Origin of the sequence: Paraburkholderia atlantica, assembly GCF_009362785.1 — a bacterium.
In the GTDB taxonomy this organism is placed as follows: domain Bacteria; phylum Pseudomonadota; class Gammaproteobacteria; order Burkholderiales; family Burkholderiaceae; genus Paraburkholderia; species Paraburkholderia atlantica.
The window spans coordinates 56828-114498 of record NZ_WHNQ01000001.1; the positions used below are offsets into that span (position 1 = coordinate 56828).

Sequence of the window (57671 nt, forward strand, 5' to 3'; positions counted from 1 at the left end):
TTGAGGGATAATAGAGGTTTCGCCTGTTTCGGCCTGGCCATTTAACTGGCAGATGCGCGGCAAACGCGCGCAAAACCGCGCGCAAAACCCCGGGTCTTGTACGGGGCGCGCAGCGGCGGCACGACCCGCCGCCCCTCGCCACGCCGGCCATCTTTACCGCAGAACACACATGAGTATCGTCAATCTCGCCGCGTATCAATTCGCGACCATCGAAGACACCGCCGCCTGGCGCCCGTTCGTCACCGAACGCTGCAATGCGCTCGGCCTGCGCGGCACCATCCTGCTCGCGCCGGAAGGCATCAACCTGTTCATCGCCGGCACCCGCGAGAACACCGACGCTTTCATCGACTACATCCGCCACGACGCGCTGTTCGAAGGCAAGTTCGCGAATCTGCAGTTCAAGGAAAGCCTGTCGGACAAGCAGCCGTTCACGCGCATGCTGGTCAAGCTCAAGCGCGAAATCATCACGATGAAAAAGCCGGCGATCCGCCCCGAGCTGGGCCGCGCACCGTTCGTCGACGCGCCCACGCTGAAGACCTGGCTCGACCGCGGTCACGATGACGAAGGCCGTCCGGTCGTGATGCTCGACACGCGCAACGCGTTCGAAGTCGACGTCGGCACGTTCGACAACGCGCTCGACTATCGGATCACGAAGTTCAGCGAATTTCCCGAGGTGATCGAGAACAACCGCGCCGACCTCGAAGGCAAGACGGTCGTGTCGTTCTGCACGGGCGGCATCCGCTGCGAGAAGGCCGCGATCCATATGAAGGACGTCGGCATCGAGAACGTGTACCAGCTAGAAGGCGGCATCCTCAAATACTTCGAGGAAGTGGGCGGCGCGCACTATCACGGCGACTGCTTCGTGTTCGACTATCGCACCGCGCTGAATCCGCAACTCGAACCGACCGCGACCGCGCAATGCTTCGGCTGCCGCGCGGTGGTCACCCCCGAGCAACAGCAATCGCCGATGTACGTCGCGGGCAAGACCTGCCCGGCGTGCCATCCGGACAGCAAGGCCGCGTGCGCCGCGTAACGACAGCCGGGGTGCCCCGCGCCGCGGGCGCCTCACCTGTCGTGCCCACACAATGACCTATCGCGGACGCTTCGCACCCTCGCCAACCGGCCCGCTGCATTTCGGCTCGCTGGTCAGCGCGCTCGCGAGTTGGCTCGACGCGCGCGCGCAGCGCGGCGCGTGGCTCGTGCGCGTCGAAGATATCGACGGACCGCGCACGGTGCCCGGTGCCGCCGAGGACATCCTCGCGACTCTCGAACGCTTCGGCATGCGTGCTGACGAAACGCCAGTCTGGCAAAGTCAGCGCATGGCGCGCTATCAGCAGGCGTTGGAGCAGTTGAAATCGACCGGTGTCGTCTATCCGTGCGGCTGCACGCGCAAGGAAATCGCCGATTCGCTATTGCACGCGCACGCGCGCAACACGACGCTCGCCTACCCCGGCACCTGCCGCACGGGTCTGCATGGCAAGACGGCGCGCGCGTGGCGCCTGCGCGTGCCCGACGGCGAGCCCGCCGTGATCACGTTCAACGACCGCTGGCAGGGTCCGCAGACGCAAAACCTCGCGACCGAGGTCGGCGATTTCGTGCTGCGCCGGGCGGACGATCAATGGGCGTATCAGTTGGCGGTCGTGGTGGACGATGCGGACGCGGGCATCACGCACATCGTGCGCGGCGCGGATCTGATGGATTCGACGGCGCGGCAGATTTATCTGCAGCGTTGCCTGGGTGTGGCGACGCCCGAATATCTGCATGTGCCGGTCGTCACCAACGAGCACGGCGAGAAGCTGAGCAAACAGACCGGCGCGACCGCGCTCGATAGCGACAAGCCGCTCGAAGCGTTAGTCGCGGCGGCACGGCATCTGGGACTGGAACTGGGAAGCGGGGTGCCTGCAACGCTGGAGCAGTTCTATAGCGCCGCAACTGCGGCCTGGGCAAAACGGATGAACATTCGCGTATCGAGATGATGCGCATGCGCGGAGCCTGCTGCGCTTTCCGAGACATCGAACCGCACGGCCCCACCGCTTTTCAGCTCGAGGCGTTGCACCCCGAGCTCCGAACCCAACAGCCCGCCTTACGAAGACGAAGGCGTCTTCCTCGGCATGCCGAAGCCACCGAGCAACGCAGCCAGTTGCCGCTTCGGCGCCGTCTTTTGCGGCGCAGCCGTCTCCTCGACCTTGCGCACCGATGCCGGCGACGGCTCGTACGGCTTCAGGAAGAAATCGTCGATCGGCTGCGCGCGATGATGATGCGGACGGTCATACGAACCCGACGCCCCGCCGCTGCGACGGCGACTGCGCTCGTCGCGCGATTCGCTGCGCTCGCGGCGCAGCGAACGATCATCGTGATGATGGCGCACCGGCGCCTCGACGGTCAGGCGCTGCAAGTCGAGCGGACGCTTGATCAGCTTCTCGATGTCGGCCAGTTGCTTGCGCTCGTTCGGGCTGCACAGCGACAGCGCGTCGCCCGATGCGCCCGCGCGGCCCGTACGGCCGATCCGGTGCACGTAGTCTTCGGCGTTGAACGGCAGGTCGAAGTTGATCACCGCCGGCAGTTCGGCAATATCGAGACCGCGCGCGGCGACATCGGTCGCGACCAGCGCCTCGACTTCGCCGCGCTTGAACGCGTCGAGCGCCTGCATGCGCTCGCTTTGCGAGCGGTCGCCGTGAATCGCGGTCGCGACCACGCCGTCGCGTTCGAGGCTGCGCGCGAGCCGGCTCGCGCCGATCTTGCTGTTGCAGAACACGATCACCTGCTTCAGGCCGCGCTCGCGGATCAGTTGCACGACCGCGCCGGTCTTGTCGCCCTCGGCGACTTCGTAGACGACCTGCGTGACATTGGTCGCGGTCGAGTTGCTGCGCGCGACTTCGATGGTCTGCGGGTTGCGCAGGTAGGTCGCGGCGAGCTTCTTGATTTCGCCCGAGAACGTCGCGGAGAACAGCAGCGTTTGGCGCTCTTTCGGCAGCAGATTCAGGATGCGCTGCAGGTCGGGCAGGAAGCCCATGTCGAGCATGCGGTCGGCTTCGTCGAGCACGAGCATCTGCACCTGACCCAGGTTCGCGGTTTTCTGCTGCACGTGATCGAGCAGACGGCCCGGCGTCGCGATCAGGATTTCGACGCCGCGGCGCAGTTGGTCGGACTGCGGATTCATATCGACGCCGCCGAATACGACCGCGCTGCGCAGCGCCGTGTGCTTCGCGTAGGCCTGCACGTTCGCGGCGACCTGGTCGGCGAGCTCGCGGGTCGGCGTGAGGATCAGCGCACGCACCGGATGGCGTGCCGGCGATGCGCTCGTATTGGCTTGCGGCAGCAGACGCTGGATGATCGGCAGCGAGAAGCTCGCGGTCTTGCCGGTACCGGTCTGCGCGGCGCCCATCACGTCACGGCCCGCCAGCACGACCGGGATCGCCTTCGCCTGGATCGGCGTGGGCGATGTGTAGCCCGATTCCTTGATGGCCTTCAGGATGTCGGGCGCGAGGCCGAATTGATCAAAAGTCTCGGTGCTGGGCGTGACGGCTGTGTCGGACATGGTGGCTTTCGCTAAAAAGGCGCGTGGCGCGGATGCGCGCGGCAGCGGTCGGGGCCGCGGAGGGCATCAGGATGAAGGCGGAGCCACGTCGTTCCGCGCGAGACCCGTGTGAGTTCGGTTAATGCGGCCGGCTCCGGTTGGCGGAAACACCCGCCGAAAGCCCAGTATTGTAGCACTTCAGCAAAAACGCTCACGACGGCCGGCTGGCCGGCCGCTCGCGGCCGTTGCTTCGGTCGCAGCGTAGTGCGCACAGACGACAGTGGCATGACAGCCGGGCGCCTGGGCGGGCGGCGCGCGGCGTTCGTCAGTTCGTCAGCCGTCCCGCGCGCGCCCTGCCCGCGTCAGAGCGCCCACTCACCACGTCTCGCGCATCACCATCAGCCGCAGCTCGGTCATATCCTCGATCGCGTAGCGCACGCCCTCGCGCCCCAGCCCCGAATCCTTGACGCCGCCATACGGCATGTTGTCGACGCGAAACGACGGCACGTCGTTGATCACGACGCCGCCCACTTCGAGCGCATCCCACGCGCGATGCGCATGCGCGAGCGAATCGGTGAACACGCCGGCCTGCAGGCCGAAGTCGCTGTCGTTGACCTGGGCGAGCGCCGCTTCGAAATCGTTGAAGCGCTCGAGGATCGCAACCGGCCCGAACGCCTCCTTGCGATAGAGATCGGTGTCGCGCTTCACGCCTTCGAGCAGCGTCGCCTCGAACATCGCGCCGTCGACCTTGCCGCCCGCGACGATTTGCGCGCCCGCCTGCACGGCCCCCTCCATCCAGCCGGCGAGCCGCTTCGCCTCCGATTCCGAGATCATCGGCCCGACGAAGGTCTTCTCGTGCTTCGGATCGCCCATCACCAGCGACTTCGTCTTCGCGATCAGCTTCTCGCGCAGCGCGTCGTAGACGCTCGCATGCGCGAGAATCCGCTGCACGCCGATGCAGCTCTGCCCCGACTGATAGAACGCGCCGAACGCGAGCCGCTCGACCACGTAGTCGAGCTTGCCGCCCTGATCGCCGTCGACGATCGCCGCGGCGTTGCCGCCCAGCTCGAGAATCACCTTCTTCTTGCCGGCTTTGCGCTTCAGCTCCCAGCCGACCGCCGGCGACCCGGTGAACGACAGCAACTTGAAGCGCTCGTCGGTCGTGAACAGGTCGGCGCCGTCGCGGTGCGCGGGCAAAATCGAGAACGCGCCCTTCGGCAGATCGGTTTCAGCGAGAATTTCGCCCATGATCAGCGCACCGACCGGCGTGCGGCTCGCCGGCTTCAGCACGAACGGCACGCCCGCCGCGATCGCCGGCGCGACCTTGTGCGCGGTCAGGTTCAACGGAAAATTGAACGGCGAGATGAACGAGCACGGCCCGATCGGCACGCGCTTCACGTAGGCGTGGTAACCGTTCGCGCGCGGCGAAATCTGCAGGTTGATGATCTCGCCGTCGATCCGCACGCTCTCTTCCGCAGCGACCTTGAACGTGTCGATCAGGCGCGTGACTTCGCCCTTCGAATCGTTGATCGGCTTGCCCGCCTCGATGCACAGCGCGAGCGCCAGTTCGTCGTAGCGCTCGCGAAAGCGCTTCACGCAGTGTTCGAGCACCGCCTGGCGCTTGAACGGTGGATAGGCGCGCATCGCGGGCATCGCATCGACCGCAAGGCCGATCGCCTTGTCGATCGCGGCCGCGTCGGCCATCGCGACGCGGGTGGCGACTTCGCCGCTGAATTTGTCGGTGACTTCGAGATCGGTGTTGGCGGCGACCGGCTCGTTCGCGAGGTAGTAAGGATAGGTTTTCTGCAACATGTCGCGCTCTCCTTGAAGCGATTCACAGCGTCGATGCACAGAGACTCAAAGCCGCGCGGACAACCGCTTGATCTCGCGGTTGAGGACGCGCTCGTTGTCCGAATAGTCGATCGGCACGTCGATCACGTGCACGCCGGGCGTCACGAAGCACTCGCGCAACAGCGGCGCGAACTGTTCGGCGGCCTCGACCCGATGCCCCTGCGCGCCATAGCTCTGCGCATAGGCGACGAAATCCGGGTTCGCAAGCGTCATGCCGTAGTCCGGGAAGTTCATGTTTTCCTGCTTCCAGCGGATCATGCCGAACGCGTCGTCGCGCAGGATCAGGATCACCAGATCGAGCTTCATGCGCACCGCCGTTTCGAGCTCCTGCGAGTTCATCATGAAGCCGCCGTCGCCGCACACGGCGATCACCTTGCGCTCCGGATGCACGATCTTGCTCGCGATCGCCGACGGCAGCCCCGCACCCATCGACGCCAATGCGTTGTCGAGCAGCAGCGAATTCGGTTCGTGCGCGCGGTAGTAGCGCGCGAACCAGATCTTGTACATGCCGTTGTCCAGACACACGATGCCGTCGACCGGCGTGGCCTCGTAGACGTCGTTGACGATCCGCACCGGGTACATCGGAAAGCGGTCGTCGTGCTGCCCCTTGACCAGATGCGCCTCGAAGTGCTCCTTGATCTCCTTGAAGCGCGTGAAGTCCCAATGCTCCTGACGCGTCTTCAGGCTCTCCTTCAGCTGCCACACCGCATTCGCGATATCGCCGACCACTTCGATCTGCGGGAAGTACACCGGATCGACTTCGGCGCCGAGGAAGTTCACGTGGATCACCGTCTTTTCGCCCGCCTCGCCGCTGCGCATGAAAAACGGCGGCTTTTCGATCACGTCGTGACCGACGTTGATGATGCAGTCCGCGTGCTCGATCGCGCGATGCACGAAGTCGCCGTCCGAGAGCGTCGCGTTGCCGAGCCACATCGGATGCGATTCGTCGATCACACCCTTGCCCATCTGCGTCGTGAAAAACGGAATGCCGATCTGGTCGACGAATTCGCGCAGCATCTTCGTCGTGGTCTTGCGGTTGCCGCCCGCGCCGATCATCAAGAGCGGATGCTTCGCGGCGGTGATCGCCTCGACCGCGCGCGCGACCCCTTTCTCTTCGGCGACCGGACGGCGGCTGTAGCTCTTCGGAATCGGCTTGCCGTCGCCCTCTTCGTGCGCAACGTCCTCGGGCAATTCGAGGTGCGTGGCGCCCGGGCGCTCCTCCTCGGCGCGGCGCACGGCCTCGCGCACCGCCGCCGGAATATTGCCGATCGACACGATCTGCCGCGTGTACTTGGTGAGCGGCTCCATCATCCGCACCACGTCGACGATCTGGAAGTGCCCCTGCTTGCTCGACTTGATCGGCTTCTGGCCCGTGACCATCAGCATCGGCATGCCGCCCAACTGCGCGTAGGCGGCCGCGGTCACGAAGTTGGTCGCGCCGGGGCCGAGCGTCGCCAGACATACTCCCGTGCGGCCGGTGAGCCGGCCGTAGGTGGCGGCCATGAAGCCGGCCGCCTGCTCGTGGCGCGTGAGGATCAGACGGATTTTCGAGCGGCGCAGCGACTCGAGCAGATCGAGATTTTCTTCACCGGGGATGCCGAACACATACTCGACACCTTCGGCTTCCAGCGATTTGACGAACAGGTCCGATGCTTTCATTGAGGGTCTCGCTTGATGACTCGGGGGACGGACAATCGAAGACGACAACGACGGCTGCGCGCGAAACACCGTATCGCGCGCGCGGCATGGCAAACGGCATGGCGAACGCCATGCTGGACAGCTTACTACTCGAATGGAAACGATGTGCGCGAGGGGCAGCAAGCCGGGCGCAAGAAGAAGCAGGCGGCGGCAGATGATGAAGCCGCCGCATGAGGCGCATGTGTGCGCCGTTCAATGAATCAGCGAATCACCGTTACGCAGTCGGAGAGAACCGGCGGCGCGTTCTCGCCGCTCGTCAGGTCATATAGATTGGCGCGCGGACCCTTGGTCCACCACGTATAGCTGCCGGCCTGGTACTTCACGCCGGACGCCGAGACAGTGTTGACGAACAGCATCGACGTGCCTTTCACCGGCAGCACGGCGAAGCTCTGGCCGTTCTGCGCGTTCCAGTAAGTGACCTGCAGGATCTTGCCGGTCGCGCACGTGTATTTGCGCGTCTGGTGGTTTTTGCCTTCGATGTTCTTGAACTGCAACGGCGCGGCCGATGCGCCGCCGGAAGATGCCGCCAGCCAGGCCACCATCGATGCTGCCACCGTGAGAAATGCAACACGCCATGTCTTCATCGAACACCTCGATTGTTGCGGGGGTCAGGCAGGGAAGGCATACCGGCCGCCGCCGCGCGGGTCACAGACGGATTACGGGCAGCTCATGGGCAATTCACGGACAGCTAACGACGTTTCAAGGATCGATCACGTCGGCGCACGCATCGGTCGGCGCGGCGGCGACGTGCCCGACCACCGGCACGATCTTCAGTCCCGCCGAAGCGACCCGGCAAGGCGCCGCGGCGAGCCCGCAGCCGCTGATACCGGCACACAGCGCGAACCCCACGCCGAGTGCGCCGACCCGTCGAAGCGCGCCGCGCCAAGGATTGCTACGCGATTCAAGCGCCATACGATCCTCTACTCCGATCTCTTTGCTGCGATAAGTCAGCAACGAATCCGGCGTACGCCGCGCGTCGCCGTCTGCCCGTTACTTCGCCGATACCGGCCGGACCGCCGCCGCGGCCTGCTTCGCACGCGAGCGCGCTTCGTCGATATTCTCGCCGGTCGCGAGCGCGACGCCCATGCGGCGTTTGACGAAGCTCTCCGGCTTGCCGAACAGGCGCAGGTCCGAGTTGGGCACCGCGAGTGCCGCCGCGACGCCTTCGAACGCGATGCCGGTCTCGTCGCGGCCACCGTAGATCACCGCCGACGCACCCGGCGCACGCAGCGACGTGTCGACCGGCAGGCCGAGGATCGCGCGCGCATGCAGTTCGAACTCCGAGAAGCGCTGCGAGCACAGCGTGACGAGCCCCGTGTCGTGCGGACGCGGGCTGACTTCCGAAAACCATACGTCGTCGCCGCGCACGAAAAGTTCCACGCCGAAGAGGCCGCGGCCGCCGAGCGCCGCCGTCACCTTGTGCGCGATCTCGCGCGAACGCTCGAGTGCGAGCGGGCTCATCGGCTGTGGCTGCCACGATTCGACATAGTCGCCCGCGACCTGCACGTGGCCGATCGGGTCGCAGAAATACGTGCTGACCGCGCCGCTCGCCGGGTCGATCGCGCGCACGGTGAGCTGCGTGATTTCATATTCGAAGTCGATGAAACCCTCGACGATCACGCGCCCGAAATTCACGCGGCCGCCCGCCATCGCGTACTGCCAGGCAGGTTCGACGTCGGCTTCGCTGCGCAGCACCGACTGCCCCTTGCCCGAGGACGACATCACCGGCTTCACGACGCACGGATAGCCGACCTTCGCGATGCCCGCGCGCAGCTCGTCGAGCGAATCGGCGAACGCGTACGGCGAGGTCGCGAGGCGGAGCTCTTCCGCAGCGAGGCGGCGGATGCCTTCGCGGTTCATCGTCAGCTGGGTGGCGCGCGCGGTCGGAATCACTTCGGCGAGCGCCTCGGTTTCGATCGCGGCGAGTTCGTCGGTGGCAATCGCCTCGATTTCGGGGACGATCAGATGCGGGCGCTCCTGCTCGACCAGCGCGCGCAGCGCGGCGCGGTCGGTCATGTCGATCACGTGCGCGCGATGCGCGACCTGATGGCCCGGCGCGTTCGGGTAACGGTCGACGGCGATCACTTCGACGCCCAGCCGTTGCAGCGCGATGATCACTTCCTTGCCGAGCTCGCCGGCGCCGAGCAGCATCACGCGCGTCGCGGATTCAGAAAGGGGGGTGCCGATCCGTTGGCCGATCTGCATGGGAACTCCAGATAAAAGTCGGGATGAGGGTGGGATTGGATAGACCGCGATGTTAACATGCGGACCCCTTGCCGCGCGGCGCTCAGGGTGCTCTCAGGATGCGCTTATGAGGCCGTCGCGGTCGGGCGCAAGCGTATCGCCGCGTCGACGTTCGCAGCCGCGAGCGCGTCACCGCTAGCATCGCTCGCGCACGACAAGCTTAGTACGTTACCCTTACGCCTTCGCCAGTTTGAACAGGAACGACGCCATGCTCATCCGCTCCCGCCCGCGACGTCTTGCGCGCATCACTCCGTGCCTGCGCACGGCCGTCGCCGCGTTGAGCATCGCCGCGCTGCTCGGTGCCTGCGCGATCCCGAAGCATCCGGATGCGTCGGCGCCGCCGCCCGATCCGTTCAATCCCGCCGCCGTGCAACTGCTCGACGACACCAGCTGGGTGCTGAGCTCGTGGAAGAACGCCGACGGCACGGCGCGCGCGGTGCCGTCGAACGATCAGGGCCCGCTCACGCTCACGTTGTCGACCGAAGGCGGCCGACGCCATGCGAGCGGCTTTTCGGGCTGCAACCGCTTCATGGGTTCGTACATGCTGAAGGACGGCAAGCTGAGCTTCGGCACCCTCGCCGGCACGCGCAAGGCGTGCGTGTCGCCGGGCGGTGACATCGAAAAGCCGTTCCTCGAAGCGCTCGAGCGCATCGCTCGCACCGGCGTGCAGATGCGAGCGCCGCAGCAGATGCAGCTGATCCTCGAGAACGGCGACACGCTGATGTTCGATCGCAGCGACAAGTGATGCGAGTTTGCGCCGCGTTCGGGACTCGCGCCGGCCTTCGAAGCCGCGCGCTGCGCCGTTTAAACTCGACGGATCGCGCTTCTCGCGCGCTCCGTCATTCGTAGATGTCTGGTATGCACACGGTAGTTTTCGGCTGGTTCGGCGGGTCGGCCGTCTGGTTCATTCCTCTTTTGTGGCGCCTCGTGAAGTCGGTGCTGCCGGGCGGCGCGGGTCTGCGCGGCCCCGGCACGATCCGGCTGTGGCTCGGCTTCGTCTGCGTGCTGATCGCGAGCTGCACGCTCGAGGGCTCGCTGATCGGCCTCGCCGGCGTCAATGGGTTCGGTCATGCGCTCGCCGCGGGGCTTGGGCATTTACTCGGCCATATCGGCACGCCGCTCGCGGCGCTCGCGCTGCTGTTGATCAGCCTGCCGTGGCTGATCGACTTCCGCTGGAGCGAGGTCGCCGCGTGGGCCGACGGCGCGTTCGGCCTCGGGCTGTCGCGCGGACTCGCGAAGCGCGACGAAGATGCGCGCCGCCACCGCTCCGTCGACGACGGCGCGCCGTCGCATGTTTCGCCCGCAACCAACACGATGGCGCCGCGCAACAGCAGGGGTCGCTACGCGCGGCCGACGGTGTGGCGTCCGCCCGCGAGCGGGCGCGGCGCGGGCGCCGCCGCTGCGGCTGGCATCGCGGGTAGCAAGGAGGCTGCCGCCCGTGGCGCCGGCGCAAGCTGGCGCGCCGATGCGGCCGCTAGCGCGGCGCGTGGGCCGCTCAAGCAGGTCGAGCCGGTGTTGCGTACAGGGTCGAGCGCGTCGCCGCGTCCGGCAGCGTCGATCGCAACCCAGGCGCCGCAGGTAGACAAAGGCGCGGACAGGTCCGCCGCACCCTTCGTGCCGACCGAGCCGATCGCGCCGGCCGGCTGGCTACGCACGACGGAGCCGCGTGCGGCAACGGCGGCGGCGGGATCGCCAGGTGCGTCGGCCGCAGCGGGCATGCCGGTGCGTGATGGCGCTGCGCAGGCCGGCCGGCGCTCGGTTGGCGAACAGCGCGTGGCCGCGCCGTTCGGCTCCAGCGCCGCATTGGCCGCGACGGCCGCCAATGCGTCCGGCGTGTCGGCGCGAGCGGCACAGGCAATGGCGGGCCGGTCCGCCGCGTCGGGTGCTGGGGTCGGCATGACGGCGGGATCGATCAATGCCGCGGGCCGCGGCGGCCGTGCGTCGTCGCTGCCGCGTCCGACCGATGGCAGCGCGCAGCTCAATCGCGGCGCGACCGCGCGTCAACCGTTCCCGGCCGCTCAGCGCGCCAACGGCGTCACATTGCCGTCAACAGCGCGCCGGGCTACACCAGACTTCACGCGGACGATGGCGAACGCGTCGACGGTCGAGCCGCCGGCGAGCGTCGAGGAAACGCTGCGCAGCATCGCGGAAAACGCCGCGCGCTGGACCGACATGGCCGGCGTAAGCCTCGCGCGCAGCCGTGGCGCCGATAGCGCGAAGATTGGCGATGTGGAACGTACGTCGACAACGTTCGATATGCCGCCGGCGCAGCGGGACGTGCTGCCTGTCGAAAACGGCGAGACGGTGTCGCCAACGCAGTCGCAGCAAGAAGCCGCACCGGTCGAGTTGCCGGCTGAGCATGCTGTTACCGAGTCCGACACGTCAGTCGAGGGCGGCGACGAAGCGGTTGCACAATGGCCGACCGAACCGCCGGTCATTCATCCGCCGCTCACGGCTGCGCCACAGACGACGACCGCGATCGAGCCGGTGGCCGACGTGGCGGCTGCGGTTGTCGAAGCCGCGATTGTGGAGCCACTCTCTGTCGCAGAGACGCCGCATGATCCCGTGTCTACGGAACCTGTCACCGGCCCCCCCGCGGCTGTCGAGCCGTCGGCATCCACTGCGGCTGAGCCGGCCGTCGCGGAACCTGCTGCAAGCGCGCCGCAACACGAGCCTGCGATGGCGACGCCGTTCCAGCGCTTTGCAGCCAGCTTGCAGGACGACGCCAAGCACGAGGACGACCCGGCGATCGAAGACGATTCGTCGCACACGGGGACAAGCACTAGCGTCCTGGCATCGGAATGGGAAGAATCCGCGCGAACCGTCGAACCTGCTTCCGCCGCCTCCTCCACGCCGCTGCCAGCGCCGGCGCCTGTCGCCGAAATCGTCATCGACGAAACGCTCGTGCCTTGGGAGAGCAAGCTCGGCCCGGCCGCGGCTCAACGCGCGGTTGCGCCGGCGGACCCGTCGCAAACGGAGGCAGCACCATCGAGCGCAAGCGTGCCGCCGTGGTCCGGCGCGCCCGTATCAGAGTTCGCGAGCGAAAGCGCGCAGCCAGGTGAGCCCGCAACGCCGCCAACGCACCCGACGTCGCACGCCCGTGCCCTGCCGGCTGCGACTGAGCCCGCCAACGAGCCGACGAACGACTCGCCGTCGTCGACCTCGACGAGTGCGCCGAACCCCGCTACGCCGGCGACCGCACCAGCCGTCGTCTCGAACGTGGTCCGTTTCCCGGGCCTCGCCGCGCCGGCGACCAGCCTCGAGCCTTCGATCGGCGCAACCGCGACGCCTGCCACGAACACACCGGCAGCCGAACCGTCACCCACTCTGTCGCCTGCTCCCGCGCCCACACCGCAACCGCAGGCCCAACCCGCCAGCGAGCCCGCCGCCCGCGCGCCGCTGCGCGGCCACGCGCCGGTCAACGGCTTCGAGTTCCACGCGCCGGCCGCATCGATGGTCGAACTGCCGACGCTCGATCTGCTCGCCCCCGCCGACGCCGACATCGAACCGATCCCGGACGAAAAGCTCCGCGAAACCGGCCAGTTGATCGAGCAGCGCCTGCAGGAATTCAAGGTGCCGGTGACGGTGGTGGGCGCATCGGCGGGTCCGGTCATCACGCGCTTCGAAGTCGAACCGGCGCTCGGTGTGCGCGGCAGCCAGATCGTCGGTCTGATGAAGGACCTGTCGCGCGGTCTCGGTCTCACGTCGATCCGCGTGGTCGAGACGATTCCGGGCAAGACCTGCATGGGCCTCGAACTGCCGAACGCGAAGCGTCAAACGATCCGCCTGTCGGAAATTCTCGAAGCCAGCGTCTACCAGAATTCGCACTCGCAACTGACGCTCGCAATGGGCAAGGACATCACCGGCCATCCGGTCGTCGCCGATCTGGCGAAGGCGCCGCACATGCTGGTGGCCGGCACGACCGGTTCGGGCAAGTCCGTCGCTATCAACGCGATGATCTGCTCGCTGCTGTTCAAAGCGACGCCCGAGGAAGTGCGCCTGATCATGATCGACCCGAAGATGCTCGAGCTTTCGGTCTACGAAGGCATTCCGCATCTGCTCGCGCCGGTCGTCACCGACATGAAGCTCGCGGCCAACGCGCTGAACTGGTGCGTCGGCGAAATGGAGAAACGCTACCGGCTGATGTCGGCGGTCGGCGTGCGCAATCTCGCCGGCTTCAACCAGAAGATCCGCGACACCGAGGCGAAGGGCAAGAAGCTCGGCAACCCGTTCTCGCTGACGCCCGATGCGCCCGAGCCGCTCGCGCCGCTGCCGCTGATCGTCGTCGTCATCGACGAGCTCGCCGACCTGATGATGGTCGCCGGCAAGAAGATCGAGGAACTGATCGCGCGGCTCGCGCAGAAGGCGCGCGCGGCCGGCATCCACCTGATCCTCGCGACGCAGCGGCCGTCCGTCGACGTGATCACCGGCCTCATCAAGGCGAACATTCCGACGCGCGTCGCGTTCCAGGTGTCGTCGAAAATCGACTCGCGCACGATTCTCGACCAGATGGGCGCCGAATCGCTGCTCGGCCAGGGCGACATGCTGTTCCTGCCACCGGGCACGGGCTACCCGCAGCGCGTGCACGGTGCGTTCGTCGCCGACGAGGAAGTGCATGCGATCGTCGAGTATCTGAAGCAGTTCGGCGAGCCGCAATACGAGGAAGGCATTCTCGACGGCCCGGCCACCGATGGCGGCGCGGCCCAGGACCTGTTCGGCGAAGCGCCGGATGCGGAAGCCGATCCGCTGTACGACGAAGCGGTGGCGTTCGTCGTGCGCACGCGGCGTGCGTCGATCTCGTCGGTGCAGCGGCAATTGCGCATCGGCTATAACCGTGCGGCGCGGCTCGTCGAGCAGATGGAGACGGCCGGGCTCGTGTCGGCGATGAGCATCAACGGCAGCCGCGAAGTGCTGGCGCCGGGACCGGCGGAATGAGCGGCCGGTGAATCGCCAGGCCGGGTCGGCAATGACACGGTGAAAAAACGGACAGCCTCACGATGTGAGCTGTCCGTTTTTATTTATCCGCGCGCACCGTGCATCATGACGGCGACACCAGCTTGAAATCGACCGGCGAACCGAGCTCGAAATGCTGCTTCGGATTCGGCTCGAGCAGCCCCGTCTGCTGATCGCGCTTGAACACGTAGACGGTGTCGCTCAACTGATTGCCGACGATCAGCCAGTTGCCGGTCGGATCGATGGTGAACTCACGCGGCGATTTGCCGAGGCTCGACTGCCGGCCGATCTGCTTCAGATGCCCATTGGCGGGATCGACCGAGAAGATCACGATCTCGTTCGCGTCGCCTCGATTGGACGCATACACGAAGCGTCCGTCCGGCGACAGATGGATCGCCGCCGCGGCCACCTGCCCCTTGAAGCCGGGCTCGCTCAATGGCAACGTCTGCACGAGCTTAAGTCTGCCGTCGTGGTAGTCGAACGTGCTGACGGTCGCCGCGAGTTCGCTCGTCAGATACGCGTGCCTGCCGTCGGCGCTGAAAATCAGGTGGCGTGGACCCGTGCCGGCCTTCTGCTGCGCGTAGCCCCAGTCCGTCACGACGAATGGGCCCGCGCCGGCGCTGCTCTGCGGCGCGTAACGGTATGAGTACAGCTTGTCGGCGCCGAGATCCTGCGCGAACAGATAGTGGCCGTCAGGCGAGAACACGGTCGAATGCACGTGCGAGTTGTCCTGCCGCCCTTTCACCGGGCCGCCGCCCTCGTGATGCACGGTCTGCACCGAGGCGCCCACCTGGCCGTTCGCCTGCAGCGGAAACACCGCGAAGCTGCCGCCCGGGTCGGGCGCGACCGAATAGTTCGCGGTCAGCAGATACTTGCCGTCCGGTGAGATGCTCAGATAACACGGATCATTGCCTTCGGACGATACCTTGTTCAGAAACGTCAGCTGGCCGCGCGCGGCATCGAAGCCGAACGCGCTGATGTTGCCGCGCTGCGTGGCCGGGCCGTTGTCGCCTGGCAGTTCGTTGACCGAGTAGACGAAGCGGCGGTCGCGGCTCACGACCAGAAACGACGGATTGACCGTCTGCGCGACCGACACCTGGGTCGCTGCGCCGGTCTTCGTATCGAAGCGAAACACGTAGATGCCCTCGCTCTTGCCGCTGGTGTAAGTGCCGACCAGCATCGTATAGACGCCGTCCGGGGGAACCGGGCCAGAATCTTGCGCATACGCGTGCGAAGCAAGCATCGAAACCATCAGCACGAAACCTTTTATTATCGAACCGGCGACGCGGTCCGCGCCCCGCGGACCGGAACCCTGGACGGCAACACTGGCAAGAGCAGAAGTAAAAGCGGAAGTCGGAACTGGGCGCGCGGCAACCCGCCCGGCGGCACGGCGACGGTGAAGCATGAGACCTCCTCGACATCGATTGTCTGTACGGGCTCGCGAACGAGCCTGGGTACGAGCGGTTGTAACGGTGTCTGGTCTGCCGCGCCGCGAAGCGAGCGTCGTTCCGCGTTGTTGTTGTCGAAGTGAGTATAAGAGCGTTAGGTCGGATCATGCAGTGAATCCACCGCTGGGCTGCGCCAGCGGTTTTGGTCCCGCGCGCCGGGGCGTTTTTTCGAGCGTTTTCTCAATCGCGCATCACGCGTGTCAACCACGGAGTCTCCATGAACGTCACTCTCAGCCTGGGCCCGCTCGTTTCGCTGATCGCCGGCATCCTGATCCTGATCATGCCGCGCCTGTTGAACTACATCGTCGCGCTTTACCTGATCATCATCGGCATCATCGGGATCTTCGGCGTGGGCTCGTCGCATCTGTGAGCGACAGGCGACGTCATACCGGGCGCGAGTTTGCGCCCGGTATCGAGATGGATTTGCGCGAAGGGAAGGTTCGCGCGGTGCCAGCGGCACTCGCCGCGCCACGCGAACAATCGACGTGACGTGGCGCGACGCAGCACGAAGATGCGGATACGGAATGCGAGGAGACGCAAGCGCCCCGTGCTACGAAAGCTCCTCGCGACCGCTCACCCGTTCGCCAGCTGTTCCAGCCGCAGGCGCCCCTGCAACGACAGCGCGCCGACCGCATAATGATCGGCATTCTGCTGATAGCGCCGGAAGCAGGCCCGCTCGACCAGGAAGGACGCTGCAGCCAACATGCCATTGCGGCTCAGGCCGAGCCGGCCGTGATCGAGTGGCAGCATGGAGTCGCCGGCAAGCTGGCTGGCGGCCGAGAGAATCGTGATGCAATCGGATTTCGAAGGGTTCAGCATGGCTTTCGTCCTCGGAAACGGCGTCTGCATGCGCCATGAGCAAGGCCGATTCGCAGTCCGGCAGGTCACCGGACATCGGCATGAACTTTGATTTTATGCATGGATTTGACAATTTTCCAACCCGCGTTTTGCCGCACTATGCGGTGAACCAAACACTGCCGATCGTGGTCCGGTAATTAACACCCACTCGAAGCGCGGCTGCTGTCGCCGTCCGTAATAACGACTCGTTTTTCGACACGCTTTCCATGCCTTCACACCTCGAAGACTACGCACTCATCGGCGACGGCCATACCGCTGCACTCATCTCCCGCGAGGGTTCCGTCGACTGGCTCTGCTGGCCGCGCTTCGACTCGGGCGCCTGCTTCGCCGCGCTGCTCGGTACGCCCGACAACGGCCGCTGGCAGATCGCCCCCGCCACCCAGGGCGAACACGGCGCACCGACCATCACGCGGCGCTATCGGGGCGAAACGCTGATCCTCGAAACCGACTTCGAAACACCCGACGGCGCCGTCACGCTGATCGATTTCATGCCGCCCGGCAACGGCTGGTCGGAACTGATCCGCATCGTCGTCGGCAAGCGCGGCACCGTGCGCATGAAGATGGAACTCGTGCTGCGCTTCGACTACGGCTTCTCGATCCCATGGGTCGACAAGCTCAAGCATGACAGCGGCATCAAGGCGATCGTCGGCCCCGACAACGCAGTGCTGCGCACGCCGGTCGAACTGCACGGAGAAGATATGAAGACCGTCGCGGAATTCACGGTGACCGAGGGCGAGCGGGTGCCGTTCTCGCTCGCCTACGCGGCGTCGCATCTGCGCATTCCGCCCGCGCGCGACCCGCACACGTCGCTCGCGCGCACCGAGAACCACTGGCTCGAATGGGCGGCGCGCGGCACCGTCGAAGGACGCTGGGCCGAGCCGATCCGCCGTTCGCTGATCACGCTGCGCGCGCTCGCCTACGAGCCGACCGGCGGCATCGTCGCGGCGCCGACCACGTCGCTGCCGGAGAAGCTCGGCGGCACGCGCAACTGGGACTATCGCTACTGCTGGCTGCGCGACGCGACCATCACGCTGCTCGCGATGATGCGCGGCGGCTACTACGACGAAGCGCGCGCCTGGCGCAGCTGGCTCGGCCGCGTGATGGCGGGTGCGCCGGACCAGTTGCAGATCATGTACGGCATCGGCGGCGAGCGACGCCTGCCCGAATCCGAAATCGACTGGCTGCCCGGCTATGAGGGCGCGAAACCGGTACGCATCGGCAACAACGCGGTCGGGCAGCTTCAGCTCGACGTCTACGGCGAAGTGATGAACGCGCTGCATCTCGCCCGCGTGGGCGGCCTGCAGGCGGACGTCACCGCGTGGAGCGTGCAGCGCGCGATGCTCGAGCATCTGACCAAGATCTGGCGCGAACCCGACGAAGGCATCTGGGAGACCCGCGGTGGCCGCGAGCATTTCACGTTTTCGAAGGTGATGGCGTGGGTCGCGTTCGACCGCGCGATCCGCTCGGCGGAAATGTTCAAGCTCGACGGCCCGCTCGACCAATGGCGCGCGACGCGCGACACGATCCACGCCGAGGTCTGCGAGAAGGCGTGGAATCCGAAGCTGAACGCGTTCTCCCAGTACTACGGCAGCGACCAGCTCGACGCGAGCGTGCTGCTGATGCCGCTGGTCGCCTTCCTGCCGCCGCAGGACCCACGCATCAAGGGTACCGTCGAGGCAATCGAGCGGGATCTGATGCACGGCGGCTTCGTGCTGCGCTACCGCACCAACGAATACGATGATGGCTTGCCGCCCGGAGAGGGCACCTTTCTTGCGTGTTCGTTCTGGATGGTGGATAACCTCGCGCTGCAGGGGCGCGTGCCGGAAGCGATCGAAATGTACGAGCGGCTGCTCGCGCTGTGCAACGACGTCGGCCTGCTGTCCGAGGAGTACGATCCAGCCGAAAAACGTCTGGTCGGCAATTTTCCGCAGGCGTTCTCGCACGTGGCGCTCGTGCACACCGGCCTGAACCTGATGAAGCACGAGCAGGAGATGGCGCAGGCGACCGGCCATCCGGCGCATAACGGCATGCGCTCGATGGAGCTTGAGGGTCAGGCAAGCCCTGATAGCGGCGGAGCAGCATCGCCACTAGCATGACGCCGTGACAGTTTGCGTACACTGAATGCGAAAATTGTTGCATTGCACAAGATTGCTTTGTTCGATATTATCGATCCGACTGTCGGCCGACAACAATGTGCCCACAACCACAATGGCCCGCCGCAACGCTTCACGCGTGTTTGCGAAGCCCAATGCGAACCGCTTAAAACGGAGCAAACATGCTCTATCAACTGCACGAATTCAGCCGGGCGATGTTGAGCCCCCTTACCGCCTGGGCCCAGGCCGCATCGAAATCATTTGCGAATCCGGCCAGTCCGTTAGCCTATGTGCCGGGCGCCACGCGCCTGTCCGCCGGCTACGAACTGCTTTACCGGCTCGGCAAGGATTACGAAAAACCCGAGTTCAACATTCATCAGATTGTTAAGGACGGACATAACATTCCGATCGTCGAGCAGACGATCATCGAGAAGCCATTCTGCCGTCTGATGCGCTTCAAGCGTTTCGCGGACGACAGCGAAGCTGTCAGCCAACTGAAAGACGAGCCGGTCGTGCTGGTTTGCGCACCGTTGTCAGGACACCACGCCACGCTGCTGCGCGACACCGTGCGCACGTTGCTGCAAGACCACAAGGTCTACATCACCGACTGGATCGACGCGCGCATGGTGCCGCTCGAGGCCGGCTGGTTTGGTCTGAACGATTACATCGCGTATATCCAGGAATTCATTCGCCATATCGGGGCGAAGAATCTGCACGTGATTTCGGTGTGCCAGCCGACCGTGCCGGTGCTCGCCGCCATTTCGCTGATGGCGAGCCGCGGCGAGGACACGCCGCGCACAATGACGATGATGGGCGGCCCGATCGACGCTCGAAAGAGCCCGACCGCAGTCAATTCGCTTGCCACGCAGCACTCGTACGAGTGGTTCGAGAACAACGTGATCTTCACCGTGCCGCCGAACTATCCGGGCACGGGCCGCAAGGTCTATCCCGGCTTCCTGCAGCACACTGGCTTCGTCGCGATGAATCCGGAGCGTCATGCGGCATCGCACTGGGATTTCTACCAGAGCCTGCTGCGCGGCGACGAAGACGACGCCGAAGCGCACCGCCGCTTCTACGACGAGTACAACGCGGTGCTCGACATGGATGCCGACTATTACCTCGACACGATCCGCGTCGTGTTCCAGGAATTCCGTCTCGCCGAGGGCACGTGGGTAGTCAACGGCGAGCGGGTGCGGCCGCAGGACATCACGACGACCGCGCTGTTTACGATTGAAGGCGAACTCGACGACATTTCAGGCGACGGCCAGACCTACGCGGCGCACGACCTGTGCAGCGGCATCGCGGAGAAGAACAAGCGCCACTTCACTGCGGAAAAATGCGGCCACTACGGCATTTTCTCGGGCCGCCGCTGGCGCACGATCATTTATCCGCAATTGCGCGACTTCATCCTCGAGCACAACAAGACAGCAAAACCGGCGAAAGAAAAAGTCGAAGCCTGAGCATTAAACTTGCGACTGGATATAAAAAGCCAACGGCCTCCTTCGAGGCCGTTGGCTTTTTTATCGCGCTTCATTCGTGATACTGATGTTTGGCCGCGGCAATCATCACCGCGGCACTCCCCGTTACTTTCTCAACAGATACGCGAGCAGCAGTTCGGTATTCATCTGAATCACCTCGCTGCGTTCGGCGGCGCTGCTGAAATCGCGGCCGAGCGTCGCTTCGAGCGTGAAGCGGTTCGAGACGATGTAGTAGCCCATGCCCGAAAGCGTCACGTAAAAACGCAGTGGGTCGATGTTGGTGCGAAACAGTCCCGCGCGTTGCCCGCGTTCGAGGATGCCGCCAAGCGTGGCGACGATCGGCGAGATCATTTCGCGTATGCGCGTCGATTTCTGCATATAGCGTGCTTCATGCAGATTCTCGTTGTTGATGAGTCTCAATAACTCAGGATGATCGCGGTAGTAGTCCCACACGAAATGTGCGAGACGCGTAACCGCCTCGACGGGCGCGATTCCGTTGAGTTCGAGCGTGCGTTCCGCTTCATTGAGTGCGCTGAACGCGTGCTCGAGTACCGCGGTGAATAGCTGCTCCTTGCTACCGAAGTAGTAATAGAGCATTCGTTCATTGGTTTCGGCGCGGCGAGCGATCTGATCGACTCGTGCGCCGAACAGTCCTCCATTTGCAAACTCTTCCGCCGCCGCAAGCAAAATGCGGCGCCTCGTGCCTTCAGGATCTCTTTTGATTTTCGGCTGATTCATGGTGGCATCGTCTTCGTGAGCCGCGTTATCCGGATCGCGCCGCCGGCCTCTCCTCGAGCCTTTTTGTTGGCGGCGTTTAGCGGGCGCGTCGTGGTTGGGAAACACACCCTTTTCTGCGGTCTTTCGAATGAAGCGCTTCGATTATGGCACATGGATTGCGAATGGCAATCCGGGAAATCGGCGATAATGTGCTATTTAGTTCAGGTCGTGCGATCGCACGGCAAACCCCCGCGCCGTAACCGTGACAGACGTCAAAACACTCGCGGATCGCATCGAAGATCTGCTGCCCCAAACGCAATGCACGAAGTGCGGTTATCCCGCATGCCGTCCGTATGCCGAAGCCGTCGCCAGTGGCGAGGCGAACTATAACCAGTGCCCGCCCGGCGGTGCCGAGGGCATCGCGCGCCTCGCCGCGCTACTCGGCAAACCGGTGATTCCGCTCAATTCCGCCAATGGCGTCGAACGTCCGCGCCCCTTGGCGGTTATCGACGAACAGGTGTGCATCGGCTGCACGCTGTGCATGCAGGCGTGTCCGGTCGACGCGATAGTTGGCGCACCGAAACAGATGCACACCGTGATCGCCGAACTCTGTACCGGCTGCGACCTGTGCGTGCCGCCCTGCCCGGTCGACTGCATCGCGATGCTGCCCGTGACCGGCGAGGCCACCGGCTGGGATGCATGGAGCCAGAGCGAGGCAGACGCGGCGCGAGCGCGTCACAACCGCCACGACAGCCGTCTCGCGCGCGAGCGCGACGCCGCCGAAGCGCGTGCTGCGGCGCGGCGAGCCGCGAGTACGAGCGGGCCGGTGGCGGCTGCGTCCGGCACGGTTGGCGCAAGCGGCGCGACAGCGCCGTCCGAGGCCCCCGCCGCCGCGATCGCGGACGACGCCGAAGCAAAGAAACGCGCGATCATCCAGGCCGCGCTCGAACGCGCGCGCAAGAAGAAGGAAGAACTGGCCGCGAAAGGCCAGGGACCGCTGAACACCGAGAACGTCAGCGCCGACGTGCAGGCGCAGATCGACGCCGCCGAAGCGCGCCGCCGCCGTCTTGGTCTTGCCAGCGGCGAAGACTCACGCGGCTCGCAGCCGTCGTCCAACGAGTCCGGCGAGTCGGAGCCGCCGTCGAACTTGCCGCCGACCGCGCGTTGACCACCCTCGCGCACCCTTCCCCACCCACACGGACCCGCTCCGCATGAACGCGAACAAACGCCGCGCGATCTACGAAACGCTCCAGAGCCTGAATCCGCATCCCACCACCGAGCTCGAGTACACGACGCCGTTCGAACTGCTGATCGCGGTGCTGCTGTCGGCGCAAGCGACCGACGTGTCGGTCAACAAGGCGATGCGCCGGATGTTCCCGGTCGCGAACACACCGCAAAAGGTGTTCGATCTGGGCGAGGAAGGTGTCGCGAGCTATATCAAGACGATCGGCCTGTATCGCACGAAGGCGAAGAACGTGATCGCGACCTGTCGCATTCTGCTCGACCGGTACGGCGGCGAAGTGCCCGAGGATCGCGAGGCGCTCGAAGGGCTGCCGGGTGTCGGCCGCAAAACGGCCAACGTGATCCTGAACACCGCGTTCGGCCATTCGACCATCGCGGTCGACACGCACATCTTCCGCGTCGCCAACCGCACCGGCCTCGCGCCCGGCAAGGACGTGCGCGCGGTCGAAGCAGCGCTCGAAAAATTCACGCCCGCCGAATTCAAGAAGGACGCGCACCACTGGCTGATCCTGCATGGACGCTACGTGTGCAAGGCGCGCCGCCCGGAATGTTGGCATTGCGTGATCGAGCCGCTGTGCGAGTTCCGGCCGAAGACCCCGCCGCCCGATCTGTAAGGGCGGCCCAGCCCGAAACTCCGGACCGCGCAGCGCGCCTGCAGCCCGAACGGCCGCCGCGTAAAATGATGCTTTACACGCAGTGCGTACACACGCTGTCGCGCGCCGCGCACGCCCCACTCCCACGCACCCACCGGTTCCACGATGTTCAATCCCAGCCGCGACGAAGTTCGCCTCTTTTTCACCGACACCTGGCGCAAACAGCGCCAAGGCGAGATTCTGACGCCGCTCGAGGCGATCGCCGCCGACTGGATCGTCGAGCATCCGGAATATCACGCCGACCTCGCCGACGCCCCCGCCGCCCAGGCGCAGGACTATTCGCCGGAGCGCGGCCAGACCAATCCGTTCCTGCACCTGTCGATGCATCTGGCGATCTCCGAACAGCTGTCGATCGATCAGCCGCCGGGTATTCGCGCCGCGCACGAACGGCTCGCCGCGCGCCTCGGCTCGACGCACGAGGCGCAGCACGCGATCATGGACTGCCTCGGCGAAACCATCTGGGAAGCGCAGCGCACCGGCACGCCGCCGGACACGGACGCATATCTGCAGCGTATCGAACGGCGCGCGACGCGCGACTGAAGCGACTGGAAAACCCGGCGCGACGCCCCGAAAGCAAAACACCCCGCCGAGGCGGGGTGTTTTGCTTTTGAAGCCGCGGCGCGAAACCCGCGCCCTACGCTTACTTCTTCTGCACGAGGTCGCCTTCCAGCGATTCGACGTAAGCAGCGATGTCCTTCATGTCGCCTAGCGACAGGCTCTGCACCTGTGCCTGCATGATCGCGTTGTTGCGGCCGAGGTGCGGATTGCCGGTGCCCATCTGGTACTGACGCAGCGCCCAGAACACGTAGTCGGAGTGCTGACCGGCCAGCTTCGGATACTCCGGGCTCACCGGCTTGTTCAGGCCGGGACCGTGGCAGGCCGCGCAGTTATGACTGTCGGCGAGCACCTTGCCGTTGCCCGCGTCAGCCGCGTGAGCGACGTTCGCCACGGCCAGACCGATTACCGCCGCCGCGCCGACCGTCTTGAATACCGTGTGGAGTGCCTGTTGGGGCTTGATCATGAAATCTCCTATCCCGCGAATTGGATGTACTGGTGACCGACGCCGATCACTTGTCGGGATTGTTTTTCGAAGCGGCAGTTTGCGCTGCGTAGTAGGCGGCGATGTCGGCAATGTCCTGATCCGACAGCGACGTCGCGATCGCGTGCATCGTGTCGAAATGGCGGTCGCCCTTCTTGTAGGCGCGCAGCGCGATCTCGAGGTAGGCCTGATTTTGCCCGCCGAGCTTCGGCACGCGGAAAACCTCTGGATAAGCCGTGCGGTATTCGGGGATGCCATGGCAGCCGATACACATCGCGACCTTGTCCTGGCCCGCCTTGGCGTTGCCTACGACATCCGCTGCCTGCGCACTGACCGCGTACCCCGCGAGCACCGACAGCGCTGCGATCACGACGTGTTTGCCGACGAATTTATTCATAGATGTAACCTGGCTTGAGGGGAAACGGGTGCCCACAAAGGCAGCGGTCCGGCCGTTCTTCTTATAAGGTGGCCACGCAGGCCAAAAAAATCGGGCCCATTGTACCGCGACGCCGCGCCGAACGTCCACAACACGCGGGAGCCGCGCAACGCCCGCCTGGACGGGCCGCGCGCCGTGCTCGCAGCGGCTTCGCGATGACGCCACGGCGGGCACCGCAGCGACTTCGTCGCGGTCATCCCGGCGCGGCTGACACCATACGTGAGCCGGTTTCAGGCCAACAGGCCTTCTGACTTATACTGGGTTTTTTCCCGAACCAGAGCATCTCGCCATGCGTTTCGAAGGCTCATCGCAGTACGTCGCCACCGACGACCTCAAGCTCGCGGTCAATGCCGCGATGACGCTCAAGCGTCCGCTCCTGATCAAGGGCGAACCCGGCACCGGCAAGACCATGCTCGCCGAGGAAGTCGCCGCCGCGCTCGGCATGCCGCTGTTGCAATGGCACATCAAGTCGACCACCAAGGCCCAGCAGGGCTTGTACGAATACGACGCGGTGTCGCGTCTGCGCGATTCGCAGCTCGGCGACGAGCGCGTGAAGGACATCCGCAACTACATCGTCAAGGGCGTGCTGTGGCAGGCGTTCGAATCGGACGAGCAGAGCGTGCTGCTGATCGACGAGATCGACAAGGCCGACATCGAATTCCCGAACGACCTGCTGCGCGAACTCGACCGGATGGAGTTCTACGTGTACGAGACGCGCGAACTGGTGCGCGCGAAGCATCGCCCGCTCGTGATCATCACGTCGAACAACGAGAAGGAATTGCCCGACGCGTTCCTGCGCCGCTGCTTCTTCCACTACATCAAGTTTCCCGATGCGACGACGATGCAGCAGATCGTCGACGTGCACTACCCCGGCATCAAGAAGGACCTGCTCGCCGCCGCGCTGCAGAGCTTCTTCGAGCTGCGCAATGTCGCGGGGCTGAAGAAGAAGCCGTCCACGTCGGAACTGCTCGACTGGCTCAAGCTGCTGCTCGCCGAAGACATTCCGCCCGAGGCGCTGCGCTCGGCCGACCACAAGCAGATCGTGCCGCCGCTGCACGGCGCGCTGCTGAAGAACGAGCAGGACGTGAGCCTGTTCGAGCGGCTGCTGTTCATGAACCGCAATAACCGTTGAGCGGGCACCGCGCCGCAGGACATCCAGCATGCTGATCGACTTTTTCTACTCGCTGCGCGCCGCCAAACTGCCGGTCTCGGTGAAGGAATACCTGACGCTGCTCGAAGCGCTGAAGGCCAACGTGATCGCGCCGTCGCTCGACGAGTTCTACTACCTGTCGCGCATCACGCTCGTGAAAGACGAGCAGTACTTCGACAAGTTCGACCAGGCGTTCGGCGCTTTTTTCAACGGTGTCGCGGCGAGTTCGGAGCTCGCGTTCGACATTCCGCTCGACTGGCTGAAGAAGAAGCTGCAACGCGACCTGTCGCCCGAGGAAAAGGCGCAGATCGAGGCGATGGGCGGCATCGACAAGCTGATGGAGCGCCTGAAGGAACTGTTCGACGAGCAGAAGGAGCGCCACGAGGGCGGCAACAAATGGATCGGCACAGGCGGCACGTCGCCGTTCGGCAACGGCGGCTATAACCCCGAGGGCGTGCGCATCGGCGGCGACGCGGCCGGCAATCGCACGGCCGTCAAGGTCTGGGAGGCGCGCGCGTACCGCGACTACGACGACCAGGTCGAGATCGGCACGCGCAACATCAAGGTCGCGCTGCGGCGCTTGCGCCGCTTCGCCCGCGAGGGCGCCGCGGAAGAGCTCGACCTGCCCGACACGATCCGCAGCACCGCCGCGAACGCCGGCTGGCTCGATCTGAAGATGGTGCCCGAGCGGCACAACAACGTGAAGGTGCTGATGCTGCTCGACGTCGGCGGCTCGATGGACGATCACGTGAAGCGCACCGAGGAGCTGTTCTCCGCCGCGAAGGCCGAGTTCAAGCACCTCGAGTTCTACTACTTCCACAACTGCGTGTACGACTTCCTGTGGAAGAACAACCGCCGCCGCCACGCCGAGCGCACGCCGACGTGGGACGTACTGCACAAGTTCACGCCCGACTACAAGCTGATCTTCGTCGGCGACGCGACGATGAGCCCGTACGAAGTGTTGCAGCCGGGCGGCTCGGTCGAGTACAACAACGCCGAGGCCGGCGCGGTATGGTTGCGCCGGCTCGCCGATCACTTCCCGCACTTCGCGTGGCTGAACCCCGAACCGGAAGCGCTGTGGCCGTACCGGCAGTCGGTCAGCGCGATCCGCGAAGTGCTGGGCCACCGCATGTATCCGCTGACGCTCGCGGGCCTGGAGACGGCCATGCGGGTGCTGAGCAAGTAACGCCCGTCGTTTCAGAACCCACGTCCCGACGCTTCAACTTCCACAACAACAAAGCCTTCGCATGAGTTCGTCCCCGTCGCCCCAGCTGTCTCCCGCCGCCGCGTCGCAGAGGCGCTTCAATCCGCTCGCCGATACGTCGCTGTCGACGATCGTCGCGGGCTTCGTCGCGGCGATGACCGGCTACACGAGCTCGCTCGTGCTGATGTTCCAGGCAGGCCAGGCGGCGCATCTGAGCGACGCGCAGATTTCGTCGTGGATCTGGGCGCTGTCGATCGGCATGGGCCTGTGCACGATCGGCCTGTCGCTGCGCTATCGCGCGCCGATCGTGATCGCGTGGTCGACGCCGGGTGCGGCGCTGCTGGTGTCGTCGCTGCCGCATGTCGAGTATGCGCAGGCGATCGGCGCGTTCATCTTCTGCGCTGCGCTGCTGACGCTGGTCGGCGTCACCGGCTGGTTCGACGCGCTGATGAAGCGGATTCCGTCCGGCCTCGCGGCGGCGCTGCTCGCGGGCATCCTGTTCGAGATCGGCATCGAAATTTTTCGTGCCGCGCAATACCAGACCGCGCTCGTGCTGACGATGTTCTTCACCTACCTGATCGTCAAACGGTTCGTGCCGCGTTACGCGATTCCGACCACGCTGGTGGCGGGCACCGCCGCGGCCGGCGGCCTCGGGCTGCTCGACTTCAGCCACTTTCACGTCGCGCTCGCGCATCCGGCGCTGACGATGCCGTCGTTTTCGGTGGCGGCGTGCGTGAGCATCGGCATTCCGCTGTTCGTGGTCGCGATGGCCTCGCAGAACGTGCCGGGCATCGCGGTGCTGCGCGCCGACGGCTATACGACCCCGTCCGCGCCGCTGATCGCGACGACCGGCGTCGCGTCGCTGCTGCTCGCGCCGTTCGGCTCGCACGGCATCAATCTTGCGGCGATCACCGCGGCGATCTGCACCGGCCCGGAAGCGCACGAAAACCCCGCGAGGCGCTACACGGCCGCGGTATGGGGCGGCATTTTCTATCTGCTCGCGGGGGTGTTCGGCGCGACGATCGCCGCGCTGTTCGCGGCGTTTCCGAAGGAGCTGGTCGTCTCCGTCGCGGCGCTCGCGCTGTTCGGCTCGATCATGAGCGGGCTCGCCAATGCGATGCAGGATACGCGGCAGCGCGAGGCGGCGCTCGTCACGTTCATGGTGACCGCCTCGGGGCTCACGCTGCGGTCGATCGGCTCGGCGTTCTGGGGGCTCGTCGCCGGTGTGATCACGCAAGTCGTGCTGAACGCGCGCCGCGTGTGAACGGATCGCCACGCCCGGCTGTCGCTACCGGTGATCATGCCGTCCTCGGCGATCCGCCATAGAATAGATGTATCCGGCAGCGTTTCCCGGCGCCATCGCGGGACGCGCTGCGGCTTGACCCGCGGCCACCGGCACCGGCTGATCGCTCTGTTTTATCCAGCCGGCGCGGCGGCGTCCTCACTTCTCCTGAACCACGGCGCACACGCGCCCTGAAGGCCCGAACATGACAACCGCACTCGACCAACTCAAGCAATACACCACCGTGGTGGCCGACACTGGCGACTTCCAGCAGCTCGCGCAGTACAAGCCGCGCGACGCGACCACCAATCCGTCGCTGATTCTGAAGGCCGTGCAGAAAGACGACTACCGGCCGCTGCTCGAAAAGACCGTGAAGGCGCATGCGTCGAAGCCGGTCGGTGCGATCATCGACCAGTTGCTGATCGCGTTCGGCACCGAAATCCTGAAGATCATCCCCGGGCGGGTGTCGACCGAAGTCGACGCGCGCCTGTCGTTCGACGTCGAAGGCTCGATCAAGAAAGCCCACGAGCTGATCGCGCTGTACAAGGAGCACGGCGTCGAACGCGACCGCGTGCTGATCAAGCTTGCGTCGACGTGGGAAGGCGTGCGCGCGGCCGAGGTGCTGCAGAAGGAAGGCATCAGCTGCAACATGACGCTGCTGTTCTCGCTCGCGCAGGCGGCGGCTTGCGCGGAAGCCGGCGCGCAGCTGATCTCGCCGTTCGTCGGCCGCATCTACGACTGGTACAAGAAGAGCGCCGGCAGCGCGTGGGACGAAGCGAAAGACGGCGGCGCCAACGATCCTGGCGTCAAATCGGTGCGCCGCATCTACGCGTACTACAAAAAGTTCGGCTACAAGACCGAGGTGATGGGCGCGAGCTTCCGCACGACCTCGCAGATTCTGGAACTGGCCGGCTGCGATCTGCTGACGATCAGCCCCGACCTGCTGCAGAAGCTGCACGACAGCACCGACAAGATCGAGCGCAAGCTGTCGCCGGAGGCATCGCACGAGGCGGACATCGAGCGCGTGCCGGTCGACGAAAAGTCGTTCCGCTTCCTCGTCAACGACGACGCAATGGCGACCGAGAAGCTCGCCGAAGGCATCCGCACGTTCGCGGCGGACGCAATCAAGCTGGAAAAGCTGATCGAAACGCTGCGCTGAGGTGCCGGAGGCGGCGGACGTGGCTGGCTGATTGAAGCTTCCGATCGCCGCGCCGCGCCGCGCGAAGGCCATCCATGACAAGCGGCGCTGAACCTCGCGGTTCAGCGCCGCTCCCCGTTAACGCTGCGACTACAATCGACTGCACGCCCCTCCCCGCCTGTACTGGCGAGGAACGACGGCGCCCGCCCAACGCCTGACCAAGGAGACGATCATGTACGTTCAGCCCTACGTGTTCTTCAACGGCCGTTGCCAGGAAGCGCTCGACTACTACACCGACAAACTCGGCGCCCAGGTGACCTTCAAGATGCTGTTCAAGGACGCGCCACCCGACGCGCAAAATCCGCCGCGCCCCGAACTCGCCGACAAGATCATGCACGCGAACGTGCAGCTGGGCTCGAGCACGTGGATGGCTTCCGACGGCAACTGCGATCCGGCGGCCGGCCCGTTCAATGGCTTCAGTCTGTCGCTGACCGCCGAAGACGGCGCGTCGGCGGAAAAATGCTTCAACGCGCTCGCCGATGGCGGCCAGGTCGTGATGCCGTTCCAGCAAACGTTCTGGAGCAAGGGCTTCGGAATGGTGGTGGACCGCTTCGGCCTGATGTGGATGGTCACGCTGCCGCCGCAGGTTTGAGGCTCAGGGGCCGGCGCCTTTGGGTTCGACCGCTCGCCCCCTACCCGCCACGCGTCGCCCGCTCGTGCCGCTCGATCTTCCAGTTCGGTTCGGTCTCTAGCAGCAGCGCGCGCAGCCGGTCCACCTGCTCCGCGAGCCGCTGACCGAGCCAGTACGGCCCTTGCCAGTCGGGCGGCAACGCGGTGGCTATGTCGCCCCGCCCCTTCGCGAGCGGCGCCGCCGCCGGAATGCCCAAGCGCGACGGACGGCCAAACCGCAGTCCGCGCGCGGTGGACAACAGGATCGTGCGCACGGCGCGCACCTCGGCGCCGCAATACGCTGCATAGGCGCTGCGCGCGGCGGCGGCGGCGTTCATCAGCGGCCCTGTGGCCAGCAGTTCGAGCGAACTGAGCAGCGAGCGATGCAGCCTCTGGATCTCCTCGAGCCGCGACTGCGGCACGTCGATTTCCTTCGCGACCGACGGCATCAGCGAACGCAATTGCACGAGCCGCTTGTTGATCTGCAGGAAGCGCTTGACCTGCTCCTCCTCGGTGATCGTCTCGCCATCGAGCAGCCGCGCGTAGATGCCCGCGCATTCGCGCAGATTGGCGGCGAGCCCGTAGCGCCATGAATACGTCGCGTGCAGCGGAAACGCGAACGAAAACGCCAGCGCGATCACGATGCCGATCAGCACGTTCAGCGTGCGCCACAGGCCGACGTCGATCAGGTTGTCGCCGTGGCCCGCGACGATGCACATCGTGATCGCGGTCAGGAGCCCGATATAGCCGGACGAGCCGATCGCGAACCACGCGCAGATCGACGCGATGATCGCCTCCAGCACATAGGTGAGCGGCAGCGAGCCGATGATGTTCTGCTGCACGATCAGCAACAGGCCGATCGACGCGCCCAGCAGCGTGCCGGCCGCGCGCTCGGCCGCTTTCTTGCGGATATTGCCGTGATGCTGCAAGCCACCGATCACGACCAGCAGCGTCACCGACGACCAGATGCCGTGCGGAACATCGATGCCGGTCGTCGCCAGAATCGACACCAGCATCGCGAGGCCCACGCGCAGACTATGCAGCACTTTCGCGTGGCGGTAGCGGTAATACGGCGACGTGACCGCGCGCACCATCCGGCTCAGCGCCGCGCGGCGGGGGATCACGGGGGGAGTATCGGCAGCAGCCATGGCGGCGCGCGGCGAACGCGTGAAAGGACGGTTCCGCTATCCTGCCCTGGAGTGCCCCGCAAACACAAACGCCCGCCAACTTGCGTCGGCGGGCGTTGCGTGTGTCAAAACCTGAAGTTGTAGCCGGAATCAGCCTTCGACGATGTCCAGGTAGTCTTCCGGACGGGTGCGGTCCTCGGCGCGCTGCATGCCCACCGCCCGCACGATCAGACTCACGACGACCGACACCACGAGGTTCACGATCAGCGACCACACCGCCGCATAGCCCGGAATCGCCATGCCGAACAGATGGATCGTGAAGATCGAGCTCGCGAGGTTCAACGAAATGGCCATCCACGTGCCGGTCGCGATACCTGCCGCCCAGCCGAGCAGCAGACCCCGATAGTCGAGCACACGCGTGTAGAGACCGAGCACGATGGCCGGCAGCGTCTGGATGATCCAGATCCCGCCGAGCAGCTGCAGCTGGATCGCGTAGGTCAGCGGCAGACCGAGAATGAAAGCGACCGCGCCGACCTTGACGATCAGCGACACCAGCTTCGCGACGTTGGTCTCCTGGTCATGCGTCATGTTGCGGTTGATGAACTCCTTGTGCACGTTGCGCGTGTACAGGTTCGCCGCCGCGATCGACATGATTGCCGCCGGCACCAGCGCGCCGATACCGATCGCCGCGAACGCGACGCCGACGAACCACGACGGGAAGAAGTGCAGGAACAGCGCCGGCACCGCGAAGTTCGGGCCGAAGGCCTTGAAGTACGGCGCGAACTCGGGCATGTCCTTCACGCCGGCCGCGAGCGCCATGAAGCCGAGCAGCGCGAGCAGGCCGAGCACCAGCGAATACGCCGGCAGCAACGCCATGTTGCGGCGGATCGTGTTGCCCGACTTCGACGACAGCACCGCGGTGATCGAGTGCGGATACAGGAACAGCGCGAGCGCCGAACCCACCGCGAGCGTCGCGTACGCGCTATAGCCGTTCAGGCTCGACACGTCCGGCGACTTCAGCAGCAGCTTGGCCGGTGGCACCGCGCCGAAGATATGGCCGAAGCCGCCCAGCTGCGGCGGGATCACGATGATCGCGGCGAAGATCGTCACGTAGATCAGGATGTCCTTGACGACCGCGATCATCGCCGGCGCACGCAGGCCCGACGTGTACGTGTAGGCCGCGAGGATCGCGAACGCGATGATCAGCGGCAGATCGCCGACGAAGCCGGTGGTGTCGAAACCGAGCGCGCCGATCACCACTTCGATACCGACCAGTTGCAATGCGATGTACGGCATCGTCGCGACGATGCCGGTCACGGCGACCGCGAGCGCCAGCATGCGGCTACCGTAGCGCGCCGACACGAAGTCCGCCGACGTCACGTAGCCGTGGCGCTTGGCGATGCTCCACAGCTTCGGGAACACGACGAACGCGAACGGATAGATCAGGATCGTGTACGGCAGCGCGAAGAAGCCGGTCGCGCCCGCGCCGAACACGAGGGCTGGCACCGCGATGAAGGTGTAAGCGGTGTACAGGTCGCCGCCGAGCAGGAACCACGTGACGATCGTGCCGAAGCGCCGGCCGCCGAGCCCCCACTCTTCGAGATGCGCGAGATCGCCGCGCCGCCAGTGGGCCGCGACGAAACCGAGAATCGTGACACCGATGAAAAACAGAACGAAGACGAAAGTTGCAATGGGATTCATCGTTGTGCGCCCCCGTTCGGGCGACCCGTATAGCGGGACTTGGTCTTCAAATAGACGAACGCGGTAATGACCGCGCTGATCAGCACCCACAGCAGCTGATACCAGTAGAAGAACGGGAAATCGAATAGCTGCGGCTCGATCCGGTTGTAGGACGGCACCCAGATCATCGCGATCCACGGTAGCAGCAATAGCCAGAGCCAATGCTTGCTGGCTTTCTTCGCGTCGGCGTCGTGAGCCATGACGTCTCCTGTTTTTTCCTATTTTGAATTTATCTGCCCGTGGTCGACGGGAGGAGGAACTCAGCGGGTGGTCGTCCCGCGGTCCGCCACGGGCTCCCCGAAAGCCTCGAAAGAGTATAGGAGTGGCGAACGCCCGGTCAAGCCGGGGCGACCCCGAGGCACATCGGCGTCCAACGATGCAGACTGGATGACGCTGCAGCATCGACGTGAAAAAAATACCGGAAGCAAAACGGCCGTGCCGACTGGTACGCCGGCACGGCCGCCTGGTTCTCCGCTCACTGACCGGAATTCAGCGCTCAGATCGCAAACGATTCGCCCGTCTGTCCCGTCGATTCGCGCAGGCCCTTGATCCACTTGCGCGCCGGTAAGCCGAGCTCGGCTTCGATCAGCTTCGCGCGCGCGTCGAGCGCGGTGAACGGCACGTCCAGCGCGGGGCCCGAGAACGCGATCGCGATGCGGTTGCCGTCGTGCACCTCGGGCAGCGCGACGACGCGGCCGTCGAAGGCTTCGTTCAGACGCTTCATGTTGCGCACGAAGCTCGGATGATCGCCGAACAGATTCACCGTGACGATGCCCGCGTCCGTCAGACATGCGCGCGCCGCGCGGTAAAAACCGACGCTGTCGAGCACCGGGCCGCGCGCGGTCGCGTCGTAGACGTCGATCTGCAGCGCGCCGATGGTGCCGTGGTTCGCGCTGTCGTTGACGAAGTCCCACGCGTCGGTTTCGTGCACGGTCAGGCGCGCATCGTCGGGCGGCAGATCGAACATCGTGCGCGCGGCCACGACGACCGCCGGATTCAGCTCGACGGCCTCGACCTGCGCGCTCTTCAGGAAGCGGTGCGCGAACTTGGTCAGCGCCGCCGCGCCGAGGCCGAGCTGCACGATGCGCTTCGGCGTTTCGAGAAACAGCAGCCAGGCCATCATCTGCTGCGCGTATTCGAGTTCGATGTGATCGGGCTTGCGCAGGCGCATCGCGCCTTGCACCCATTCCGTGCCGAAATGCAGGTAGCGCACGCCGCCCTCTTCGGAGAACGTCACCGGTGCGAAGCGCGGCTTGCGCGGCGCTTCGATTTGCGGCGCGTCGTGAAGCTCGTGGTCGACGGCGCGGTTCGCGTTGCGCGCGGTTTTTGGCGCCTGTCTGGGCGCGATTTTCTGCTTACCGCCGATGGCTTCGGCGTCCCGGTTACGGAAAGCGCGCGCCTCTGCCGAAGCGCGCTTGATCAGTTTCGTCATGTGTGGATGTCGCGCCGCGGGCGCATGATTTTTGGTCGACCGAGAGCATAGCATTCGCGGCGCGCACGATTGCGCCGAGCCGCCCGCCGGCGGCCCGTGTTCGCATCACCTCACTTCACACGCATCAGGTCACTCGACGCGCACCGCCTTGAGCGCCTCGTTCAGCGTGCGGCTCGGCCGCATCACCTCTTCGAGCTTGTTGAAGTCCGGCTTGTAATAGCCGCCGATGTCCGCCGGCGCGCCCTGCACCGACGCGAGTTCCGCCACGATCACCTGCTCGTTGGCGGTCAGCTGCGTCGCGAGCGGCGCGAACTGCGCGGCGAGCGCGGCATCGTCCGTTTGCGCGGCCAGCTCCTGCGCCCAGTACATCGCCAGATAGAACTGGCTGCCGCGATTGTCGAGCTCGCCTGTCTTCGGGCTCGGGCTGCGGTTATTGTCGAGCAGCTTGCCGGTTGCGGTGTCGAGCGTCTTCGCGAGGATCTTCGCCCGGTTGTTGCCGGTCTTGATGCCCAGTTCCTCGAGCGACACCGCGAGCGCGAGGAATTCGCCGAGCGAGTCCCAGCGCAGATGGTTTTCTTCGACGAGCTGCTTCACGTGCTTCGGCGCCGAACCGCCCGCGCCGGTCTCGTACATGCCGCCGCCCGCCATCAACGGCACGATCGACAGCATCTTCGCGCTCGTGCCCAGCTCCATGATCGGAAACAGGTCGGTCAGATAATCGCGCAGGATGTTGCCGGTGACCGAGATCGTATCGAGGCCGCGCACGACCCGCTCGAGCGTGTAACGCATCGCGCGCACCTGCGACATGATCTGAATGTCGAGGCCGGTGGTGTCGTAGTCCTTCAGGTAGGCCTCGACCTTTTTGATCAGCTCCGCTTCGTGCGGACGATACGGGTCGAGCCAGAACACCGCGGGCGTGCGCGAATTGCGCACGCGTGTGACCGCGAGCTTGACCCAGTCGCGAATCGCCGCGTCTTTCACTTCGCACATGCGCCAGATGTCGCCCTGCTCGACGTTCTGCGTGAGCAGCACCTCGCCGCTCGCGAGATCGACGATGCGCGCCTCGCCGTCTTCCGGCACCTCGAAGGTCTTGTCGTGCGAGCCGTATTCTTCCGCCTTCTGCGCCATCAGGCCGACGTTCGGCACGGTGCCCATCGTGACCGGATCGAACGCGCCGTTGGTCTTGCAGAAGTTGATGATCTCCTGGTAGATGCGCGCGAACGTGCTCTCCGGAATCACCGCCTTGGTGTCTTTCGGACGACCGTCGGCGCCCCACATCTTGCCGCCGGCGCGAATCATCGCCGGCATCGACGCATCGACGATCACGTCGTTCGGCGCGTGCAGGTTCGAGATGCCCTTCGCCGAATCGACCATCGCCAGTTCCGGACGATGCTCGTGGCACGCGTGCAGGTCGCGGATCACTTCCTCGCGCTGCGATTCCGGCAACGCCTCGATCTTCTCGTACAGATTGACGAGGCCGTTGTTGACGTTCACGCCGAGTTCTTCGAACAGCTTGCCGTGCTTCGCGAACGCGTCCTTGTAGAACACCTTCACCGCGTGGCCGAAGACGATCGGGTGCGAGATCTTCATCATCGTCGCCTTCACGTGCAGCGACAGCATCATGCCGGTCTTGCGCGCGTCTTCCATCTGGTCTTCGTAGAACGCGAGCAGCGCCTTTTTGCTCATGAACATGCTGTCGATGATCTCGCCGTCCTCTAGCGCGACCTTCGGCTTCAGCACGATCGTCTTGCCGTTCTTCGTGACGAGTTCCATCTTCACGTCGCGCGCGCGATCGAGCGTCATCGACTTTTCGCCGTGATAGAAGTCGCCATGTCGCATGGTGGCGACGTGCGTGCGCGACGCCATGCTCCATTCGGTCATGCTGTGCGGATGCTTGCGCGCGTAGTTCTTCACCGCGGCCGGCGCACGGCGGTCCGAGTTGCCTTCGCGCAGCACCGGGTTCACCGCGCTGCCGAGACACTTCGAGTAGCGCTGGCGGATCGCCTTCTCTGCGTCGGTCTTCGGATCTTCCGGATAGTCGGGCACCTTGTAGCCCTTCGCCTGCAGCTCCTTGATCGCGCTCGTCAGTTGCGGCACCGATGCGCTGATGTTGGGCAGCTTGATGATGTTGGTGTCGGGCAACGAGGTCAGGCGACCGAGTTCCGCGAGGTTGTCGGGCACCCGCTGCGCTTCGGTCAGAAACTCGGGGAACTCACCGAGGATGCGGCCCGCGACCGAGATGTCGCTGGTCTCGACCTCGATGCCGGCCGGCCTCGTGAAGGTCCGGATGATCGGCAGGAACGCGGCGGTCGCGAGCAGCGGGGCCTCGTCGGTGAGGGTGTAGATGATGGTCGGTTGCTGGGTCGTCATTGCTAGGCTCTGGGCGGGCGGTTGAGAGGCATCTCGCGCGTGATACCAGCAGGATGCGCAAACGTCGATCAGGAAAACGACAACACGAGGACACAAACGCTGTGCGCGGCGGACGGCGACGCGGTACCCCGGAACGCCAAAGCGGAATGATTAAGCGAACACGGCGGACTGCGTCGCGCAGCGGGTCGCACCTTTGGATTCTGCCTCATTTTTGGGCTGGCGGAAAAGCGGCCGAACCGGCGCGCACGAACGTGCGATTTGTCAACCAGACTGTCACCCCGTGCGTCGCACCTCCACATCGATACAATGAGCTGATACGGGGAATCCCGCAGATCTGCCAAGCGAAGCCGGAGAGCGTCATGGACGGCAATACCAGCAAAGCCCAATCCGACTGGATTTTCCGTTCGGAATCCAGCGGCGGAGTCGAACGCATCGAAGCCTTTTTCCACGGCAACGCGTACTCCTTGCATCGACACGACACCTACGCGATCGGCGTGACGCTGGCCGGCGTTCAGTGCTTTCACTACCGGCGCGGCTTGCGCACCAGCCTGCCCGGACAGACGATGGTCCTGCATCCCGACGAAGCGCACGACGGTCAGGCCGGCACCCAGGAGGGATTCCGTTATCAGATGATTTACGTGCACCCGGCCGCCATCCAGGAGGTCCTCGGCGGCCGGCCGCTGCCATTCGTCGAAGGCGGGGTCACGAACGATCCGCGGCTGTTCGAAGCGACGAAGACAGCGCTGCGCCAGATGCGCGGCGACGCGGAGCCGCTCGAGCGCGACGACGCGCTCGCCGGCCTCGCGCTCGCGCTGGATAGCGTGTCGGGCGCCAGAGCGGCGCGCAGGTCCGCGGATTTCGCGGCAGCGCAGCGCGCGCGGGAATATCTGCACGCATCGAGCACCCGCGTCGTCACGCTGGATGAACTTGCCGCCGCCAGTGGACAGGACCGCTGGAGCCTGTCGCGCGATTTCCGAACCTTTTACGGCACCAGCCCCTATCACTACCTGGTCATGCGCCGGCTCGAAGCGGCGCGCGCGATGATGCTGCGCGGCGTGTCCTTGGTGGACACGGCGGCGGCCGCCGGCTTCGCCGACCAGAGCCACATGACCCGACATTTTCGACACGCATACGGGATCCCGCCCGCACGTTGGCTCGCGATGACGCGCGATCGGCGCGTCGGCTAGCGCAAGCTTGCACAATCGTTCAAGACACCCGCCGGCGGCGGCCCTAAGCTCTGTTCCAGATATCACCCGAATGGAGCCACCATGCACAGCGATTCCCAGCCGATACCGGAGCAGCGCGGCCAATACAAGACGATCAATCTGCTCGACAAGATCCGTCAGATCGCCGACCACTGGCAGCCGCGCGTCGTTGCCGAAATGAACGACTATCAGTTCAAGGTCGTGAAGATAGAGGGCGATTTCGTCTGGCACCGGCATGCCGACACCGACGAGACCTTCATCGTCCTCGAAGGCCGCTTGCGCATCGATTTCCGCGACCGCTCGATCGAACTGCTGGCCGGAGAAATGGCGGTGGTTCCGAAGGGAGTCGAGCACAAGCCGTATGCCGGCTCCGAAGTGAAGCTGCTGCTGATCGAACCGCGCGGCGTCGTCAATACCGGCGATACGACCAACGAAAGAACGGCCGAAAACGACGTATGGATTTGAGAAGCGCCATGCAAACTCCGCTGCCGATCGTTCGCGAAGCCGTTTTCCCCGCCGATACGCGCAAGCTCGTCGCCATGATCCGCGAGTATGTCCAGTGGCTGGATCTGGATCTGTCGTATCGTGGATTCGATGCCGAAATGGACGCGTTCGAAGCGGTCTACACGTTGCCATCCGGTATGTTCTTCGTCGCCGAAGCGGGCGGCGAACTCGCCGGTTGCGCGGGGCTGCTGCGCCATAGTGACAGGACCGCCGAAATCAAGCGGCTCTTCGTTCGCGACGCATTCAGAGGGATGCGTCTGGGCGAAACGCTGGTGACGTCGGTGGTCGGAAAAGCCAAATCGTTGGGCTTCTCGAAACTGGTCCTCGACTCGGTGCCGAAAACCGCCTTCGCACAGCGCATCTACGAGCGATTGGGGTTCGTCGAAATCGCGCCCTACTACGCAAACCCGGTCGAGGGCACGCGGTTTCTGGCGCTCGAGCTTTGATGGCGAATGCGCCGAGCTCAGCAGACGATTGCGCGCCAAATCGCCAGCTTCTGATCGAAAGAGAGCGTGGCATGCGCCGGACTCGACGACGGCAACACGAGGGTTCGATAACCTGCCGCACCGATCACCGGCGCGAAGCGCCCCGCCGTTTTCCCATTGAAGCAAACCTTGTTCAGCATCGGCGCGTGCTCGCGCAACGACTCGAAGTCGTTCGGCTGCGCATGGCGGATCGCTGAGTCGAGACTTCCCTGACGGTGACATGCATCGAGCACATCCCAGATGCCGATTCGATGCGCGAGCACGCGTGCGAGGCGCTCTTCGTAGGCCAACTCGTGCAGCGCGGGTTCGCCGAGCACCGCGCCGAGCAGGCGCCAGAACTGATTGCGCGGATGCGCGTAATACTGCGCCGCGGCCAGTGACGCTTCGCCGGGAAAACTGCCGAGTATCAGCGTGTGCGTGTCGGCCGCGACGACCGGTGGAAAGCCGCGCAACATCAGCGGCTCCGATCGTTCGACGCGCGCGGCGCGGCATGCGCGCGCGACGCGGTGTGATCGAGCGGACGGCCGTGGTCGCGTATGCGCTCGTGCGCGACATGCGCGCCTGACGTCGGCTCGGTCGCGGCGCTCGAGCGCGCCGTTTCGTCCAGCCGCGCCAGATGCTCCCACAGTGCCGGCAACATGCATTCGGTCACCATCAACGGCGCGCCATGCCGCTCGAACACCGACCGTCGCGCGACCAGCGCATGCGGCGCATCCGCGGCGCCTTCCCCGATCTCACGCGCGGCCAGCCGATACAACGGATGCCGCGCCCCCACCCTGCAGCTCACCAGCGACGAACGCGCGACGCTGCTATCGCTATACAGCAACTCGGCGAGCGGCCGCGTGCGCAGCCGGCGCGTCGCCTGCCAGATGCCGACGCTCGCCGCGCGCGGCGTCACGCTATGCGCGGCGACGAACGGCACGCCGTCGACCGACAGCACCACCTCGCGTACCCACACGGGCGCGCGTGGCGCGAGTCCGAGCGCGGCGGCTTCGTCGGGCCACGGCAGCGCGACCGCTTCGCGCGTCACGCGCACCGCGACCGCGCCGAGCGCGCGCAGATGCGCGGTCAGTGAACCGCCGCGGGTCAGCCAGTCTTTCTGGGCAGCGCTGAAAGTGGGTAACGGCGCGACGCGCCAGTGGGTGTCGGCGGGATCGAAACGGATAGGCATGGTGTCGGATTATAGCGGCGCGCTCCGACGGCATTTTTCGGGGCAACGCATGCGCTGATCGCTCGCGCCGCGCCTGGCAAGAAGCCGGCGCAAAACGAAGGGCAAAAAAAATGCGCTGCCGAAGCAGCGCATCGCCGAACCACAGAGCGTCATTCCGATGACAACGCCATCAACGCTCCCAGTTCACCTTCACTGAAACTCAACCCGCGCGCGACAGCAGCAACGCATTGGTCCGCTTCACGAAGCTCGCCGGATCTTCCAGCGCGCCGCCTTCGGCGAGCAGTGCCTGATCGAACAGCAGATGGCACCAGTCGTCGAAATTCGCGCTATCGGCATGCAGACCCTTGACGAGCGCGTGCTCCGGGTTCACTTCGAGAATCGGATGGAATTCCGGCGCCTGCTGGCCCGCGGCCTTCAGCATGCGCTGCAGGTAGCCGCTCATTTCGCCGTCGTCGGCGACGAGGCACGACGGCGAGTCGGTCAGGCGGAACGTCAGACGCACGTCCTTCGCCTTGTCCTTCAGCGCTTCCTTCATCTTCTCGACGAGCGGCTTGAACTCTTCGCCGATCTTTTCCTGCGCCTGCTTTTCCTCATCGTTGAGCGCGCCGAGATCGAGGTCGCCGCGCGCGACGCTTTGCAGCGGCTTACCGTCGAATTCGTTGAGGAACGACAGCATCCATTCATCGACGCGATCGGTCAGCAGCAGCACTTCGACGCCCTTCTTGCGGAACACTTCGAGATGCGGGCTGTTCGACGCGGCTTGCCAGGTGTCGGCGGTCACGTAGTAGATCTTCGTCTGCTCGGGCTTCATGCGAGCGACGTAGTCGGCCAGCGACACGGTCTGCTCGGCCGTGCCCGTATGCGTCGTCGCAAAGCGCACGAGCTTCGCGACGCGCTCGCGATTGGCGAAGTCCTCGCCGATGCCTTCCTTCAGCACCTGGCCGAATTCCTTCCAGAAGCTGGCGTACTTTTCCTTATCGGCGGCTTCATCCGAATTCGCCAGTTCTTCCAGCATCGACAGCGCGCGCTTCGTCACGCCTTCGCGGATCGCCTTCACGTCGCGGCTTTCCTGCAGAATCTCGCGCGACACGTTGAGCGGCAGATCGGCCGAATCGACCACACCCTTCACGAAACGCAGATACGTGGGCAGCAGTTGCTCGGCGTCGTCCATGATGAACACGCGCTTCACGTACAGCTTCAGCCCGCCGCGCTGCTCGCGGTTCCACAGATCGAACGGCGCGTGCGCCGGCACGTACAGCAGTTGCGTGTATTCGCTGCGGCCTTCGACGCGGTTATGCGTCCACGTCAGCGGGTCCTGATGGTCGTGCGAGATGTGCTGGTAGAACTGCTTGTATTGATCGTCGGTGATGTCGTTCTTCGAACGGGTCCACAGCGCGCTCGCCTGGTTGACGGTCTCGTCCTCGTCCTTCGTGACCATCTCGCTCTTTTCCGCGTCCCACTCTTCCTTCTGCATCAGGATCGGCAGCGCGACGTGGTCCGAGTACTTCTGGATGATCGACTTCAAGCGATACGACGACAGCAGCTCGTCCTCGTCGGCACGCAGATGCAGCGTGATGGTCGTGCCGCGCGCGGCGCGCTCGATCGTCTCGACCGCGAAATCCCCTTCGCCCGCGCTGACCCAGCGCACGCCTTCCGCGGCCGGCAAACCGGCGCGGCGCGTCTCGACGGTGATCTTGTCGGCGACGATGAAGCCCGAGTAGAAGCCCACGCCGAACTGGCCGATCAGCGCCGCGTCCTTCTGCTGGTCGCCCGACAGCTTGCCGAAGAATTCCTTGGTGCCCGAACGCGCGATCGTGCCGAGGTGCGCGATCGTTTCGTCGCGGCTCATGCCGATGCCGTTGTCGTCGATCGTGACGGTGCGCGCGGCCTTGTCGTACGACACGCGAATCCGCAGGTTCGGATCGTTCTCGTACAGTGCGCTGTTTTCGATCGCCTCGAAGCGCAGCTTGTCGGCCGCGTCGGACGCGTTCGAGATCAGCTCGCGCAAAAAGATTTCCTTGTTGCTGTACAGCGAATGGATCATCAGTTGCAGAAGTTGCTTCACTTCTGCCTGAAAGCTCATGGTTTCTTGTGCCATGGTCGGACTTCCTCTCTGTTGCGAATGGGGATAGGTGGCGGCCGAAGCGGATTCAAACCCCGGTTCGGCCCTGCCGTGCCGGATCGCCGGACCGCCGGATCGTCCGCGCAAATGGGGACGCTCCGGCACTGTTTCAAGAGGCGCGGCGCGCGACGCCGTCGAGATATCGGCTCAGGAACGCCGGTAATTCAGGGTCGCCGCAATTGGCGATATTGAAGCGCATCCACGTGCTCGGCGACTGCTGCGGCGAGAACAGGCCGCCCGGCGTCAGCAGAAAGCCAGCTTCGTGCCCGGCCGCGGCGAGCGCGCCCGCGTCGACGCCGGTGTCGGCCCACAGGAACATGCCGGCCGTCGGCGTCAGGAACAGCTTCATGCCGGCCTTCTCGATCATCCGCACAGCCTTCTCGCGCACGCCGTCGAGCCGCGCGCGGATGCGCTCGACGTGCCGCCGGTAGTGGCCCTCGGTCAGGATCTTGTAGATCACTCGCTCGTTGAGTTCGGGGCTCGTCATGCCGACCAGCATCTTCTGATTGCTGACCACCATCGCGACTTCCGGCGCGCACGCGATGAAACCGACGCGCAGATTCGGCGCGAGCGTCTTCGAAAAGCTGCCGAGGTAGATCACACGCTTCAACTGGTCGAGGCTCGCGAGCCGCGTACCCGGGTAGCCGGGCGGGCACAGGTCGCCGTAGATATCGTCCTCGACGACGATGAAGTCGTATGCCTCGGCGAGCCGCAGGATGCGGAACGCCTGCGCGGCGCTCAGCGAGGTGCCGGTCGGGTTTTGCAGCACCGAGTTGATCACCAGCATTTTGGGACGCCATTCCTGGACCAGGGCTTCGAGCGCGTCGAGATCGGGACCGTCCGGCGTGTACGGCATGCCGACCAACCGCGCGCCCTGCGACGCGAAGCAGCCGAACATCTGGAACCACGCCGGATCGCCGACGATTACCGCGTCGCCCGGCTTCACGTAGATGCGCGAAATCAGGTCGATCGCCTGGGTGATGCCGGAGACCATCACGATCTGCTCGGGCGACGCGCCGATCTCCAGCTCCTCGAGACGCGTCTGCAACTGCTGGCGCAGCGGCAGGAAGCCTTGCGCGGTGCCGATGCCGAGCATCTGCATGCCGCTTTGCCGGCCGAGCGTGCGCAGCGCGTTGGTGATCAGGTCGCCGTCGAGCCAGCGGGCCGGCAGATAGCCGAGCCCCGGACTGCGCTCGGGCCGCGCGCCGGTATGCAGCATGTTGCGCAGCAGCCAGACGACGTCGATATTGGCCGGCGCGGGCAGTGTCTCGGCGCGGGCGTGCAGTTCGGAGACGGTCGCCGCGCCGCCCTGGCGCTCGCGCACATAGAAGCCGGAGCCGCGCCGCGACTCCAGGAAACCCTGCGCGACGAGCCGCTCGTACGCTTCGACCACCGTGAAGCGCGACACGCCCTTGTCGAGCGCGAGCTTGCGGATCGACGGCATGCGCATGCCGGGGCGGAACACGCGCTCCTCGATGCGGCGCCGCGCCCACTGGACGAGCTGTTCGACCAGCGTCAGCGACGCGGTATCGTGCGGGGCGGGAATCTGGGCAAGCGGGACGGACATGACGGGCTCCAACTGTACCGAACAGTATCGAGTCGATTGTACCGTTACTGTGCAGGTCATGGCCGTTACATTTGATTCCAGCGAAGGATGGTCGCGGCATACGAAACCATCCGCATGGCCCGCCGATCCGGCAAACGGTTATGCTTACGGCCCCGGCAGCGCAGCCTTCAAGCGTGGCGCGCAACTGGCCCCTGCGCAGAACAGCGTTTTCCGTCGATCCGCCATGACAGCCCTGACAGCCCCATCGCTCATCAGTCTCGATCATCTCGTCGTCTCCGCGCGCACGCTGGACGAAGGCGTCCAGTACGTCGCCGATACCCTGGGCGTCGCGCCGGCCGGCGGCGGCGCGCATCCGCTGATGCGGACCCACAATCGCCTGCTCGGCCTATGGGGCGGCGTCTACCTGGAAGTGATCGCGATCGATCCGCGCGCCGTGGCCAACGCAACCGATGGCACCGAGCCGCGCCCGCGCCTGTTCGCGCTCGACGACCCGGCGACGCAGGCGCGACTCGAAAACGGGCCGTATCTGTCGCATTGGGTCGCGCGCGTCGAGCGGCCGAAGCATCTGGCGACGTGGCAGGCGCAGTATCCACAGCGCATCGCGCCGGTCGTGCCGATGACGCGCGGCGAGTTCACGTGGGGCCTGACGGTGCCCGACGACGGATCGTTCCCCGCCTGGCAAGGCGCCGGCGACGGCGTGCTGCCTTCGCTGATCCAGTGGGACTCGACGCGGCATCCGTCGCAGTCGCTGGCGCCGACGAACCTCGCGCTGAAAGCGTTGAAAGCCGTGCATCCGCGGCCAGAGGTGATTGGCGAGCAACTGCGCTGGCTCGGTGCTGCGCACCTGCTCGACGTCCAGCCGACCGATGGCGCCGCGGCGCTCGTCGCCGAATTTGAAACACCCGAGGGTCCGCGAACCCTCGGATAAGCAGCGCGTGATTGGGGCAACTGCCGTGGCCATCCCGGTGGCATCCCGAGCGGCAACGGTTGCCGAGTCGCGCGATAATTGAAGTTTTGACCGGTTCCAGAAATACCAGCAGAGGAGATCATGGACCAAAGCGACCTGAAAGCCCCGACGTGGCAATTGTCCGAACGCGCGCGCAAGCTCACCAGCTCCGCGATTCGCGAAATCCTGAAGGTCACGGAACGGCCCGAAGTCATCTCCTTCGCCGGCGGCCTGCCCTCGCCGGCCACCTTCCCGGCCGAGCGCATGCGCGAGGCATCCGACCGCATCCTGCGCGACACGCCCGCCGCGGCGCTGCAGTACAGCGCGACCGAAGGCTATCTGCCGCTGCGCGAATGGGTCGCGCAACGCTACTCGATCAACGGCGCGCAGATCCGCCCGTCGCAGGTGCTGATCACCACCGGCTCGCAGCAGGCGCTCGACCTGCTCGGCAAGGTGCTGGTCTGTGTCGATAGCCCGGTGCTGGTCGAAACGCCGACCTATCTCGGCGCGCTGCAATCGTTCTCGATGTACGAGCCGCACTACGTGCAGGTGCCGACCGACGACCACGGCCTGATCCCGGAAGGCCTGAAGCCGGAACTGACCAAAGGCGCGCGTCTGCTGTACACGCAGCCGAATTTCCAGAATCCGACCGGCCGTCGTCTGCCGGTCGAGCGCCGCCGCGCGCTCGCCGAGTTCGCGAAGAGCGCGCCGTTCCCGGTGATCGAGGACGATCCCTACGGCGCGCTCGACTACGCGGGCGAACCGCTGCCGACGATGCTGTCGATGGCGCCGGATCACATCGTCTATCTGGGCTCGTTTTCGAAGGTGCTCGCGCCGGGTCTGCGCGTCGGCTTCATCATCGCGCCCGAGGAGCTGATCTTCAAACTCGTGCAGGCCAAGCAGGCCACCGACCTGCACACGCCGAGCTTCACGCAGCGCATCGTGCACGAAGTGGTCAAGGACGGCTTCCTCGACACGCACGTGCCGACGATCCGCGAGCTGTATCGCAACCAGTGCGACGCGATGCTCACCGCGCTGGAACGCTATATGCCCGAAGGCGTCAGCTGGAACCGTCCCGAAGGCGGCATGTTCATCTGGGTCAAGCTGCCGGCGGGCATCGACACGATGAAGCTGCTCGAGGAAGCGGTCGCGCAGAACGTCGCGTTCGTGCCGGGCGCTCCGTTCTTTGCGAGCGAAGCGCAGCACAACACGCTGCGTCTGTCGTTCGTCACCGTGCCACCCGCTAAAATCGACGAAGGCGTGGCGCGTCTCGGCGCACTCGTGCGCGCGAAAATCTAAACGGCGTTAGCCGCACTGCCACCGGGGCGAAGTTTGCACGCGCGTTGCGTGCGGACTTCGCCCCGCCTGCATTCATGCAATCTCACCGAAACGAGGACACGACATGGCTCAATCGAATGTGTACGACAAGCTCAAGGAACTCGGCATCGAACTGCCGGCAGCGGGTGCGCCGGCAGCGGCCTATGTGATGAGCGCGCAAAGCGGCAACACGGTGTACCTGTCGGGCCACATCGCGAAGAAGGACGGCCAGGTTTGGGTCGGCAAGCTCGGCGCGACGCTCGGCACCGACGAAGGCAAGGCCGCGGCGCGCTCGATCGCGATCGATCTGCTCGCCACGTTGCATGCGCACGTCGGCGATCTGAACCGCGTCACGCGCATCGTCAAGCTGATGAGCCTCGTGAACTCGACGCTCGAGTTCACCGAGCAGCATGTGGTCACCAACGGCGCGTCCGAGCTGATCGCCGACGTGTTCGGCGAGCGAGGCAAGCACGCCCGCTCGGCGTTCGGCGTTGCGCAGATTCCGCTGGGCGCGTGCGTCGAGATCGAGCTGATCGCCGAGGTCGAATAAGCATCGAAGCGATATGCCGATGCAGGCGATGCCGCGTGAGATGCGCAAATAATTCACGCCGCATCGCGATGCGAACGCGCTGTCTGGTGTCACGCACCGGCGGCGCGTTTTTGTTTTATGGCGACGGTGGATCGCCGCCGCGCAGGGGGATAGAATCCGCGAACTCCCTCAACGTCCATTGCGCCGGGGCCTGTCGATGTCCGCTCACACCGTTCGCTTCAAACAGGTCGACGTGTTCACGTCGACACCGTTCAAGGGCAATCCGCTTGCCGTCGTGTTCGATGCCGATACGCTCGATACCACGCAGATGCAGGCCATCGCACGCTGGACCAATCTGTCCGAAACCACTTTTCTGCTGAAGCCGACCGATGCCGCCGCCGACTATCGCGTGCGCATCTTCACGCCGGGCGGCGAGTTGCCGTTCGCCGGTCATCCGACGCTTGGCACCGCGCATGCTTTGCGCGAAAGCGGCTACCGGCCGAAGCAGGCCGGCAAGCTGATTCAGCAATGCGGCGTAGGTCTGGTCGAACTCGAAGCGCTCGATGGCGCCAACGCTACGCACGGCGCATGGGCGTTCGCCGCGCCGCCCGCGCGCGTGACGCCGCTCGCCGAGAATCGTTACGAGGCGCTGTCTACGGCTTTACGTAGTCAGGCGATCGACTTCAGCGCGCCGCCATGCGCGGTGGATAACGGCGCGCCGTGGCTCGTCGTGCGGGTCGAGTCGGCACGCGCCTGCCTCGCGCTCGAACCCGATGCGGCGGCGCTCGCCGAGCTCGTGCATTCGGTCGACACGCACGGCGTCGCCGTATACGGGCCGCACGACGCCGACGGCCCAGCGACGTTCGAAGTCCGTTGCCTGATGGCAGGCGGCGGCTTCGGCACCGGCGAAGACCCGGTGACGGGCAGCGCCAACGCCGCGCTCGCGGGTCTGCTGAGCCTGCAGCAACGTCGTCCCGGCACACGCTACACGGCGCGTCAGGGCACCGTGCTCGGGCGCGCAGGCGACGTGTCGGTCCACTATGACGATGCACGCGGCAAGATCTGGATCGGCGGGCCTTCGGTGACGATCATCGAAGGCACGTGCCGGCTCGCGTAAGTGGACCGCGGCCTCGCGCGCAAAGCACCGAGACATGCCGCATGTCGCCGCTTCACACCACAAAAAGCCGCAGCACTATGGCGTCGCCATACCTGGTTGTCCGAATTCATGGCGAATGGATGGCAAAACCCTTGCCAGAGACCGCGCACTGCGCCGCCCCATCTCCGATGAAATACTCGAAGAATCAATGATCGATCGCGAGCTGGAGACCGGCCATGCAGGGCTCATGAACGCGGGGCCGAGGCGCCCGCCGCGCCCGCGTATACCCCATGCCCGGACCCTTCCTTAATCCAGTGGCATTCAGTAATATCGAACGGTATATAGCGGTCGTATCCGATGACCTGTGGACGGTCAGGCGCGGCGCCACGCCCTCTCCTCCTGCGCAGCAGCTTTGGCACCTTGGCCACCATGCAGCCTTCCATTTGTTTCGCGCAGTCGATGCCCGTGCGTTTGCAAGCGACCCATCCCCAGCCAAGGGCCGCGCGATGACTCAGTCCCGCTTCTCCGATTCGCGCGAAGCCAGGCCGCGACGCGATCCGATGATCACGCGGCGGCGCGCGTTGCTCGTTATTCCAGCACTCGGCGTACTCGTATTGATCCTGCTGTGGACCGTGATCTTCGCGCGGCTATCGGTGGAGAAAGACGCGACGTATCGCGAAGCGATGGCGTCTTCCGCCATCCTTTCCTCCGCGCTCGAGCAGCACACCGTCAAGGCGATTCACCAGGTCGATCAAATCACGCGCTTCGTCAAGTACGAGTTCGAAAAGACGCCTAATCATTTCGATCTCGCGAGCACGGTCGAAAAAGGCGTCGTGCAAAGCGAAACGCTCGTGCAGGTGTCGCTGATCGACGAGCACGGCAGACTGATCGCCAATACGGCAGAACTGAATCCCGCTCACATCGACCTGTCCGATCGCGAGCACTTCAAGGTCCACGAGCACGAGAACGACGACCAGCTATACATCAGCAAGCCGGTGCTCGGCCGCATCTCGGGTCACTGGACGCTGCAGATGACGCGGCGCCTGAATCATCCTGACGGCTCGTTCGCGGGCGTCGTCGTGGTGTCCGAAGACCCGAGCTACTTCACCTCGGACTTCTACAACAACGCGGCGATCGGCCGCGAAGGCGTGATCGCGGTGATCTCCGACAACGGCACCGTGCTCGCGCGCCGTACCGGCAACGCCAACAAAACCAGCAGCACGTTCACCGCGAGCGGCACGTATCCGACTTCGGAGCACGTGTCGGGCACCTACGTCGATTCGATCGACAACGTCACACGCATCGTGTCGTACCGGCACATCGACGGCTATCCGCTCGGCGTGCTCGTCGGCCTCTCGCAGGGCGAAGAATTCGCCGACTACAACCACACGCGCAACGTCTATCTGTTGATGGCGGGCTTCATCTCGCTCGCGATGCTCAGCTTCTTCGGCGTCGCGACCGGCCTGATCGGCAAGCTGCTCGGCCGCGAGCGCGAGATGACGCACCTCGTCGAATACGACCTGTTGACCGGGCTGCGCAATCGCTACGCGACGCTGCAGGCGCTGCGCCACGACGTCGCGCAGCCGTTCAATCTCGGCCGCCTCGCAATTCTTTTTATCGACCTCGACAACTTCAAGACCGTCAACGACACGCTCGGCCACAACGCCGGCGACATCGTGCTGCAGATGACGGCCTCGCGCCTCGCGACCGCGGTCGGCGACGAAGGCACGCTGAGCCGCATCGGCGGCGACGAGTTCGTCGTCGTGATCAAGGGCGACGATGTGGAGAAGCGCGCGGTCGCGCTCGCCGAAGCTGCCAGCGAAGCGTTCTCGAAGCCGTTCGACGTGCGCGGCAGTTCGTTCGTGCTGCATGCGAGCATCGGCATCGCACTGTACTCGGTCGCCAACGAAAGCGAGATCGACCTGCTGAAGAAAGCCGACCTCGCGATGTACAGCGCGAAGGACGCCGGCAAGAACTGCTACCAGTTCTATTCGCCGCATCTGTCGCATCGCGCGGACCACTTGATGAAGTGGGAACAGCAGCTGCGGGTCGCGCTGGCCCAAGGGCAACTGTTCCTCGCCTACCAGCCGAAGATCGATCTGGCGCGTCGCTGCATCACCGGCTTCGAAGCGCTCGTGCGCTGGAACCATCCGCAGCACGGGCTGATCCCTGCCAACGAGTTCATCCCGGTGGCCGAGTCGACCGGGTTGATCGTGCCGATCGGCGACTTCGTGATCGAGACCGCATGCCGTCAGCTCGCGCAATGGCAGCAGCAGGGCTACGACACGCTGTCGCTCGCGGTGAACATTTCGGCGGTGCAGTTCTGGCGCGGCGATCTGTACGAAACGATCTCGCGTGCGATCGAGGAAACCGGCATCTCAGCGCGCCGCCTCGAACTCGAAATCACCGAAACGACGATGATGGAATTTCCGGAAGTCGTCTCCGAAAAAATCTTCGCGTTGAAGCGTCTCGGCGTACGCATCGCGCTCGACGATTTCGGCACCGGCTACTCATCGCTGTCCTATCTGAACCGCTTCGCCGTCGACACGTTGAAGGTGGACCGCTCGTTCGTCCAGGCGATCCCGGGCGACCGCAGCGTCTGCGTGATGGTCACCGCGATCGTCAATCTCGCGCGCTCGCTCGGGCTCACGGTGGTGGTCGAAGGCACGGAGACTGAAGAGCAGATTGCCTGGCTGGCCGCGCTCGGCCATATTGAGGCGCAGGGCTTCCTGTTCTCGCGTCCGGTGCCGGTCGAGGCGATTCCGGCGCTGCTCGAGCGCTTCGGGGTATGCGGCATGAACAACACCAGCGGCCGCCGCGTCGCGCACGAAGCCGACAGCGCAAGCAGCGTATCCAGCACCAACAATTAAAGGACGGGCGCCCGCGCCGCGGGCCCCCGCAGCGCAGATGCCGACCATCACGAGCGAGGAGGCTGCCCGCCGCGGGCGACGGGAACCGCTATGGACGCTGTTCCGCGTCGTGTGCGGCTTGTCGGCGCTGTCGTGGGGCGGCCTCGCGCTGATGGCGCAGCTCGAACACCACTACGTGGAACGCGAGGGGCGGCTCTCGCGCGTGGCGTTCTCGGATCTGATCGCGCTCGCGTGGATGGTGCCGGGACCCGTCGGCTGCAACGTCGCCGTGCAGCTCGGGCACGCATTGCGCGGACGCGCGGGCGCATGGGTCGCCGGTGTGGCGAGCGTGCTGCCCTTCTTCACACTGATGACGCTGTTCGCGATCTTCTACCGCACGCCCGTCGTGCACACGATCGCGTCGCAGACATTGCTGCATCACTTCAGCGTCGTGCTTGCGACACTGATCGCGGTGACCTGGTACAAGCAGACGCGCGCGCTCGTGCGCGGCAAGCTCGAATGGGCGGCGGCGCTGCTCGCCAGCATCGCACTGCTGTACGCGCACAGCGCCGCGGCGTATGTGGTGATGTTGGGCGCGGCTTTCGGCACCGGCTGGTTCGCGAGTCCGGAGCGCGACTCGCGGCTGGCCGTGTCGCTCCGGCGCGGCGACTATCGCCTGCTGGCCGCGCTCGGCGTGCTGCTCGTGCTGTTTGCGCTGCCGCTGCCGCACCGCTATGACCTCGCGCTGCTGTGGCCGCGCCTCGCGGGCGCCGGCATGACGCTGTTCGGTGGTGGCTTCTCGGCGTTGCCGGTGCTGAAGACGCTGTTCGTCACGCCGGCGATCGGCGTATCCGATAACGACTTCACGCTCGCGTTTACGCTGTCGCCGTTGTCTCCCGGTCCGCTGCTGAACGTGGTGCCGTTCTTCGGCTATCTCGTCGATGGCTGGCTCGGCGCGCTGATCGCGACGCTCGCGCTATTCGTGCCGTCGGGCTGCCTCGTCGTGCTCGCGCAGCGGCATCTGCATCAGTTGAAGGTGAACCCGCGCTTCGAGCACGGCATGAGGATTCTGCGCGCGGTCACGACCGCCTTTCTCGCGGTCGCGGTACTGCGCATTGCCGCGCATGTACCGCTGGAACCGATCTATCTGTTGACCGCGACGTTCTCCGCAATGTGCTTCGCGAAGCTGAAGGTACCGGTGTACGCCGTGTATGCAATGGTGGCGGTGGCGTGCGGTTTATGGCTCGCGTACGGCGTCACGACGTGACGCGTCGCGGGCCGCACGACGCCTGTTGCGCCGTTGGCGATCGGCGGATGATCAGAACCCGCGCGACAGCACCGCGACGCCGATCGTCACGACACCCAGCACGAGATTGATCAGCACGAGACGGCGGACCGTACCGACCGCCCGCGCGCCATCGGGCCACTTCTGCGCCTGCACGGCGCGGCGAATGCGCGGATACACGGCGAAGCGGATATGCCCGAAGATCAGCATCATCACGATGCCGAGACCGGCCATCGCATGCAGCGGCCAGGTAGCATGACCGCCGCCGAATTGCATTAGCAGAAATCCGCCGCTGATCAGGATCACGAGCACCGAGACCCCGACCCAGTTGAAGAAGCGGCCGAACACCGACTCCCACAGCGGCAAGCGCAGTTGCGGCGACAGATCGCCGAGCGCCGGGCGTAGACAGAAATGCGCGAACACCATACCGCCGACCCACACCGCGACCCCGAGCAGATGCAGAAAAAGCGCGACTTCGATAGCCTTGTTCATGTAGTTTTCCTCTCCCGACGACGACGCCACACCGTTTGGACACTTGATCCTGCTCAGCAGCAACTGAGCGCGTTCGACCATACGTGATGCGGGCAGTTCCGGGTATCGACGTCTATTGCATCGTATTTTGTCGTGGTGATCGCGGCCCCTTCATCTGACCGCGACGCCGCCGCACCCCGTTTGCTTCCACACCCTTCGCGCGACGGACTTTTTGTGGCAGACCGCGAGCGCCCCGCATGCTAGCAGGCGCCCGTGGCTTTACAGCGTCAAACTTCGTTAAATCGACTCCACTAAGCCGGCAGCACCGGACGCATGCCGTCGAGCTTCATCTTACTGTCGGGTGTGCGCCCCTTGCGCGCGCGTTTGCCGACATGCGCCGCAAGCTCGGCGCCGGCCAGTTTCTCCTCGTCGACGCGTCCGCCGCGGCGTGTGCCGATCAGCATCACGCCGGCCTTGTTGATCGCGAGCGCCTGCACCAGCGTTTCCTTGTCGTCGAGCGCCATCAGCGTGACGCCACGGCCGCCGCCCGACAGCGTCTTCATCTCATCGAGGCCGAACACGAGCAGACGTCCGCCCGACGACAGACACGCGACTTGCGCCGCATCCGGCAGCATCGGCATCGGTGCGAGCGGTGCGGCACCGGCGTCGATCGTCATGAACGACTTGCCGGCCTTCACGCGGCTCACCATGTCGCCGACCTTCGCGATGAAGCCGAAGCCGTTGCTCGACGCGAGCAGCAGCGCCTGATCCGCCGACGCCGCGTAGTAATGCATCAGATGGCTGCCCGATTCGAGTTCGATCAGCGATGTGACCGGCACGCCGTCGCCACGTCCGCCCGGCAATTGAGCCACCGCGACCGAATAGACGCGCCCGTTGCTGCCCCACGCGATCAGCGTGTCCGGGGTGCGGCACTGGAACGCCGCATAGAGACCGTCGCCGGCCTTGAAGGTGAAGCCCGCGGTATCGAGCCCGTGGCCCTTCAGCGCGCGCACCCAGCCCTTCTGCGACACCACGACCGTGACCGGTTCGTCGACCACGCGCGCTTCGAACGTAGCGCGCTTTTCCTGCTGGATCAGCGTGCGGCGCTCGTCGCCATACTGCTTCGCGTCGGCTTCGATTTCCTTGATCAACTGGCGCTTCATCGCCGGTTCGCTGCCGAGCAGCTCTTCGAGCTTGGCCTTCTCTTCGCGCAGCTCGGCCAGTTCCTTCTCGATCTTGATCTTTTCGAGACGCGCCAACTGACGCAGCCGGATTTCGAGAATGTCTTCGGCCTGGCGGTCCGTGAGGCCGAAGGCGGCCATCAGCGCGACCTTCGGCTCGTCCGATTCGCGAATGATGCGGATCACTTCGTCGATATTCAGGAAGACGATCATCCGGCCTTCGAGAATATGGATGCGGTCGTCGACCTTCGACAAACGATGCCGCGTGCGGCGCGTGACCGTCGCGAAACGGAACGCGATCCACTCGTGCAGGATTTCGCTCAAGCCCTTCTGACGCGGCCGGCCGTCGCCGCCGACCATCACCATGTTCAGCGGCGCGTTCGATTCGAGGCTCGTATGCGCGAGCAGCGTGTTGACGAACTCGGTCTGATCGATGCGGCTCGACTTCGGCTCGAACACGAGACGCACCGGCGCATCCTTGCCCGACTCGTCGCGCACCGCATCGACGAGCCCGAGCAGCGTTTGCCTCGTCTGCAACTGCTCGGGTGTCAGCGTCTTCTTGCCGAGCTTGATCTTCGGGTTGGTCTGTTCTTCGATTTCCTCGAGGACCTTCTGCGCGGCCGTGTTCGGCGGCAGTTCAGTGATCACGAGTTGCCACTGGCCGCGCGCGAGATCTTCGATCTTCCAGCGCGCACGCACCTTCAGGCTGCCGCGGCCGGTTTCGTACGCAGCGGCGATCTCCGCCTCGCTCGAAATGATCTGGCCGCCGCCCGGGAAATCCGGACCCGGCACATGCTGCATCAGCTCCGCGTGCGACAGCTTCGGATGGCGGATCAGCGCGACCGCGGCGCTTGCGACTTCGCGCAGGTTGTGCGACGGAATCTCCGTCGCGAGACCGACTGCGATGCCCGATGCGCCATTGAGCAGCACGAACGGCAGACGCGCCGGCAACACCTTCGGCTCGTCGAACGAGCCGTCGTAGTTCGGCATGAAGTCGACCGTGCCCTGGTCGATTTCGGCGAGCAGCAGCTTCGCGATCGGCGTCAGACGCGCTTCGGTGTATCGCATCGCCGCCGCGCCATCGCCGTCGCGCGAGCCGAAGTTGCCCTGACCGTCGATCAGCGGATAGCGCATCGAGAAGTCCTGCGCGAGACGCACGAGTGCGTCGTACGCGGACTGGTCGCCGTGCGGGTGATACTTGCCGAGCACGTCGCCGACCACGCGCGCCGATTTGACCGGCTTCGCGTTGTCGCCGAGGCCCATCTCGTTCATCGCGAACAGGATGCGGCGCTGCACCGGCTTCTGGCCGTCGCAAACGTCCGGCAGCGCGCGGCCCTTGACCACGCTGACCGCATACTCGAGGTACGCGCGCTCCGCGTAGTTGCCGAGCGTCAGCACGTCGCCGTCCGCCGGTGGCTCGTTGAAAAGGTCGAGAGTGTTATCGTCGTCCATCTAGATTCCGTGTCCGTGTTTGGCTTGAAGTGTCGTATGCGGCGGTGGAGCGCCTGGCGCTCAGATGTCCGCTTCCACTTCGTTGCCCTTCTCTTCGAGCCAGCTGCGGCGCGACGCCGCTTCGCCCTTGCCCATCAGCATCGTCATGCGCGCGACGGTAGCGTCGTAGTCGAGTTCGCCGAGCGCGACCGGTTGCAGGCGGCGCGTGTCGGGATTCATCGTCGTGTCCCACAGCTGCTCGGCGCTCATTTCACCGAGACCCTTGAAGCGGCTGATCGACCACTGGTTGTCGCGCACGCCGTCCTTGCGCAGCTTGTCGAGAATCGCCTCGAGTTCGCCTTCGTCGAGCGCATAGAGCTTTTGCGCGGGCTTCTTGCCGCGCGCGGGCGCATCGACGCGAAACAGCGGCGGACGCGCGACGCACACATGGCCGCGCTCGATCAGCTGCGGGAAATGCTTGAAGAACAGCGTGAGCAGCAGCACCTGGATGTGCGAGCCGTCGACGTCCGCATCCGACAGAATGCAGATCTTGCCGTAGCGCAGATTCGACAGATCGACCTTGTCGTCCGGGTTATGCGGATCGACGCCGATCGCCACCGAAATGTCGTGCACCTCGTTGTTCGCGAACAGGCGATCGCGCTCGGTTTCCCACGTGTTCAACACCTTGCCGCGCAGCGGCAGGATCGCCTGATATTCCTTGTCGCGCCCCATCTTCGCGGAGCCGCCCGCCGAGTCGCCCTCGACGAGGAACAGCTCGTTGCGGCCGATTTCCGTCGATTCGCAATCGGTCAGCTTGCCGGGCAGCACCGCGACACCCGAGCTCTTGCGCTTCTCGACCTTCTGGCCCGCGCGCGTGCGCGCCTGGGCCTGCTTGATCACGAGGTCCGCCAGTTTCTTGCCGTGCTCGACGTGCTGGTTCAGCCACAGTTCGAGCGCCGGCCGCGCGAACGACGACACGAGCTTCACTGCATCGCGGCTATTCAGGCGCTCCTTGATCTGTCCTTGAAACTGCGGGTCCAGAACCTTCGCCGACAGCACGAACGACACCCGCGCGAACACGTCTTCGGCGAGCAGCTTCACGCCCTTCGGCTGCAAGTTATGCAACTCGACGAAGCTCTTGACCGCCTGATAAAGACCGTCGCGCAAACCCGACTCATGCGTGCCGCCCGCGGGCGTCGGAATCAGGTTCACGTACGACTCGCGCGTGAGCGGCCCTTCCTCGCTCCACGCGACGACCCACGCCGCGCCCTCGCCTTCGGCGAACGTTTCTTCGCTCGAACGCGAGCTTTCCGCGTAGCGCTCGCCCTCGAACAGCGGGATCAGCAGATCGCTGCCGTTCATGCCTTCGAGCAGATAGCCGCGCAAGCCGTCTTCGTATTTCCAGCTTTGCTGCTCGCCGGTCTTTTCGTTGACGAGCGTGACTTCGACGCCCGGCAGCAGCACCGCTTTCGAGCGCAACAGACGCTGCAACTCACCGAGCGGCAGGTTCGGCGAATCGAAATACTTCGGATCGGCCCACGCGGTCACGCGCGTGCCGGATTTCTTGTCGGCCTTGGTGGCGGCGCGCACCTGGAGCGGCTTCGCGACGTCGCCGTGCGCGAAGCTCAGTTCGGCCACCTTGCCGTCGCGCCACACGGTGACGTCGAGCCGCGTGGACAGCGCGTTCGTGACCGATACGCCGACGCCGTGCAGACCGCCCGAGAACGTATAGGCGCCGCCGGCGGCCTTGTCGAATTTGCCGCCCGCATGCAGGCGTGTGAAAACGATTTCGACGACCGGTACGCCCTCGTCGGGGTGCAGGCCGAACGGAATGCCGCGGCCGTCGTCGTCGACCGACACCGAATGGTCCGCATGCAGCGTGACCGTGATTTGCCGGCCGTAGCCGCCGAGGGCTTCGTCCGATGCGTTGTCGATGACTTCCTGAATGATGTGCAGCGGATTCTCGGTGCGGGTGTACATGCCGGGTCGTTGCTTGACCGGCTCCAGACCCTTCAACACCTTGATCGACGCTTCGCTATACGCGGCGTTTGGCTTTTTCGTAGACATGATTGACTCGGTGCGTCGGTTCATCGTTGTCCACAGGTCCTGTGGACAGGGCCGTGGACAATGCGTTGAGTTTTCAAAAAAAGCGAAACGAAACAACAGGGTTAGGCGGGGTGCCCGCAGTGCGGGCAAGCTGTTTTGTTGCGCGGCTTCCGTTGGCGCGCTCGAAGGCCGGACATCGACTCACAGCCCGCCGGGGAAGCCTGTTCGCGGGGTATTGTACTGATTTCGATCACGGCGGCAATTGACGTCGCGCTGAATTGGCCGACTGGATAAGGCGCGGCGGGCACTGGAGGACATGCGCCGGAGGAGGAACGTCTCGCGGGACGGCGGCGCAATGGGTATCGGCGGGTAGCGGCGGGTAGCGGCGGAACTGCACGGACGTGCGCCCGCTGAATATTTAATGCATGCGCGGCGGCGTTCTCTCTGTTGTTTTTGTGCCGCCCGCGCACGCTGCATCAGGTCTGCGCGAGGGAGCGCGCCATGCGGCGCGCGCAGCACGTTGCGTCACTTGACGCGGTTTTCCAGTTCGTCCCAACGCTCGAGCGCGAGCATCAACTCTTCGTCGATCTCGGCATAGCGCTCGGTCAGACGCGCGCCTTCGCGTGCATCCTTCGCGAACACCGAGCCGTCTTCGAGCTGCGCACCGATCGCCTTCTGTTCGGCTTCGAGGTCGGCAATCATTTTCGGCAGCGCCTCCAGTTCACGCTGCTCCTTGAACGACAGCTTCGCGCTGCGCTGAGCATTGCGGCCCGTGGCGCTTTCCTTCGGCGCCGCTTCTTTCGGCGCTTCCTTGCTCGACTCTTTCTGTGCTTCGAGCGCGAGTTGCTCCGAGCGATCGCGCTGCGTCTGCCAGTCCGTGAAGCCGCCAACGTATTCGCGCCACTTGCCGCCGCCTTCCGAAGCGATCACCGACGTCACCACGTTATCGAGAAACGCGCGGTCGTGGCTGACGAGCAGCACCGTGCCGTCGTAATCGATCAGCAGTTCTTCGAGCAGTTCGAGCGTCGGAATGTCGAGGTCGTTGGTCGGTTCATCGAGCACCAGCACGTTGGCCGGACGCGCGAACAGACGCGCGAGCAGCAGCCGGTTGCGCTCGCCGCCCGACA

General features: G+C 65.1%; 48 protein-coding genes and 1 pseudogene (1 of these 49 cut by a window edge). 25 read left to right on the forward strand and 24 right to left on the reverse strand.

Annotation, left to right across the window (positions count from 1 at the left end):
• The first annotated feature begins 169 nt into the window (after nt 1-169).
• Nucleotides 170-1033, forward strand: coding sequence for a sulfurtransferase (locus GCT19_RS00280; RefSeq protein ID WP_018431567.1), 864 nt, complete (start codon nt 170-172; stop codon nt 1031-1033).
• A 52-nt stretch (nt 1034-1085) separates the two neighbouring features.
• On the forward strand, nt 1086-1976 hold the full coding sequence (gluQRS, locus tag GCT19_RS00285) for a tRNA glutamyl-Q(34) synthetase GluQRS (RefSeq protein WP_152850736.1): 891 nt from the start codon (nt 1086-1088) through the stop codon (nt 1974-1976).
• Nucleotides 1977-2083: 107 nt separating this feature from the next.
• On the opposite strand, the gene GCT19_RS00290 is transcribed toward gluQRS, so the two are convergent.
• From GCT19_RS00290 to purT, 6 genes are all read right to left on the reverse strand, one after another.
• On the reverse strand, nt 2084-3538 hold the full coding sequence (locus GCT19_RS00290) for a DEAD/DEAH box helicase (RefSeq protein ID WP_013088862.1): 1455 nt from the start codon (nt 3536-3538) through the stop codon (nt 2084-2086).
• Nucleotides 3539-3892: 354 nt separating this feature from the next.
• Complete coding sequence (locus tag GCT19_RS00295; RefSeq protein ID WP_013088861.1) at nt 3893-5329, reverse strand: aldehyde dehydrogenase family protein; 1437 nt, start codon at nt 5327-5329, stop codon at nt 3893-3895.
• Nucleotides 5330-5374: 45 nt separating this feature from the next.
• A complete protein-coding gene (locus tag GCT19_RS00300; RefSeq protein ID WP_152850737.1) occupies nt 5375-7027 on the reverse strand; it encodes an acetolactate synthase large subunit in 1653 nt (550 codons plus the stop codon).
• A gap of 239 nt (nt 7028-7266) precedes the next feature.
• Nucleotides 7267-7650 carry an MliC family protein gene (locus GCT19_RS00305; RefSeq protein WP_152850738.1) on the reverse strand — a complete coding sequence of 128 codons (384 nt, stop codon included), beginning with the start codon at nt 7648-7650 and terminating at the stop codon, nt 7267-7269.
• Between the two features lie 115 nt (nt 7651-7765).
• A complete protein-coding gene (locus GCT19_RS00310; protein ID WP_152850739.1) occupies nt 7766-7978 on the reverse strand; it encodes a DUF6726 family protein in 213 nt (70 codons plus the stop codon).
• Nucleotides 7979-8056: 78 nt separating this feature from the next.
• Nucleotides 8057-9271 (reverse strand): formate-dependent phosphoribosylglycinamide formyltransferase, encoded by a 1215-nt coding sequence (purT, locus tag GCT19_RS00315; protein WP_152850740.1) that lies wholly within the window; start codon nt 9269-9271, stop codon nt 8057-8059.
• Nucleotides 9272-9518: 247 nt separating this feature from the next.
• Between purT and GCT19_RS00320 the strand changes: the two genes are divergently transcribed.
• Nucleotides 9519-10055 (forward strand): META domain-containing protein, encoded by a 537-nt coding sequence (locus GCT19_RS00320; protein WP_152850741.1) that lies wholly within the window; start codon nt 9519-9521, stop codon nt 10053-10055.
• Nucleotides 10056-12661: 2606 nt separating this feature from the next.
• A pseudogene (locus GCT19_RS44770) lies at nt 12662-14245 on the forward strand (DNA translocase FtsK); the annotation flags it as partial.
• A 103-nt stretch (nt 14246-14348) separates the two neighbouring features.
• On the opposite strand, the gene GCT19_RS00330 reads toward GCT19_RS44770, so the two are convergent.
• Nucleotides 14349-15515, reverse strand: a complete 1167-nt coding sequence (locus GCT19_RS00330; protein WP_152850743.1) for a lactonase family protein — start codon at nt 15513-15515, stop codon at nt 14349-14351.
• Between the two features lie 413 nt (nt 15516-15928).
• Here GCT19_RS00330 and GCT19_RS00335 point away from each other — a divergent pair, with 413 nt between their 5' ends.
• Nucleotides 15929-16081, forward strand: a complete 153-nt coding sequence (locus GCT19_RS00335) for a DUF3096 domain-containing protein (RefSeq protein ID WP_013088853.1) — start codon at nt 15929-15931, stop codon at nt 16079-16081.
• A gap of 203 nt (nt 16082-16284) precedes the next feature.
• Here GCT19_RS00335 and GCT19_RS00340 read toward each other — a convergent pair whose 3' ends face one another.
• On the reverse strand, nt 16285-16530 hold the full coding sequence (locus tag GCT19_RS00340; RefSeq protein ID WP_013088852.1) for a hypothetical protein: 246 nt from the start codon (nt 16528-16530) through the stop codon (nt 16285-16287).
• A gap of 35 nt (nt 16531-16565) precedes the next feature.
• Here GCT19_RS00340 and GCT19_RS42530 point away from each other — a divergent pair, with 35 nt between their 5' ends.
• From GCT19_RS42530 to GCT19_RS00350, 3 genes are all read left to right on the forward strand, one after another.
• On the forward strand, nt 16566-16706 hold the full coding sequence (locus tag GCT19_RS42530; RefSeq protein WP_018431577.1) for a hypothetical protein: 141 nt from the start codon (nt 16566-16568) through the stop codon (nt 16704-16706).
• A gap of 69 nt (nt 16707-16775) precedes the next feature.
• Nucleotides 16776-18665 carry a glycoside hydrolase family 15 protein gene (locus tag GCT19_RS00345; protein WP_013088851.1) on the forward strand — a complete coding sequence of 630 codons (1890 nt, stop codon included), beginning with the start codon at nt 16776-16778 and terminating at the stop codon, nt 18663-18665.
• A 179-nt stretch (nt 18666-18844) separates the two neighbouring features.
• Entirely contained in the window at nt 18845-20122 is a 1278-nt protein-coding gene (locus GCT19_RS00350) for a polyhydroxyalkanoate depolymerase (RefSeq protein WP_013088850.1), read from the forward strand.
• A 123-nt stretch (nt 20123-20245) separates the two neighbouring features.
• Here the strand turns inward: GCT19_RS00350 and GCT19_RS00355 are convergent, their stop codons facing one another.
• On the reverse strand, nt 20246-20878 hold the full coding sequence (locus GCT19_RS00355; protein WP_013088849.1) for a TetR family transcriptional regulator: 633 nt from the start codon (nt 20876-20878) through the stop codon (nt 20246-20248).
• A gap of 241 nt (nt 20879-21119) precedes the next feature.
• Here GCT19_RS00355 and rsxB point away from each other — a divergent pair, with 241 nt between their 5' ends.
• The 3 genes from rsxB (at nt 21120) to GCT19_RS00370 (ending at nt 23292) form a co-directional block, all read left to right on the forward strand.
• A complete protein-coding gene (rsxB, locus tag GCT19_RS00360; RefSeq protein WP_321576725.1) occupies nt 21120-22025 on the forward strand; it encodes an electron transport complex subunit RsxB in 906 nt (301 codons plus the stop codon).
• Between the two features lie 43 nt (nt 22026-22068).
• Nucleotides 22069-22713: an endonuclease III gene (gene nth / locus GCT19_RS00365; protein WP_018431580.1), complete on the forward strand. Its 645-nt coding sequence runs from the start codon at nt 22069-22071 to the stop codon at nt 22711-22713.
• Between the two features lie 144 nt (nt 22714-22857).
• Nucleotides 22858-23292: a DUF1841 family protein gene (locus GCT19_RS00370; protein ID WP_013088846.1), complete on the forward strand. Its 435-nt coding sequence runs from the start codon at nt 22858-22860 to the stop codon at nt 23290-23292.
• A gap of 100 nt (nt 23293-23392) precedes the next feature.
• Here GCT19_RS00370 and GCT19_RS00375 read toward each other — a convergent pair whose 3' ends face one another.
• Both GCT19_RS00375 and GCT19_RS00380 read right to left on the reverse strand, forming a co-directional pair.
• The gene (locus tag GCT19_RS00375) at nt 23393-23773 is read right to left on the reverse strand and encodes a c-type cytochrome (protein WP_018431581.1); all 381 of its coding nucleotides are present in this window, start codon (nt 23771-23773) and stop codon (nt 23393-23395) included.
• Nucleotides 23774-23819: 46 nt separating this feature from the next.
• Nucleotides 23820-24188, reverse strand: a complete 369-nt coding sequence (locus GCT19_RS00380; protein WP_013088844.1) for a c-type cytochrome — start codon at nt 24186-24188, stop codon at nt 23820-23822.
• A gap of 328 nt (nt 24189-24516) precedes the next feature.
• Between GCT19_RS00380 and GCT19_RS00385 the strand changes: the two genes are divergently transcribed.
• The 5 genes from GCT19_RS00385 to GCT19_RS00405 all read left to right on the forward strand — a co-directional run bounded on the left by GCT19_RS00385 (nt 24517) and on the right by GCT19_RS00405 (nt 29653).
• Nucleotides 24517-25359 (forward strand): AAA family ATPase, encoded by an 843-nt coding sequence (locus GCT19_RS00385; protein WP_018431582.1) that lies wholly within the window; start codon nt 24517-24519, stop codon nt 25357-25359.
• Between the two features lie 28 nt (nt 25360-25387).
• Nucleotides 25388-26563 carry a vWA domain-containing protein gene (locus GCT19_RS00390; RefSeq protein ID WP_018431583.1) on the forward strand — a complete coding sequence of 392 codons (1176 nt, stop codon included), beginning with the start codon at nt 25388-25390 and terminating at the stop codon, nt 26561-26563.
• Nucleotides 26564-26624: 61 nt separating this feature from the next.
• The gene (locus tag GCT19_RS00395; protein ID WP_152850744.1) at nt 26625-27845 is read left to right on the forward strand and encodes a benzoate/H(+) symporter BenE family transporter; all 1221 of its coding nucleotides are present in this window, start codon (nt 26625-26627) and stop codon (nt 27843-27845) included.
• A gap of 223 nt (nt 27846-28068) precedes the next feature.
• Nucleotides 28069-29022, forward strand: coding sequence for a transaldolase (tal, locus tag GCT19_RS00400; protein ID WP_018431585.1), 954 nt, complete (start codon nt 28069-28071; stop codon nt 29020-29022).
• 211 nt (nt 29023-29233) lie between these two features.
• Nucleotides 29234-29653, forward strand: coding sequence for a VOC family protein (locus GCT19_RS00405; RefSeq protein WP_018431586.1), 420 nt, complete (start codon nt 29234-29236; stop codon nt 29651-29653).
• A gap of 40 nt (nt 29654-29693) precedes the next feature.
• Here GCT19_RS00405 and GCT19_RS00410 read toward each other — a convergent pair whose 3' ends face one another.
• The 5 genes from GCT19_RS00410 to GCT19_RS00430 form a co-directional block, all read right to left on the reverse strand.
• Nucleotides 29694-30818: an FUSC family protein gene (locus GCT19_RS00410; RefSeq protein WP_193727355.1), complete on the reverse strand. Its 1125-nt coding sequence runs from the start codon at nt 30816-30818 to the stop codon at nt 29694-29696.
• 129 nt (nt 30819-30947) lie between these two features.
• Nucleotides 30948-32498 carry a monocarboxylate uptake permease MctP gene (gene mctP / locus GCT19_RS00415; protein ID WP_013088837.1) on the reverse strand — a complete coding sequence of 517 codons (1551 nt, stop codon included), beginning with the start codon at nt 32496-32498 and terminating at the stop codon, nt 30948-30950.
• Nucleotides 32495-32737 carry a DUF3311 domain-containing protein gene (locus GCT19_RS00420; RefSeq protein WP_018431588.1) on the reverse strand — a complete coding sequence of 81 codons (243 nt, stop codon included), beginning with the start codon at nt 32735-32737 and terminating at the stop codon, nt 32495-32497. The genes mctP and GCT19_RS00420 overlap by 4 nt, the downstream gene beginning before the upstream one ends.
• Before the next feature lie 296 nt (nt 32738-33033).
• On the reverse strand, nt 33034-33969 hold the full coding sequence (locus GCT19_RS00425) for a class I SAM-dependent methyltransferase (RefSeq protein ID WP_018431589.1): 936 nt from the start codon (nt 33967-33969) through the stop codon (nt 33034-33036).
• 129 nt (nt 33970-34098) lie between these two features.
• Entirely contained in the window at nt 34099-36339 is a 2241-nt protein-coding gene (locus GCT19_RS00430) for an NADP-dependent isocitrate dehydrogenase (protein WP_018431590.1), read from the reverse strand.
• Nucleotides 36340-36698: 359 nt separating this feature from the next.
• Here GCT19_RS00430 and GCT19_RS00435 point away from each other — a divergent pair, with 359 nt between their 5' ends.
• The 3 genes from GCT19_RS00435 to GCT19_RS00445 all read left to right on the forward strand — a co-directional run bounded on the left by GCT19_RS00435 (nt 36699) and on the right by GCT19_RS00445 (nt 38494).
• A complete protein-coding gene (locus GCT19_RS00435; RefSeq protein ID WP_152850745.1) occupies nt 36699-37526 on the forward strand; it encodes an AraC family transcriptional regulator in 828 nt (275 codons plus the stop codon).
• Nucleotides 37527-37607: 81 nt separating this feature from the next.
• A complete protein-coding gene (locus GCT19_RS00440) occupies nt 37608-38009 on the forward strand; it encodes a cupin domain-containing protein (RefSeq protein ID WP_152850746.1) in 402 nt (133 codons plus the stop codon).
• An 8-nt stretch (nt 38010-38017) separates the two neighbouring features.
• On the forward strand, nt 38018-38494 hold the full coding sequence (locus GCT19_RS00445) for a GNAT family N-acetyltransferase (protein ID WP_152850747.1): 477 nt from the start codon (nt 38018-38020) through the stop codon (nt 38492-38494).
• A gap of 17 nt (nt 38495-38511) precedes the next feature.
• Here GCT19_RS00445 and GCT19_RS00450 read toward each other — a convergent pair whose 3' ends face one another.
• The 4 genes from GCT19_RS00450 to GCT19_RS00465 form a co-directional block, all read right to left on the reverse strand.
• Nucleotides 38512-38988: a DNA-deoxyinosine glycosylase gene (locus GCT19_RS00450; protein ID WP_018431594.1), complete on the reverse strand. Its 477-nt coding sequence runs from the start codon at nt 38986-38988 to the stop codon at nt 38512-38514.
• Complete coding sequence (locus GCT19_RS00455; RefSeq protein ID WP_152850748.1) at nt 38988-39704, reverse strand: chorismate--pyruvate lyase family protein; 717 nt, start codon at nt 39702-39704, stop codon at nt 38988-38990. The genes GCT19_RS00450 and GCT19_RS00455 overlap by 1 nt, the downstream gene beginning before the upstream one ends.
• Nucleotides 39705-39903: 199 nt before the next feature.
• Nucleotides 39904-41802, reverse strand: coding sequence for a molecular chaperone HtpG (htpG, locus tag GCT19_RS00460; RefSeq protein ID WP_018431596.1), 1899 nt, complete (start codon nt 41800-41802; stop codon nt 39904-39906).
• A 133-nt stretch (nt 41803-41935) separates the two neighbouring features.
• Nucleotides 41936-43393, reverse strand: coding sequence for an aminotransferase-like domain-containing protein (locus GCT19_RS00465; protein WP_013088827.1), 1458 nt, complete (start codon nt 43391-43393; stop codon nt 41936-41938).
• A 223-nt stretch (nt 43394-43616) separates the two neighbouring features.
• Here GCT19_RS00465 and GCT19_RS00470 point away from each other — a divergent pair, with 223 nt between their 5' ends.
• The 6 genes from GCT19_RS00470 (at nt 43617) to GCT19_RS00495 (ending at nt 51397) form a co-directional block, all read left to right on the forward strand.
• On the forward strand, nt 43617-44321 hold the full coding sequence (locus GCT19_RS00470; protein ID WP_375791982.1) for a VOC family protein: 705 nt from the start codon (nt 43617-43619) through the stop codon (nt 44319-44321).
• 120 nt (nt 44322-44441) lie between these two features.
• A complete protein-coding gene (locus tag GCT19_RS00475; protein WP_152850749.1) occupies nt 44442-45638 on the forward strand; it encodes an aminotransferase-like domain-containing protein in 1197 nt (398 codons plus the stop codon).
• A 103-nt stretch (nt 45639-45741) separates the two neighbouring features.
• Nucleotides 45742-46206: a RidA family protein gene (locus GCT19_RS00480; RefSeq protein ID WP_152850750.1), complete on the forward strand. Its 465-nt coding sequence runs from the start codon at nt 45742-45744 to the stop codon at nt 46204-46206.
• A gap of 196 nt (nt 46207-46402) precedes the next feature.
• Nucleotides 46403-47302: a PhzF family phenazine biosynthesis protein gene (locus tag GCT19_RS00485; protein WP_152850751.1), complete on the forward strand. Its 900-nt coding sequence runs from the start codon at nt 46403-46405 to the stop codon at nt 47300-47302.
• A gap of 485 nt (nt 47303-47787) precedes the next feature.
• Entirely contained in the window at nt 47788-50151 is a 2364-nt protein-coding gene (locus tag GCT19_RS00490) for a bifunctional diguanylate cyclase/phosphodiesterase (RefSeq protein ID WP_026227942.1), read from the forward strand.
• A 37-nt stretch (nt 50152-50188) separates the two neighbouring features.
• Nucleotides 50189-51397, forward strand: coding sequence for a chromate transporter (locus GCT19_RS00495; protein ID WP_018431603.1), 1209 nt, complete (start codon nt 50189-50191; stop codon nt 51395-51397).
• Between the two features lie 51 nt (nt 51398-51448).
• Here GCT19_RS00495 and GCT19_RS00500 read toward each other — a convergent pair whose 3' ends face one another.
• From GCT19_RS00500 to GCT19_RS00515, 4 genes are all read right to left on the reverse strand, one after another.
• A complete protein-coding gene (locus tag GCT19_RS00500; RefSeq protein ID WP_013088820.1) occupies nt 51449-51907 on the reverse strand; it encodes a CopD family protein in 459 nt (152 codons plus the stop codon).
• A gap of 290 nt (nt 51908-52197) precedes the next feature.
• Nucleotides 52198-54519 carry a DNA topoisomerase IV subunit A gene (gene parC / locus GCT19_RS00505; RefSeq protein ID WP_018431605.1) on the reverse strand — a complete coding sequence of 774 codons (2322 nt, stop codon included), beginning with the start codon at nt 54517-54519 and terminating at the stop codon, nt 52198-52200.
• A 60-nt stretch (nt 54520-54579) separates the two neighbouring features.
• On the reverse strand, nt 54580-56565 hold the full coding sequence (locus GCT19_RS00510) for a DNA topoisomerase IV subunit B (RefSeq protein WP_018431606.1): 1986 nt from the start codon (nt 56563-56565) through the stop codon (nt 54580-54582).
• 504 nt (nt 56566-57069) lie between these two features.
• Nucleotides 57070-57671, reverse strand: the 3' end of a protein-coding gene (locus GCT19_RS00515; protein ID WP_018431607.1) for an ATP-binding cassette domain-containing protein. 1333 nt of this gene lie beyond the right edge of the window; the window shows 602 of its 1935 coding nt (coding positions 1334-1935); its start codon lies off the right edge, out of view; it ends in the stop codon at nt 57070-57072.

Coding starts and splice junctions, on each gene's coding strand:
- GCT19_RS00295 (WP_013088861.1), bottom strand. CDS start 5,329: ATGTTGCAGAAAACCTATCCTTACTACCTCGCGAACGAGCCGGTCGCC.
- GCT19_RS00465 (WP_013088827.1), bottom strand. CDS start 43,393: ATGTCCGTCCCGCTTGCCCAGATTCCCGCCCCGCACGATACCGCGTCG.
- GCT19_RS00395 (WP_152850744.1), top strand. CDS start 26,625: ATGAGTTCGTCCCCGTCGCCCCAGCTGTCTCCCGCCGCCGCGTCGCAG.
- GCT19_RS00340 (WP_013088852.1), bottom strand. CDS start 16,530: ATGCTGAACCCTTCGAAATCCGATTGCATCACGATTCTCTCGGCCGCC.
- GCT19_RS00410 (WP_193727355.1), bottom strand. CDS start 30,818: ATGGCTGCTGCCGATACTCCCCCCGTGATCCCCCGCCGCGCGGCGCTG.
- GCT19_RS00355 (WP_013088849.1), bottom strand. CDS start 20,878: ATGAATCAGCCGAAAATCAAAAGAGATCCTGAAGGCACGAGGCGCCGC.
- GCT19_RS00510 (WP_018431606.1), bottom strand. CDS start 56,565: ATGTCTACGAAAAAGCCAAACGCCGCGTATAGCGAAGCGTCGATCAAG.
- GCT19_RS00330 (WP_152850743.1), bottom strand. CDS start 15,515: ATGGTTTCGATGCTTGCTTCGCACGCGTATGCGCAAGATTCTGGCCCG.
- mctP (WP_013088837.1), bottom strand. CDS start 32,498: ATGAATCCCATTGCAACTTTCGTCTTCGTTCTGTTTTTCATCGGTGTC.
- GCT19_RS00425 (WP_018431589.1), bottom strand. CDS start 33,969: ATGACGAAACTGATCAAGCGCGCTTCGGCAGAGGCGCGCGCTTTCCGT.
- GCT19_RS00420 (WP_018431588.1), bottom strand. CDS start 32,737: ATGGCTCACGACGCCGACGCGAAGAAAGCCAGCAAGCATTGGCTCTGG.
- GCT19_RS00300 (WP_152850737.1), bottom strand. CDS start 7,027: ATGAAAGCATCGGACCTGTTCGTCAAATCGCTGGAAGCCGAAGGTGTC.
- GCT19_RS00290 (WP_013088862.1), bottom strand. CDS start 3,538: ATGTCCGACACAGCCGTCACGCCCAGCACCGAGACTTTTGATCAATTC.
- GCT19_RS00480 (WP_152850750.1), top strand. CDS start 45,742: ATGGCTCAATCGAATGTGTACGACAAGCTCAAGGAACTCGGCATCGAA.
- GCT19_RS00475 (WP_152850749.1), top strand. CDS start 44,442: ATGGACCAAAGCGACCTGAAAGCCCCGACGTGGCAATTGTCCGAACGC.
- GCT19_RS00390 (WP_018431583.1), top strand. CDS start 25,388: ATGCTGATCGACTTTTTCTACTCGCTGCGCGCCGCCAAACTGCCGGTC.
- GCT19_RS00440 (WP_152850746.1), top strand. CDS start 37,608: ATGCACAGCGATTCCCAGCCGATACCGGAGCAGCGCGGCCAATACAAG.
- GCT19_RS00405 (WP_018431586.1), top strand. CDS start 29,234: ATGTACGTTCAGCCCTACGTGTTCTTCAACGGCCGTTGCCAGGAAGCG.
- htpG (WP_018431596.1), bottom strand. CDS start 41,802: ATGGCACAAGAAACCATGAGCTTTCAGGCAGAAGTGAAGCAACTTCTG.
- GCT19_RS00470 (WP_375791982.1), top strand. CDS start 43,617: ATGACAGCCCTGACAGCCCCATCGCTCATCAGTCTCGATCATCTCGTC.
- GCT19_RS42530 (WP_018431577.1), top strand. CDS start 16,566: ATGAGCAAGGCCGATTCGCAGTCCGGCAGGTCACCGGACATCGGCATG.
- GCT19_RS00310 (WP_152850739.1), bottom strand. CDS start 7,978: ATGGCGCTTGAATCGCGTAGCAATCCTTGGCGCGGCGCGCTTCGACGG.
- GCT19_RS00455 (WP_152850748.1), bottom strand. CDS start 39,704: ATGCCTATCCGTTTCGATCCCGCCGACACCCACTGGCGCGTCGCGCCG.
- GCT19_RS00375 (WP_018431581.1), bottom strand. CDS start 23,773: ATGATCAAGCCCCAACAGGCACTCCACACGGTATTCAAGACGGTCGGC.
- GCT19_RS00430 (WP_018431590.1), bottom strand. CDS start 36,339: ATGACGACCCAGCAACCGACCATCATCTACACCCTCACCGACGAGGCC.
- GCT19_RS00280 (WP_018431567.1), top strand. CDS start 170: ATGAGTATCGTCAATCTCGCCGCGTATCAATTCGCGACCATCGAAGAC.
- gluQRS (WP_152850736.1), top strand. CDS start 1,086: ATGACCTATCGCGGACGCTTCGCACCCTCGCCAACCGGCCCGCTGCAT.
- parC (WP_018431605.1), bottom strand. CDS start 54,519: ATGGACGACGATAACACTCTCGACCTTTTCAACGAGCCACCGGCGGAC.
- GCT19_RS00490 (WP_026227942.1), top strand. CDS start 47,788: ATGACTCAGTCCCGCTTCTCCGATTCGCGCGAAGCCAGGCCGCGACGC.
- GCT19_RS00320 (WP_152850741.1), top strand. CDS start 9,519: ATGCTCATCCGCTCCCGCCCGCGACGTCTTGCGCGCATCACTCCGTGC.
- GCT19_RS00345 (WP_013088851.1), top strand. CDS start 16,776: ATGCCTTCACACCTCGAAGACTACGCACTCATCGGCGACGGCCATACC.
- GCT19_RS00450 (WP_018431594.1), bottom strand. CDS start 38,988: ATGTTGCGCGGCTTTCCACCGGTCGTCGCGGCCGACACGCACACGCTG.
- GCT19_RS00385 (WP_018431582.1), top strand. CDS start 24,517: ATGCGTTTCGAAGGCTCATCGCAGTACGTCGCCACCGACGACCTCAAG.
- purT (WP_152850740.1), bottom strand. CDS start 9,271: ATGCAGATCGGCCAACGGATCGGCACCCCCCTTTCTGAATCCGCGACG.
- GCT19_RS00485 (WP_152850751.1), top strand. CDS start 46,403: ATGTCCGCTCACACCGTTCGCTTCAAACAGGTCGACGTGTTCACGTCG.
- GCT19_RS00350 (WP_013088850.1), top strand. CDS start 18,845: ATGCTCTATCAACTGCACGAATTCAGCCGGGCGATGTTGAGCCCCCTT.
- GCT19_RS00370 (WP_013088846.1), top strand. CDS start 22,858: ATGTTCAATCCCAGCCGCGACGAAGTTCGCCTCTTTTTCACCGACACC.
- GCT19_RS00305 (WP_152850738.1), bottom strand. CDS start 7,650: ATGAAGACATGGCGTGTTGCATTTCTCACGGTGGCAGCATCGATGGTG.
- GCT19_RS00380 (WP_013088844.1), bottom strand. CDS start 24,188: ATGAATAAATTCGTCGGCAAACACGTCGTGATCGCAGCGCTGTCGGTG.
- nth (WP_018431580.1), top strand. CDS start 22,069: ATGAACGCGAACAAACGCCGCGCGATCTACGAAACGCTCCAGAGCCTG.
- GCT19_RS00335 (WP_013088853.1), top strand. CDS start 15,929: ATGAACGTCACTCTCAGCCTGGGCCCGCTCGTTTCGCTGATCGCCGGC.
- GCT19_RS00435 (WP_152850745.1), top strand. CDS start 36,699: ATGGACGGCAATACCAGCAAAGCCCAATCCGACTGGATTTTCCGTTCG.
- tal (WP_018431585.1), top strand. CDS start 28,069: ATGACAACCGCACTCGACCAACTCAAGCAATACACCACCGTGGTGGCC.
- GCT19_RS00495 (WP_018431603.1), top strand. CDS start 50,189: ATGCCGACCATCACGAGCGAGGAGGCTGCCCGCCGCGGGCGACGGGAA.
- GCT19_RS00500 (WP_013088820.1), bottom strand. CDS start 51,907: ATGAACAAGGCTATCGAAGTCGCGCTTTTTCTGCATCTGCTCGGGGTC.
- GCT19_RS00445 (WP_152850747.1), top strand. CDS start 38,018: ATGCAAACTCCGCTGCCGATCGTTCGCGAAGCCGTTTTCCCCGCCGAT.